The organism is Streptomyces sp. NPDC029216, from assembly GCF_040648015.1.
Lineage (GTDB): Bacteria > Actinomycetota > Actinomycetes > Streptomycetales > Streptomycetaceae > Streptomyces.
The window spans coordinates 1-56,424 of sequence record NZ_JBEZWL010000034.1; the positions used below are offsets into that span (position 1 = coordinate 1).

52 protein-coding genes and 1 tRNA gene (1 of these 53 only partly in view) are annotated in these 56,424 nt (G+C 72.9%); 34 read left to right on the forward strand and 19 right to left on the reverse strand.

Going from position 1 to position 56,424, the window contains the following annotated elements; translation table 11 throughout:
• The 5 genes from AB0F18_RS15215 to AB0F18_RS15235 form a co-directional block, all read left to right on the forward strand.
• Positions 1–1,770 (forward strand): lipid II flippase MurJ (locus AB0F18_RS15215; RefSeq protein WP_362059813.1); only part of this gene is annotated, 1,770 nt, incomplete at its 5' end.
• Complete coding sequence (locus AB0F18_RS15220; RefSeq protein WP_362059816.1) at positions 1,760–2,527, forward strand: polysaccharide deacetylase family protein; 768 nt, start codon at positions 1,760–1,762, stop codon at positions 2,525–2,527. The genes AB0F18_RS15215 and AB0F18_RS15220, both read left to right, overlap by 11 nt.
• The gene (locus AB0F18_RS15225; RefSeq protein ID WP_362059819.1) at positions 2,524–3,768 is read left to right on the forward strand and encodes a glycosyltransferase; all 1,245 of its coding nucleotides are present in this window, start codon (positions 2,524–2,526) and stop codon (positions 3,766–3,768) included. The genes AB0F18_RS15220 and AB0F18_RS15225 overlap by 4 nt, the downstream gene beginning before the upstream one ends.
• 54 nt (positions 3,769–3,822) lie before the next feature.
• The gene (locus AB0F18_RS15230) at positions 3,823–4,524 is read left to right on the forward strand and encodes a lipopolysaccharide biosynthesis protein (protein ID WP_362059822.1); all 702 of its coding nucleotides are present in this window, start codon (positions 3,823–3,825) and stop codon (positions 4,522–4,524) included.
• Positions 4,521–5,663 (forward strand): GNAT family N-acetyltransferase, encoded by a 1,143-nt coding sequence (locus AB0F18_RS15235; RefSeq protein ID WP_362059825.1) that lies wholly within the window; start codon positions 4,521–4,523, stop codon positions 5,661–5,663. The genes AB0F18_RS15230 and AB0F18_RS15235 overlap by 4 nt, the downstream gene beginning before the upstream one ends.
• Before the next feature lie 5 nt (positions 5,664–5,668).
• Here AB0F18_RS15235 and AB0F18_RS15240 read toward each other — a convergent pair whose 3' ends face one another.
• A complete protein-coding gene (locus AB0F18_RS15240; RefSeq protein WP_362059828.1) occupies positions 5,669–7,132 on the reverse strand; it encodes a glycosyl hydrolase in 1,464 nt (487 codons plus the stop codon).
• A 148-nt stretch (positions 7,133–7,280) separates the two neighbouring features.
• On the opposite strand from AB0F18_RS15240, the gene AB0F18_RS15245 reads away from it, so the two are divergent.
• The 5 genes from AB0F18_RS15245 (at position 7,281) to AB0F18_RS15265 (ending at position 13,095) form a co-directional block, all read left to right on the forward strand.
• Positions 7,281–8,759 carry an ATP-grasp domain-containing protein gene (locus AB0F18_RS15245; RefSeq protein ID WP_362059831.1) on the forward strand — a complete coding sequence of 493 codons (1,479 nt, stop codon included), beginning with the start codon at positions 7,281–7,283 and terminating at the stop codon, positions 8,757–8,759.
• Between the two features lie 223 nt (positions 8,760–8,982).
• Positions 8,983–10,260 (forward strand): NAD(P)-binding domain-containing protein, encoded by a 1,278-nt coding sequence (locus AB0F18_RS15250; RefSeq protein ID WP_362059834.1) that lies wholly within the window; start codon positions 8,983–8,985, stop codon positions 10,258–10,260.
• A 23-nt stretch (positions 10,261–10,283) separates the two neighbouring features.
• Positions 10,284–10,691 (forward strand): hypothetical protein, encoded by a 408-nt coding sequence (locus tag AB0F18_RS15255; protein ID WP_362059837.1) that lies wholly within the window; start codon positions 10,284–10,286, stop codon positions 10,689–10,691.
• 14 nt (positions 10,692–10,705) lie between these two features.
• The gene (locus tag AB0F18_RS15260) at positions 10,706–12,793 is read left to right on the forward strand and encodes a SpoIIE family protein phosphatase (RefSeq protein WP_362059840.1); all 2,088 of its coding nucleotides are present in this window, start codon (positions 10,706–10,708) and stop codon (positions 12,791–12,793) included.
• 125 nt (positions 12,794–12,918) lie between these two features.
• The gene (locus AB0F18_RS15265; protein ID WP_362059843.1) at positions 12,919–13,095 is read left to right on the forward strand and encodes a hypothetical protein; all 177 of its coding nucleotides are present in this window, start codon (positions 12,919–12,921) and stop codon (positions 13,093–13,095) included.
• Between the two features lie 36 nt (positions 13,096–13,131).
• Here AB0F18_RS15265 and AB0F18_RS15270 read toward each other — a convergent pair whose 3' ends face one another.
• On the reverse strand, positions 13,132–13,572 hold the full coding sequence (locus AB0F18_RS15270; protein ID WP_362059846.1) for a DUF6299 family protein: 441 nt from the start codon (positions 13,570–13,572) through the stop codon (positions 13,132–13,134).
• Between the two features lie 204 nt (positions 13,573–13,776).
• Here AB0F18_RS15270 and AB0F18_RS15275 point away from each other — a divergent pair, with 204 nt between their 5' ends.
• Positions 13,777–14,385, forward strand: coding sequence for a hypothetical protein (locus AB0F18_RS15275; protein WP_362059848.1), 609 nt, complete (start codon positions 13,777–13,779; stop codon positions 14,383–14,385).
• Between the two features lie 57 nt (positions 14,386–14,442).
• The gene (locus AB0F18_RS15280; RefSeq protein ID WP_362059851.1) at positions 14,443–14,937 is read left to right on the forward strand and encodes a DUF5949 family protein; all 495 of its coding nucleotides are present in this window, start codon (positions 14,443–14,445) and stop codon (positions 14,935–14,937) included.
• Between the two features lie 79 nt (positions 14,938–15,016).
• Here AB0F18_RS15280 and AB0F18_RS15285 read toward each other — a convergent pair whose 3' ends face one another.
• Positions 15,017–16,273 (reverse strand): cytochrome P450, encoded by a 1,257-nt coding sequence (locus tag AB0F18_RS15285; protein WP_362059854.1) that lies wholly within the window; start codon positions 16,271–16,273, stop codon positions 15,017–15,019.
• A gap of 120 nt (positions 16,274–16,393) precedes the next feature.
• Positions 16,394–17,551 (reverse strand): low temperature requirement protein A, encoded by a 1,158-nt coding sequence (locus tag AB0F18_RS15290; protein WP_362059857.1) that lies wholly within the window; start codon positions 17,549–17,551, stop codon positions 16,394–16,396.
• 147 nt (positions 17,552–17,698) lie between these two features.
• Between AB0F18_RS15290 and AB0F18_RS15295 the strand changes: the two genes are divergently transcribed.
• Together AB0F18_RS15295 and AB0F18_RS15300 are read left to right on the forward strand one after the other, a co-directional pair.
• Entirely contained in the window at positions 17,699–18,226 is a 528-nt protein-coding gene (locus tag AB0F18_RS15295) for a hypothetical protein (protein ID WP_362059860.1), read from the forward strand.
• 85 nt (positions 18,227–18,311) lie between these two features.
• Complete coding sequence (locus tag AB0F18_RS15300) at positions 18,312–18,539, forward strand: hypothetical protein (RefSeq protein WP_362059863.1); 228 nt, start codon at positions 18,312–18,314, stop codon at positions 18,537–18,539.
• A 13-nt stretch (positions 18,540–18,552) separates the two neighbouring features.
• Here AB0F18_RS15300 and mscL read toward each other — a convergent pair whose 3' ends face one another.
• The 7 genes from mscL to AB0F18_RS15335 form a co-directional block, all read right to left on the reverse strand.
• Positions 18,553–19,053: a large conductance mechanosensitive channel protein MscL gene (mscL, locus tag AB0F18_RS15305; protein ID WP_362059866.1), complete on the reverse strand. Its 501-nt coding sequence runs from the start codon at positions 19,051–19,053 to the stop codon at positions 18,553–18,555.
• Between the two features lie 123 nt (positions 19,054–19,176).
• Entirely contained in the window at positions 19,177–19,605 is a 429-nt protein-coding gene (locus AB0F18_RS15310) for a hypothetical protein (protein WP_362059869.1), read from the reverse strand.
• Between the two features lie 238 nt (positions 19,606–19,843).
• Entirely contained in the window at positions 19,844–20,431 is a 588-nt protein-coding gene (locus tag AB0F18_RS15315; RefSeq protein ID WP_362059872.1) for a carboxymuconolactone decarboxylase family protein, read from the reverse strand.
• 167 nt (positions 20,432–20,598) lie between these two features.
• Positions 20,599–21,432 (reverse strand): S-methyl-5'-thioadenosine phosphorylase, encoded by an 834-nt coding sequence (locus tag AB0F18_RS15320; RefSeq protein WP_362059875.1) that lies wholly within the window; start codon positions 21,430–21,432, stop codon positions 20,599–20,601.
• A gap of 77 nt (positions 21,433–21,509) precedes the next feature.
• Positions 21,510–21,821 carry an FmdB family zinc ribbon protein gene (locus AB0F18_RS15325; protein WP_362059878.1) on the reverse strand — a complete coding sequence of 104 codons (312 nt, stop codon included), beginning with the start codon at positions 21,819–21,821 and terminating at the stop codon, positions 21,510–21,512.
• Between the two features lie 67 nt (positions 21,822–21,888).
• Entirely contained in the window at positions 21,889–23,220 is a 1,332-nt protein-coding gene (locus AB0F18_RS15330) for an MFS transporter (RefSeq protein ID WP_362059881.1), read from the reverse strand.
• Positions 23,221–23,635: 415 nt separating this feature from the next.
• Positions 23,636–25,096, reverse strand: coding sequence for a potassium/proton antiporter (locus AB0F18_RS15335; RefSeq protein ID WP_362059884.1), 1,461 nt, complete (start codon positions 25,094–25,096; stop codon positions 23,636–23,638).
• A 281-nt stretch (positions 25,097–25,377) separates the two neighbouring features.
• On the opposite strand from AB0F18_RS15335, the gene AB0F18_RS15340 reads away from it, so the two are divergent.
• Entirely contained in the window at positions 25,378–28,281 is a 2,904-nt protein-coding gene (locus AB0F18_RS15340; protein ID WP_362059887.1) for a penicillin acylase family protein, read from the forward strand.
• 42 nt (positions 28,282–28,323) lie between these two features.
• On the opposite strand, the gene AB0F18_RS15345 is transcribed toward AB0F18_RS15340, so the two are convergent.
• Positions 28,324–28,950 carry a 5-formyltetrahydrofolate cyclo-ligase gene (locus AB0F18_RS15345; protein WP_362059890.1) on the reverse strand — a complete coding sequence of 209 codons (627 nt, stop codon included), beginning with the start codon at positions 28,948–28,950 and terminating at the stop codon, positions 28,324–28,326.
• 94 nt (positions 28,951–29,044) lie between these two features.
• Between AB0F18_RS15345 and galU the strand changes: the two genes are divergently transcribed.
• From galU to AB0F18_RS15380, 7 genes are all read left to right on the forward strand, one after another.
• On the forward strand, positions 29,045–29,947 hold the full coding sequence (gene galU, locus AB0F18_RS15350) for a UTP--glucose-1-phosphate uridylyltransferase GalU (RefSeq protein ID WP_362059893.1): 903 nt from the start codon (positions 29,045–29,047) through the stop codon (positions 29,945–29,947).
• A 4-nt stretch (positions 29,948–29,951) separates the two neighbouring features.
• On the forward strand, positions 29,952–31,295 hold the full coding sequence (gene glp / locus AB0F18_RS15355; RefSeq protein WP_362059896.1) for a gephyrin-like molybdotransferase Glp: 1,344 nt from the start codon (positions 29,952–29,954) through the stop codon (positions 31,293–31,295).
• 173 nt (positions 31,296–31,468) lie between these two features.
• Entirely contained in the window at positions 31,469–31,948 is a 480-nt protein-coding gene (gene moaC, locus AB0F18_RS15360; protein ID WP_344151322.1) for a cyclic pyranopterin monophosphate synthase MoaC, read from the forward strand.
• Positions 31,949–31,989: 41 nt separating this feature from the next.
• Positions 31,990–32,541 (forward strand): MogA/MoaB family molybdenum cofactor biosynthesis protein, encoded by a 552-nt coding sequence (locus tag AB0F18_RS15365; protein ID WP_362059955.1) that lies wholly within the window; start codon positions 31,990–31,992, stop codon positions 32,539–32,541.
• 17 nt (positions 32,542–32,558) lie between these two features.
• Positions 32,559–33,179, forward strand: a complete 621-nt coding sequence (locus AB0F18_RS15370; protein WP_362059899.1) for a GNAT family protein — start codon at positions 32,559–32,561, stop codon at positions 33,177–33,179.
• 154 nt (positions 33,180–33,333) lie between these two features.
• Complete coding sequence (locus AB0F18_RS15375) at positions 33,334–34,362, forward strand: hypothetical protein (protein ID WP_362059902.1); 1,029 nt, start codon at positions 33,334–33,336, stop codon at positions 34,360–34,362.
• Between the two features lie 128 nt (positions 34,363–34,490).
• A tRNA-Ala gene (locus AB0F18_RS15380) sits at positions 34,491–34,564 on the forward strand.
• Positions 34,565–34,862: 298 nt separating this feature from the next.
• Here AB0F18_RS15380 and AB0F18_RS15385 read toward each other — a convergent pair.
• Positions 34,863–35,372 (reverse strand): GNAT family N-acetyltransferase, encoded by a 510-nt coding sequence (locus tag AB0F18_RS15385; protein WP_362059905.1) that lies wholly within the window; start codon positions 35,370–35,372, stop codon positions 34,863–34,865.
• Positions 35,373–35,410: 38 nt separating this feature from the next.
• On the opposite strand from AB0F18_RS15385, the gene AB0F18_RS15390 reads away from it, so the two are divergent.
• Positions 35,411–36,214 (forward strand): exodeoxyribonuclease III, encoded by an 804-nt coding sequence (locus tag AB0F18_RS15390; RefSeq protein WP_362059908.1) that lies wholly within the window; start codon positions 35,411–35,413, stop codon positions 36,212–36,214.
• Here AB0F18_RS15390 and AB0F18_RS15395 read toward each other — a convergent pair.
• The gene (locus tag AB0F18_RS15395; RefSeq protein WP_362059911.1) at positions 36,196–36,885 is read right to left on the reverse strand and encodes a MerR family transcriptional regulator; all 690 of its coding nucleotides are present in this window, start codon (positions 36,883–36,885) and stop codon (positions 36,196–36,198) included. The two genes, AB0F18_RS15390 and AB0F18_RS15395, sit on opposite strands and share 19 nt — an antisense overlap.
• Before the next feature lie 219 nt (positions 36,886–37,104).
• Here AB0F18_RS15395 and AB0F18_RS15400 point away from each other — a divergent pair, with 219 nt between their 5' ends.
• The 4 genes from AB0F18_RS15400 (at position 37,105) to AB0F18_RS15415 (ending at position 40,717) form a co-directional block, all read left to right on the forward strand.
• Entirely contained in the window at positions 37,105–38,658 is a 1,554-nt protein-coding gene (locus AB0F18_RS15400) for an NAD(P)/FAD-dependent oxidoreductase (protein ID WP_362059958.1), read from the forward strand.
• Entirely contained in the window at positions 38,655–39,581 is a 927-nt protein-coding gene (locus tag AB0F18_RS15405; protein ID WP_362059914.1) for an alpha/beta hydrolase, read from the forward strand. Before AB0F18_RS15400 ends, AB0F18_RS15405 begins: the two co-directional genes overlap by 4 nt.
• Complete coding sequence (locus tag AB0F18_RS15410) at positions 39,578–40,462, forward strand: SDR family oxidoreductase (protein ID WP_362059917.1); 885 nt, start codon at positions 39,578–39,580, stop codon at positions 40,460–40,462. The genes AB0F18_RS15405 and AB0F18_RS15410 overlap by 4 nt, the downstream gene beginning before the upstream one ends.
• Positions 40,463–40,537: 75 nt before the next feature.
• Positions 40,538–40,717, forward strand: a complete 180-nt coding sequence (locus AB0F18_RS15415; RefSeq protein ID WP_362059920.1) for a hypothetical protein — start codon at positions 40,538–40,540, stop codon at positions 40,715–40,717.
• 161 nt (positions 40,718–40,878) lie between these two features.
• On the opposite strand, the gene AB0F18_RS15420 is transcribed toward AB0F18_RS15415, so the two are convergent.
• Positions 40,879–44,142, reverse strand: coding sequence for a S41 family peptidase (locus AB0F18_RS15420; RefSeq protein ID WP_362059923.1), 3,264 nt, complete (start codon positions 44,140–44,142; stop codon positions 40,879–40,881).
• Between the two features lie 191 nt (positions 44,143–44,333).
• On the opposite strand from AB0F18_RS15420, the gene AB0F18_RS15425 reads away from it, so the two are divergent.
• Positions 44,334–44,912: a TetR/AcrR family transcriptional regulator gene (locus AB0F18_RS15425; protein WP_362059961.1), complete on the forward strand. Its 579-nt coding sequence runs from the start codon at positions 44,334–44,336 to the stop codon at positions 44,910–44,912.
• Positions 44,913–45,077: 165 nt separating this feature from the next.
• Positions 45,078–47,288, forward strand: coding sequence for an MMPL family transporter (locus AB0F18_RS15430; protein ID WP_362059926.1), 2,211 nt, complete (start codon positions 45,078–45,080; stop codon positions 47,286–47,288).
• A 90-nt stretch (positions 47,289–47,378) separates the two neighbouring features.
• On the opposite strand, the gene AB0F18_RS15435 is transcribed toward AB0F18_RS15430, so the two are convergent.
• The gene (locus tag AB0F18_RS15435; RefSeq protein WP_362059929.1) at positions 47,379–47,813 is read right to left on the reverse strand and encodes an SsgA family sporulation/cell division regulator; all 435 of its coding nucleotides are present in this window, start codon (positions 47,811–47,813) and stop codon (positions 47,379–47,381) included.
• Positions 47,814–47,989: 176 nt separating this feature from the next.
• Here AB0F18_RS15435 and AB0F18_RS15440 point away from each other — a divergent pair, with 176 nt between their 5' ends.
• The 4 genes from AB0F18_RS15440 to AB0F18_RS15455 are packed head-to-tail and all read left to right on the forward strand — an operon-like array spanning position 47,990 to position 51,767.
• The gene (locus tag AB0F18_RS15440; RefSeq protein ID WP_362059932.1) at positions 47,990–49,045 is read left to right on the forward strand and encodes an energy-coupling factor ABC transporter permease; all 1,056 of its coding nucleotides are present in this window, start codon (positions 47,990–47,992) and stop codon (positions 49,043–49,045) included.
• Between the two features lies 1 nt (position 49,046).
• Entirely contained in the window at positions 49,047–49,808 is a 762-nt protein-coding gene (gene cbiQ / locus AB0F18_RS15445) for a cobalt ECF transporter T component CbiQ (RefSeq protein ID WP_362059935.1), read from the forward strand.
• Positions 49,796–50,581: an ABC transporter ATP-binding protein gene (locus tag AB0F18_RS15450; RefSeq protein WP_362059938.1), complete on the forward strand. Its 786-nt coding sequence runs from the start codon at positions 49,796–49,798 to the stop codon at positions 50,579–50,581. Before cbiQ ends, AB0F18_RS15450 begins: the two co-directional genes overlap by 13 nt.
• A gap of 28 nt (positions 50,582–50,609) precedes the next feature.
• Positions 50,610–51,767, forward strand: coding sequence for a serine hydrolase domain-containing protein (locus AB0F18_RS15455; RefSeq protein WP_362059964.1), 1,158 nt, complete (start codon positions 50,610–50,612; stop codon positions 51,765–51,767).
• Positions 51,768–51,824: 57 nt separating this feature from the next.
• Here AB0F18_RS15455 and AB0F18_RS15460 read toward each other — a convergent pair whose 3' ends face one another.
• The 3 genes from AB0F18_RS15460 to AB0F18_RS15470 form a co-directional block, all read right to left on the reverse strand.
• Positions 51,825–52,307: a YbaK/EbsC family protein gene (locus tag AB0F18_RS15460; protein ID WP_362059941.1), complete on the reverse strand. Its 483-nt coding sequence runs from the start codon at positions 52,305–52,307 to the stop codon at positions 51,825–51,827.
• Between the two features lie 109 nt (positions 52,308–52,416).
• Complete coding sequence (locus AB0F18_RS15465) at positions 52,417–54,069, reverse strand: penicillin-binding transpeptidase domain-containing protein (protein WP_362059944.1); 1,653 nt, start codon at positions 54,067–54,069, stop codon at positions 52,417–52,419.
• A 288-nt stretch (positions 54,070–54,357) separates the two neighbouring features.
• Positions 54,358–56,124, reverse strand: coding sequence for a phospholipid carrier-dependent glycosyltransferase (locus AB0F18_RS15470; protein ID WP_362059947.1), 1,767 nt, complete (start codon positions 56,122–56,124; stop codon positions 54,358–54,360).
• A gap of 68 nt (positions 56,125–56,192) precedes the next feature.
• On the opposite strand from AB0F18_RS15470, the gene rsmI reads away from it, so the two are divergent.
• A protein-coding gene (gene rsmI / locus AB0F18_RS15475) for a 16S rRNA (cytidine(1402)-2'-O)-methyltransferase (RefSeq protein WP_362059950.1) crosses the window boundary here: on the forward strand, positions 56,193–56,424 show its beginning. 665 nt of this gene lie beyond the right edge of the window; the window shows 232 of its 897 coding nt (coding positions 1–232); its start codon is at positions 56,193–56,195; the stop codon falls past the right edge of the window.

Sequence of the window (56,424 nt, forward strand, 5' to 3'; positions counted from 1 at the left end):
GCCGCGGGCGCCGCCGCTCCCACGGGCGGCGCGCCCGTCCCGGCCCGCCTCCGGCCCGGATACGCCACACGCGGCCCGGCGCCCGCGGCCGCAAGCGGGGCCGACAAGCCCGGCGGCAAGGGCAGCGCCCCGCTCGGCCGGTTCCTCGCCAAGGCCGCCGCCGTCACCGCCGGACTCACCGCAGCCGGGGCCGTGTTCGGCCTCGTACGCGACCAGACCATCGCGCACCTCTTCGGCGCCGGGCACGCCAGCGACGCGTTCCTCATCGCCTGGACCGTCCCCGAGATGGCCTCGACCCTGCTGATCGAGGACGCCATGGCCCTGCTGATGGTGCCCGCCTTCAGCCACGCCCTCGCCCGCCGCGCCGCCAGCCGGGCCGGGCTGACCCGCAGGGAAGCCCGCGCCGCCGACCCCGTACGCCTGCTCGTCGGGGCCACCCTGCCGCGCCTGACGGTCCTCCTCGCCGCCGTCGCCTCCCTCCTCGTCGTCGCCGCCCCCCTGGTCGTCGGCGTGCTCGCACCCGGCCTGCCCGACCCCGAACTGGCCGTCCAGTGCACCCGGCTGACCGCCCTCACCGTCCTCAGCTTCGGCATCGCCGGATACTTCAGCGCCGCCCTGCGCGCCCACCGGTCCTTCCTGCCCCCCGCCGCGATCTACGTCTCCTACAACGTCGGGATCATCGCCGTGATGGTCGCCCTCCACGCCGTGTGGGGCGTACGGGCCGCCGCCGCCGGGGTCGCCGTCGGCGGGCTGCTGATGGTGCTCGTCCAACTCCCCGCGTTCATCCGCAACGTCGGCTTCGGACCGCCCCGCGCCAAGGGCGCCCCGCGCAGCCAGCGCGACCGCGACCGGCCCACCCTCATCGCCTTCGGGATGATCGCCCCCGTCATCTCCTTCGCCGTCTTCCGCCAGTCCCAGGTCCTCGTCGAGCGCTTCCTCGCCGCCTCCCTGCCCCCCGGCGCCATCTCGCACCTCAACTACGCGCAGAAGGTCGCGCAGATGCCGATGGTGCTCTCCCTGATGATCTGCACCGTCACCTTCCCCGTCGTCGCCCAGGCCATGGCCGGCGGAGAACGCGAAAAGGCCCGCCGACGCGTCGAACAGGACCTCGCGCTCGCCTCCCTCGCCGTCCTCCTCGGCACGGCCCTCGTCATCGGCTACGCCCCGCAGATCATCGAAGTCCTCTTCGAACGCGGCGCCTTCACCCACCAGGACACCCTCACCACCGCGTCCGTCATGCGCGTCTACGGCCTCGGACTCCTCGGCCACTGCCTCGTCGGCGCCCTGTCCCGGCCCTTCTTCTCGACCGCCCGGCCCACCTGGTTCCCGGCGCTCGCGATGGGTGCCGGGCTGCTCGTCAACATCGCCGCCGGGGCCCTCTTCGTCGGCTGGTGGGGCACCTACGGCATCGCCGCCGCCAACGCCGCCGGCGTCACCGCCACCGCTGCCCTGCTCCTCACCGGCATCGGCACCCGCATCATCGCCATCCAGGCCCGCCGCGTCGCCGTCAGCATCGGCCGCCTCGCCGTCGCCGCCGTCGGCGCCTGCGGCACCGGCTGGCTCGCCGGCCCGATGATCCCCGACCCGCTGCTCAGCGCCGCCCTCGGCTGCCTGCTGGTCCCCGCCATGTTCGGGGCCACCGGAATGGCCATACGGGCCCTGGAGATCACCGCCCTGCCCGGCCAGATCGCCCAGCTCGCCGCACAGACCGCCGCCCAGACCGCCGCCCAGATCACCCAGCTCACCCAGAGGTTCCGCAATGCCCGCTGACACCGACACGGCATCCGCCGCCGTGGCGGCCCCCGCGCCGTGGGTCCTGATGTACCACTCCGTCGCCGAGTTCACCGACCCCGCCGAGGACCCGTACGGCATCACCGTCACCCCCGGCACCCTGGAAACCCAGCTGCTGTGGCTGCGCTCCCGCGGACTGCGCGGAGTGTCCGTCGGCGAACTGCTGCGCGCCCGCGCGGCCGGACGCGGCCACGGCCTCGTCGGCCTCACCTTCGACGACGGCTACGCCGACTTCCTCACCCGCGCCCTGCCCCTGCTGCGCCGCCACGAGTTCACCGCCACCCTGTTCGTCCTGCCCGGACGGCTCGGCGTCGACAACGTGTGGGACCCCCTCGGCCCCCGCCGGTCCCTCCTCACCGCCGAGCAGATCCGCGAGGTCGCGGCCGCCGGACAGGAGATCGGCTCCCACGGACTGCTCCACCAGGACCTCACCACCGCCTCCGACGACGTGCTCCGGCAGGAAGTGCGCGGCAGCCGCGAACTGCTGCGCGAACTCACCGGCACCCTGCCCGAGGGGTTCTGCTACCCGTACGGGCACCTCGACGCCCGCGTCATGGACGCCACCCGCGCCGCCGGATACGGGTACGCCTGCGCGATCTCCCCCGGACGCCTCGCCGGCCGCTACGCCCTGCCCCGTACGCACATCAGCCAGGCCGACGGGGCCGGCCGACTGCGGATCAAGGAACTGCGGCACGGCGCGCGCGAGCTGCGCCGGAAGGTACCGGTGCTGCGATGAAGGCCCTCCACATCATCACCGGACTCGGCGCCGGCGGCGCCGAACAGCAACTGCGGCTGCTGCTGCGCCACATGCCCATGCAGTGCGACGTCCTCACCCTCACCAACCCCGGTCCGGTCGCCGACGGGCTGCGCGCCGACGGCGTCCGCGTCGTGCACCTGGGCATGCGCGGCAACCGCGACCTCGGCGCACTGCCCAGACTGGTCCGCTTCATCCGGCGCGGCCGCTACGACCTCGTCCACACCCACCTGTACCGGGCCTGCGTCTACGGGCGCCTCGCGGCCCGCCTCGCGGGCGTCGGGGCGACGGTGGCCACCGAACACTCCCTGGGCGAGGCCGAGATCGAGGGCCGGCCGCTCTCCGGCGGGGTCCGCGCCCTGTACCTGGCCAGCGAACGGCTCGGCGCGGCGACGGTCGCGGTGTCGGACACCGTGGCGGCCCGCCTGGAGGGCTGGGGGGTGCCGGCCGCCCGGGTCCACGTGGTCCCCAACGGCATCGAGGCCGCCCGCTTCCGCTTCGACGAGGGCGTACGCCGCTCCACCCGCGCCCGCAGCGGGCTGCCCGAGCGGGCCTTCGTGGTCGGCGGGGTCGGACGGCTCGTGCCGGGCAAGCGGTTCGACGTCCTCGTACGGGCCGTCGCCGCACTGCCGGGAGCGCACCTGCTGCTCGCCGGGGACGGGCCGGAGCGGGCCGCGCTGCGGGCGCTCGCCGCCGAGCTGGGCGCACAGTCGCGGATCCACCTGCTGGGGGAGCGGGACCCGCTGGGCGACAGCCCCGACGGGCGCACGGCCGGGATCCCCGCGCTGCTGGCCGCCATGGACGTCTTCGTGTCCCCCTCGCGGGAGGAGGCGTTCGGGCTGGCCGTCGTCGAGGCCCTGGCCGCCGGGCTGCCGGTACTGCACGTCACCTGCCCCGCCATCGACGACCTCCCCGCCGTACAGGCGCCGGGGGCGCGGCGGATCGGCACGGGCACCGAGGAACTGGTCGCCGCGCTGCGGGGGCACATGGAGGCGGGGGCGCGCCGGCTGCCGGCGCCGCCGGTGGTGCGGCGGTACGACATCGCGCGCAGCGCGGAGCGGCTGCTGGACGTGTACGGGCTCGCGCTGGCCCTTCCGGTGCCGCGGCCCGCCGCGGGGCCGCGGGGCTCCGCCCCGGACCCCGCGCCCCCATCTCCCCCGGCCGCCGCCGGGACGGGCCCCCAGGCGGGGCTGGACATGGCCGCGCCCGGCGGGGACGGCTGACCCCCCTTCTTTCCGACGTACCTCCTCCCCCTTCACCAGGAAGCGAGCACCCCCATGGCCGACAGCGCCGACCAGAAGAAGTCCGACCACCGTTCCGGGAGGAAGCTCAGGCTCCTGCCGCCGCCCGCGTGGTGGCCGCTACCCGCCTGCGCCCTGCTCGGGCTGGCCGCCGGCGGGGCGTACGGGGTGCTCAAGGCACCCGAGTACGCCGCCACCAGCTACGTCGTCGCCGTACCGAACGAGACCACCGAGCCGGCCACCGCCCTCGGCTTCGCCCAGGCCTACGGCCGCATCGCCACCAGCAGCTCCACCCTCGCCTACGCCCAGCCCCGCGCGGGCATCGGCGCCCAGCAGCTGCGGACGCAGGTCCGCGCCGAGACCTCCCCCGACTCCCCGATGATCGCCATCACCGGCACCTCCCGGAGCGCGAGCGAGGCCGCCGACATCGCCAACGCCGTCGCCGACGCCCTCTCCCTCAGCAGCAACCAGGCCGCCAAGAACACCGGCGTGCAGCTGCTCCTGTTCAACCAGGCCGTCGCCCCCACCGAGCCCGTCTCCCCGTCCGCCGCCGTCAGCGCCGCCGTCGGCCTGTGCGCCGGCGGGCTGCTCGGCGGGCTGTGGCTGCTGGCCCGGCCCGCCCGCCGCAGGCCCGGGGCACAGGAGGCGGAGGAAGGCCGTCCGGTGGTGGAGGAGTACGCCTCCCTGCCTGCGCAGGGCGAGCACTCCGAGACCAAGGAGAAGGAGTCCGTGCGATGACGCAGGGCTCCGCCGGGGCCCTGTCGGTGACGCTGTGCCGGGACTCCCGGCAGTTCGCGGCGCTGGAGGAGTCCTGGAACCGGCTCGTCCGGGAATGTCCCACCGCCACCCCCTTCCAGAGCCACGCCTGGCTGCACTCGTGGTGGCTGTCGTACGGGAAGGACGGCCGGCTGCGGGTCCTGCTCGTGCGGCGCGGGGAGGAGCTCGTGGGGGCGGCCGCGCTGATGCTCGTACACCGGCCGCTGCCGCGGCTGGTGCCGCTGGGCGGGCCGATCACCGACTACTTCGACGTGCTCGTGTCGCGGGAGCACGCCGCCCAGGTCGTGCCCGCCCTGGCCCAGGGGCTGCACCGGGCCGCCCGCAGCGCCGTCGTCGACCTGCGCGAGGTACGGCCCGGGGCGGCCGCCGAAGCGGTGTTCGAGGCCTGGCCGGGGGTGTCCAGCAGGCTGACCGACTCCACCTGCATGGAGCTGCCCGCGCTCCCCTTCGACCAGCTCGTCAAGCGGATGCCCGCCTCCGGTGCCCAGCGGGTGCGGGCCAAACTGCGCAAGACCGACGCCGCCGGGATCGAGGAGCACGAGGTCACCGAGCGCGAGGTGCCGCATGCCGTACGGACCCTGCTGCGGCTGCACGAGAAGCAGTGGCGCGGCCGCGGCGTCACCCCGGAACACCTCAGGCCCCGCTTCGCCGAGCACCTGACCCGGGCCACCCGGCGGATGGTGCGGGCCGGGGAGGGCCGGCTGACGGAGTTCCGGCTGGACGGGAAGGTGGTGGCGGCCAACGTCACCCTGCTGTCCGCCGCGCTGAGCGGCGGCTACCTGTACGGGGCGGACCCGGGCCTGCGCGAGCGGAAGGTGGACGTGGCGACGCTGCTGCTGCGCCACGAGGCGGGGAGGGCCCTGGCGGAGGGCCGGCCGGTGGTGAGCTTCCTGCGCGGCAACGAGCCGTACAAGAAGCACTGGCGGCCCGAGACGGTCGTCAACCAGCGCCTCCTGCTGGCCACGCACGCGCTCGCGCCCCTGCTGCGGCTGCACGAGTCGCAGGTCACGGGGCGCGAGCGGGCGGTGGGGGCGCTGCGCGAGGCGCTGCCGGCCGCCCGGGACTGGCGGGCGCGGCTGAACGATCTGCGGGCGCGATGACCCGTCTAGAAGGGCCAGAACCAGGAGTCCCCGCCCCAGTCGCCGAAGCTGATGCAGATCGACTGGTCGCCCGTCAGCTTCGAGAGCCAGTCGCTGAAGTTGAGCGGCAGGCACCACTGCTTGCTGTTGACGGGCTGCTGGGGCTGCGGCTTCGGTTCGGGCTGCGGCTGCGGCTGCGGCGACTGGGACGGCCGGGGCTCGGGTGCGACCGGGGTGGGGGTCGGGGAGGCCTTCGGGGTGGGCACCGGCGGGACCACGGGCGGGACGGAGACCTCGGGGGTCGGGATCTTCGGGGTCGGTACCGTCGGGGTGGGCACGTCCGGGATGTGCACGTCCGGGGTGGGGACGTCCGGGATGTGCACGTCCGGGGTGGGGACGACGGGGGTCGGGATCACAGGCGTGGGGATCACCGGCGTGGGGACCACCGGAGTGGGAACGACCGGAGTGGGCACCACCGGAGTGGGCACCACCGGGGTCGGTACGACCACGGGCCCCCGGTCGGACAGGGCGTCCCGGAAGGCCTTCGAGGACCTCGGGTTCTGCTTGCACTGCCAGACGCCGTGCGGGCAGTAGTCGGTGATGGTGTGGTAGATCGGGTGGTGCTGCTCGATCCACTGGAGCATGCGCCGCACGTACTCCGGGTTGTCCCCGTTGCGGAACAGCCCCCACTCCGGGTACGAGATCCGCTTGCCGTGTGCTTTCGCGAAGTCGACGTGCTGCTGGAGCCCGTACGGCTGGCTGACGTGGTCGTCGAAGGTCCGGCCGGGACCCTGGTCGTACGAATCCATGCCGATGATGTCGACCACGTCGTCGCCCGGGTAGCACTTGGTCCAGGCGATCGCGTCGGTCCCCCGGTTGGGGGTGAAATCGAACTTGAACTGCTGTCCGGGGACGGAGCGCATCGTGTTGACGACGCGGTTCCAGTACGCCTTCCAGTTCTCCGGGTCGGGCCCGCAGCGGTGGGTGTACGTGATGCCGTTCATCTCCCAGCCGAGCACGATCACCGTGTCCGGGACGCCCAGCGCCACCAGCCGCTCGGCCAGCCTCCGGAAGTGCCGGTCGTACTCGCCCTGCGCGCCCGCCCGGATCAGCTGGGCCACCTGCCAGTCGGGCACCCGGCCCTCGTTGCGGGCCTGCATGGGCACGTTGAGGACGAACATCCGGTCCTCCTTGGCCCGGCGCCACTCGGCCCAGTCCTCCAGGAACGGGACGCGGCCCTCGATGCCGGCCCACGAGTCGCCGGGCAGGTAGGTGTGCCCGACCCGGATCTCCCGGCCGCCCAGCCAGTTCGACAGGTACGGGATGCGGGCGACCCCCTTCGGTCCGTAGTCGAGATAGGCGCCGAAGGCGGTGTCGGAGCCCTTGGGCGGCTCGTCGTCCGGGGCCGCGAGCGCGGCGCCGGTGGCGAGCAGCCCTGCCGTGACCGTACCGACACAGGTGCTCACCAGGCGGTGGTGTGGTCTGGGCATGTTGTCTCCCGAGCTCTGCCGAACCGGTGTGCTTGCCACCGACGTTAGACATCAGATCTGACGAACGGCCTGTCCGGTGGCCGCTTCCTAGGCCATTCGCAGCTGCGCATCCTCTCTGCTTGGTCCGACTAGGTGAAAGTCCGTTTGTATGCACGCGTTCGACGGCCATGTGCCCGCAGTTCTGCTCAGACTCGATCGGAATCCGTTCCACCACGGAACCCTCGGCGCCGTCAGATCCCTGGGGCGCAAGGGCGTGGAGGTCCATGCCGTCGTCGAAGCCGGGGGAGGTCCCGTGGGTCGCTCGCGGTACCTGCGTGCCACGCACCCCGGCCCGGCCGGGGGCCTGGACCCGGAGGCGCCCGAGGCGCTGCTGGAGTGCCTCGTCGGGGTCTCGGAGCGGATCGCCCGGCCCGCGGTGCTCGTCGCCATGGACGACCTGAGCGCCATCGCCGTCTCCCGCGTGGCACCGATGCTGACGGATCGTTTCCGGATCCCCCATCAGCCCGACGACCTGCCCGCCCGGGTGGCGGACAAGGCCGAGCTGGTGCGGCTGTGCGCCCGCTGGGACGTCCCGCACCCGCAGACCGTGATCCCGGAGAGCGGGGCCGGGGCGGCGCGGGCCGCGTGGCGGCTGGGGCTGCCGGTGGTCGCGAAGTGGAGCCGGCCCTGGCTGCTGCCCGCCGGCTGCGGGCTGCGCAGCACCACGCTGGTGGACACCGCCGCGGGGGCGCGGGAGCTGTACGGGCGCACCGCCGAGGCCGGGAGCCGGCTGCTGCTCCAGCGGTTCCTGCCCGGGGGGCCGGACACCGACTGGTTCTTCCACGGGGCCTTCGGGCGGGGCGGGCGGCCACTGCTGGCCGGGTCGGGCCGCAAGGAGCTGGCGTGGCCCGTACGGGCCGGGCTGACGGCGGTGGGGCGGTGGCTGGCGGACCCGGCGGTGGAGGAGTCGGGGCTGCGGCTCGCCGAACGGCTCGGCTACCAGGGGATCCTCGACCTCGACTTCCGCCGCGACGAGCGGGGCGCGTTCCGGCTGGTCGACTTCAACCCGCGCCCCGGGGCGCAGTTCAGGCTGTTCGCGGACGACTCCGGGCTGGACGTGGTCCAGGCGATGTACCTGGACCTGACGGGGCAACGGGTCCCGGAGCCGGCGGGCGGTCCGGGGCGGGTCTTCGTGGCGGAGAACTACGCCCTGCTGGCGGCGCTGCGCGGGCGCTCGCTGCCCCGGCGCGGCCCCCGGGCCGGCTCGGGCGGCGCCGGCGCGCCTGTGGGTTCCGGGGGGCACGGGCCCGTAGGGGCGGCGGTGCCGGCGGAGCGGGGGCGGCTGGAGACGGCCTGGTTCGCCGCCGACGACCTCGGGCCGTTCCTGGCGATGCTCGGCGCCTTCCTGGGGCGGGGGCTGGGCAAGGCGGCGCACGCCCTGCGCCGCGTCCCCGCGCAGGGGCGGCGCACGGCCCGCACCCCGCGCCGGCGCGGCGGCGAGCGGCCGCGGGGGGAGGGCCTCCCGGCCCCCGGCCCGACGACGGCCCTCCGGCAGGGCCCACCGGGGGTTACGGGTGTTCCGGCGGCTCCGGGCGCTCGGGGAGCCCCGGAGGCTCCGGCGGAGCCGGACGAACTGGTGTCGCGGTGACGGGTGACTTCACGGGCCCGCGGTTGACGCGGGGGCGGGGTGGGTCCGCGGGCCCGGTGTTGACGTGGCGGCGGGCCGGCTGCGCGGGTCCGGGCGTGGCGTGGAGTCGGGGTGACTTCGCGGGCCCGCGGTTGACGCGGGGACGGGGTGACTTCGCAGGCGCCCGTTTGACGTGGTGGTGCGGTGGCGATCGTGGTGGAGGAGAGGAGCGGCCGTGAGGCGGATGGACGATCTCGTGGTGGTCGGCGCGGGCCCGTACGGGCTGTCGATCGCCGCGCACGCGGCGGCGGCCGGGCTCGGCGTACGCGTGCTGGGCCGGCCCATGGCGTCCTGGCGGGACCACATGCCCGAGGGCATGTACCTCAAGTCGGAGCCCTGGTCCTCCAGCCTCTCGGCGCCCGGCGGCCGCTACACCCTCGCCGAGTACTGCGCCACCCGCGGCCTGGCGGCGGAGCACGGCAGCCCCCTGCCGATCGGCACCTTCAGCGCGTACGGGCTCTGGTTCGCCCGCCACGCCGGCCTGCCCGAGGTCGAGGAGGCCACCGTCACGGAGGTCACCCCGCAGGGCGACGGCTTCCGGGTGCGCACCGCCGAGGGGCCGCCGCTGCTCGCCCGTACCGTGGCCCTGGCCGTCGGGGTGATGCCGTTCACCCGCTGCCCCGACGTGCTGCGCGACCTGCCCCCGGCCCACTACTCGCACAGCAGCGGCCACCGCGACCTGTCCCGCTTCGCCGGGCAGGACGTGGCCGTCCTGGGCGCCGGGCAGGCCGCGCTGGAGACCGCCGCGCTGCTCGCGGAGGCGGGGGCCCGGCCGTGCCTGGTGGCCCGCCGGTCCCGGCTGAACTGGAACACCGTCCCGCAGCCCCTGGAGCGGCCCGCGCTGCGGGCCCTGCGCGACCCGCACAGCGGGCTCGGCACCGGATGGCGCAGCTGGGTCTGGTCGGAGCTGCCCTGGGCGGTGCGGCGGCTGCCCGCGCCGACGCGGGAGCGGATCGCCGCCACCGCCCTGGGCCCGGCCGGGGCGTGGTGGCTGCGGGAACGCTTCGAGCGGCGGGTGCCCGCGCTCATGGGGCACCGGCTGCACCGGGCGGTGGCGGTGGGCGGGCGGACCCGGCTCGGGCTGACCGCGCCCGGCGGGGAGTCCGTCGTCCTGGACACCGCGCACGTCATCGCCGCGACCGGCTTCGCCCCGCGGCTGGCCCGGCTGGACCTCCTCGACGCCGGGCTGCGGGCCGCGCTGGCGACCGTGGGCGAGGGGGACACCCCGGAGCTCAGCCCCGGATTCGAGTCCTCCTGGCCGGGACTGTTCTTCGCGGGCCTGCTGACGGCTCCCTCATTCGGACCTTCCATGCGATTCGTGCACGGCGCGGGCTTCACGGCGGGGAGACTGGTCAGAGGAGTCCGCAAGCGCCTCGGCGCGCGGGGTCCGCTGCCGGGCTCGACCGGCGGGGTCCGGCCGGTCCGGGCCCCCGCCGGGCATCCGGAGACGTATCTACGCTGAGATCCACCTGAGAGGGGTCCGCGATGGGCGCGGAGCGAGCACAGGGCGGCCGTGGCTGGGTGCGCATTCCCGCCAGCCGGGCGGAGCAGCCCCCGTCGGGGCCGGCCACGGCCAAACCGTACGGATCGGGCCAGTACGGGGGAGGGCAGTACGGCTCAGAGCAGTACCGCTCAGACCAGTACGGCTCAGACCAGTACGGCTCAGACCAGTACCGCTCAGACCAGTACCGCTCAGACCAGTACGGCTCCGGCCCGTACGCGCCCGGCTCCCTGCGGGGGGCCTTCGGGCCCGGCGGCCAGGGGTCCGGCGACCCGGCGGCGATCTACCTCTCCCTCGTCAAGCGCTGGCGGGAGGCCGGGCGCACCCTTCCGGGGCATCCTGACGAGGAGTGGGAGCGGCTGATCTCGCAGCCGTGCTGGCCCGGCCGTTAGGTGGTGTGTGTCTCGTGGCAGCGGCGGAGCGGGACGGTGAGGGACGGGGCGCGTCCGGACCCGTGACGGGCCCCGGGGACCGGCTCGCCCTCAACGGCATGGGCAGCTTCGAGTGGGACCTGGACGCCGGGAGCCTCGCCCTGGACGAGGCCGGGATGGCCGTCTTCGACCTGGAGGCCGACGAGTTCGACCACACCCCCGAGAGCCTCGGGCTGCGGATCCCGGCCGACGACTCGGCCCGGCTGTACGACACCGTGCGCGGCGTGCTCGACGGCGGCGGGGAGACGTACGGCTCGTACTTCACGGTGCGCCGCCGCGACGGCCGCGACCAGTGGACCCACACCCAGGGCCGGGTGCTGCGCGACGCCGACGGCAGGGCCCTGCGGATCGTCGGGATCGTCCGGGACGCCACCGCCGAGCTCGCCCACGCGACCGTGCTGCGCAAACTGGAGAACGCCCGCATCCAGCAGGCGGCCATCGTGCAGCGCACCACGGAGGCCCTGTCGCGCGCCGTGACGGTCGACGACGTGACGGCCGCCCTGACCGGGGCGGGCGCGCTGGAGCGGCTCGGCGCGGACGGCCTGGCCCTGGGGCTGGTCGAGAACGACGCCATCAAGATCATCGCGCTGAGTGGGGAGTCCCTGGAGATCCTCGACGAACGCAAGTTCACCCGCCTGGACGGCTCCCTGCCGCTCTCGCAGGCCGTGATCACCCGCAAGGCGCGCTTCGTCACCTCGCTCACCGCGCTCGCGGAGGAATTCCCCCTCCTGGCCGACTACCTGCGCCGCATCCGCTTCGACGCCGCCGCCTACCTGCCGCTGATCGCCCAGGCCAGGGCCATCGGCGGGCTCGTGCTCTTCTACCGCCGGCGCACCGAGTTCAGCCCCGAGGAGCAGAACCTGTGCCTGGGCCTGGCCGGCATCGTCGCGCAGTCCCTCCAACGGGCGCTCCTCTTCGACCAGGAGCGCGAGTTCGCCACCGGCCTGCAGGCCTCCATGCTGCCGCGCCGCATCCCCGAGATCACCGGCGGGGAGATCGCCGTCCGCTACCACTCCGCCTGGAGCGGACGGGAGGTCGGCGGCGACTGGTACGACGTCATCGCCCTGCCCCGCGACCGCGTCGGGATCGTCGTCGGCGACGTACAGGGGCACGACACGCACGCCGCCGCCATCATGGGCCAGCTGCGCATCGCGCTGCGCGCCTACGCGGGCGAGGGACACCCGCCGTCCACCGTGCTGGCCCGGGCCTCGCGCTTCCTCGCAGAACTGGACACCGAACGCTTCGCGACCTGCATGTACGCACAGGTGGACCTGGAGACCGGAGGCGTACGGGCGGTCCGCGCGGGCCACCTCGGCCCGCTGATCCGGCACACGGACGGCCGTACCGGCTGGCCGAACGTGCGCGGCGGCCTGCCGCTGGGGCTGGCCTCGGCCTTCGAGCAGGAGGAGTTCCCCGAGACCCGGCTGGACCTGGTGCCCGGCGAGACGCTCGTCCTGTGCACCGACGGGCTCGTGGAGGAACCCGGCTCCACCATCACCGCCGGCATGGACGCCCTGGCCCACGCCGTGCGCAGCGGGCCGCAGGGCGCCGGGGAGCTCGCCGACCACCTCTCCGAGCGGCTCTGGGAGCGCTGGGGCTCCGGCGACGACGTCGCGCTGCTCGTCCTGCGGCGGGCCCCCGACCCGGGCACCCACCGGGCGCCGCGGATCCACCAGTACGTCCACCAGGCCGACCCCGAGGGGCTCTCCGACGCCCGCTACGCCCTGCGGCAGGCCCTGCGCGACTGGGGCATGGCCGAGCTGGCCGACGACGTCGAGCTGGCGGCGGGGGAGCTACTGGTCAACGCCCTGCTGCACACCGACGGCGGGGCGGTGCTGACCATGGAGGTGCTGCCGGAGCCGGTGCGGCGGATCCGGCTGTGGGTCAAGGACCGCTCCAGCGTGTGGCCGCGCCGGCGCACCCCGGGCGAGGCGGCGACGACGGGGCGCGGGCTCCTGCTGGTGGACGCGCTGGCGACGCACTGGGGGGTGGAGTCCCGGGGTGACGGCAAGGCGGTGTGGTGCGAGTTCGACGCGGGGGGCGCCCCGCGCGGTACGGCGTGACCCGCGGCCCGAGGCGTGCCGTGCGTGAGCGAACGGTCACGCCGAGTTGTGAGGTGCCGGGGCCGGGGTGATGATGCCGCCATGAAACCGATGCGTGGTCTTCCGCGTGGCTTTCGGAACGAGCCGTGCGCCGCCTGAACAGGGGTGCGGTCACGGGCATCGTGGCAACGCTCCTGGTGCTGCTGCTGGCGGCCGGGGAGCAGGCGGTCGTGGACTGGACGACCGGGCGGCCGCACAGCGACCCCGGATGCCAGACGGTCGCGTTCATGTCGATGACGGGCGTCGCACCGGAGTGCCGGTAGCGGCGGCCACCGGACCCCACGGGGACGCCGCCTGCGCTACCGGTGGTCGACGACCACCTCGATGTCCTTCCGGTCCTGCGCGACCGTGCTGATCGCGCGCGGCATCAGGCCGGCCATGTGGATCTCCTGGAGCTCCGCGACGGCCTCCGCGCGGCCCGGGTGCAGGCCAGCCGTCAGCGGACTGACGGCCTCCCAGGCGTGCTCCCGGCCGTCGCAGAACACCTCGCCCGCGCCGATGCTCAGACGGGTGCCGTCCTGGACGACGGTGGCCTTGACCTGGACCGCCGCCGAGGACGGCGAGAGCTCGCAGTGGTACGTGCCGGAAAGCACGACCGCGCCCTGCGGGGTGATGTGCGCCTGCTGCTCCACGGAAATTCCCTGGTGGAAAACGGTGGCCAGAGCGGGGGTGGCGAACAGGGCCGTGGCGGCCAGGGCGGAGAAGGCGGTCAGGGCCATTCGACGGGCGGGGGTGCGCATTATTCCTCCGGGTGGGTGCGGGTGGCGGGATTCCGCCGGAACGCATTGTGTCGGCAGTCGGCGGCCAACTCGGTCCGTACGCTCGTGTCGGTGTGTGCAATTCCCCGCCCGGGCGGGTGAGACTGGCCGAAAGATATCGCCGCCAAACACCCGCTCCGAAGAACCCCCGATCGCCGCCGTGAAGATCCCCGAAGGGGTCCCCGTATGCGTCACACCGCCTCCGTCCTCGCCGGCGCGGCGCTCCTGCCCGCCCTGCTCCTGACCGTCACCGCCTGCCAGAGCGCCCCCGAGGGAGCGGCCCTGGCCCCGGCCGCGGCGCCCGCCGTCCCGGTCGACGACGCGGCGCCCGGCGCCGACGAGGAGCCCGCCGCCCCGGACCGGGCGGCCGCCCCGGCCGCGAAGGATGCCCATGTGGGTGACTCCGTACGGGTGCAAGGGCAAGAGGTGGGTCGACACCTGCAGGTGGTGCTCGGCGCGTTCGTGGACCCCGCGGTCAGTGTCGAGCCGAACTACCAGCCGCCCGCCGGCAAGCGCTGGGCCGCCGCCTCCATGTCGTTCGTCAACGTCGGCGGCGCCTCGTACGGGGCACTCGGGCGCATGTGGGCGTACGACGCCGCGGGAAAACGCCACCCGGCGGTACGCACCGGCGAACTGACGACCGGCAAACCACTCGTCTTCGATTCCCTGGCGGTCGGCGAGCGGGCCGAAGGCTGGGTCGTGTTCGAAATTCCGGAAAACCAGCGCATTGTGCGGCTCCAGTACCAGGACGCGAACATGCGGCCGAATTCCGGAGGGGGATTCTGGGCCGTGTAGCCCGCCCGGGTGAAAGGCCGTGAAAGGCCCCGGCGGGAGAGCACTAAGGTGCGGCGCATGACTTCAACGCAAGCCGAAACCGACCGCTCCCTGCTCGGCACCCTTTCCGTCCTCGCCTGGATCGGTGACCCCTCCGAAGGGCACGACGTCCCGTACCTCATCGCCTACACCCTCGGCGACGGTCCGCAGGGCCCGGCGGGCGGCGAGGCGGCCGCCCGCGGGCTGCTGGAGGAGATCGGCCTGCAGATCGGCGACGTCGTCATGGACGGCACCCGCAGCCCGCGCACCTTCCCCGTGCAGATCCTGCTGGCCGACGACCAGATCGCCCTGACCCTGCCCGGGCTGAACGCCACCTGCACCGCCCCGCCGGAGTGGGTCGCCGCGGCGAGCGAGAGCGGGCAGGCGTACTTCCTGTTCGCCACCCGCGCCTGGCCCGAGGCCGTCCCGGGCCAGGAGGTGACGCCGGAGATGCTCCAGGGCTTCGCCGGGGACGAGGCGGTGCTGACGAGCAGCGCCCACTGCGTCCTCGCGGTGCAGAGCCTGCAGAAGTAGCCGCGGCGGCGGCCGCCGCCGTACTCCGGCCGCCGGGCTCCCGGCCTGCCCGGCGGCCGGCCCCTTCCCCCGAGGCGCCTCAGGGGGTTTCGAAGGCGAAGCGCAGCGAGCGGACCCGGTTGTCGAAGTTGGACCCCGCCAGATCGGGCAGACCCACCGCGCGCAGGCCGACCGGCCGGGTCAGCAGCTCCCGGAACAGGGCCTTCATCTCCACCCGGGCCAGATGCGCGCCCAGGCAGAAGTGCGGTCCGCCGCCCCCGAAGCCCAGGTGCGGGTTGGGCGAGCGGGTGATGTCGAACGCGTCCGGATCCGGGAAGACCGCCTCGTCACGGTTGGCGGAGGCGTAGTACAGCACCACCTTGTCGCCCGGACGGAACACGTGCCCGCCCAGGGTGTGTTCGGCGGTGACCGTCCGGCGGAACTGGATGATCGGCGTCGAATGACGGATCATCTCGTCCACCGCCCCCTCCGCGTACTTCTCGAAGTCCGAGAGCAACAGGTCCCGTTGGGCGGGGAAATCGGTCAGCAGGGTCAGCCCGTGGGTGATGGCGTTGCGAGTGGTCTCCACCCCCGCCACCATCAGCAGGCTGAAGAACGCCCCCAGCTGGCGGGCCCCGAGCGCCTGACCGTCCACGTTCGCGCAGACCAGCGCCGAGATCAGGTCGTCGGAGGGGTTCCGGCGCCGCTCCCGCCCGATGCCCGCCACCATCCGCTGCATCCGGGCCAGCGCCCGCAGCCCGCGTCCGGGCATCCGCAGCCGCGAGGCCAGGCCGCGCTCCACACCGATGTTCTCCGAGGCGTGGTTGACCCGGTCGGCGATCTCCGCCCGGTAGCGCTCCGGGATGCCCATCATGTTGCAGATGACCTCCAGGGGCAGCCGGGAGGACACCGCCGAGACGAACTCGTCCGGCCGCCGCTCCAGGACGTCGTCCACGATCCGGGCCGCGACCGCGTGGATGTCCGCCTCCGCCGCTGCCAGCAGCCGCGGCGTGAACGCCCGCTGCACGATCTTCCGCAGCTGCGCGTGGTCGGCGCCGTCCAGATTGACCATCGAGTCCCCGAACAGGGCCCGCACCCACCGCGCCGGCTCCGGCGTGGTGACGCCGGGGGCGCTCGCGAACACCTTGGGCAGCCGGCTGGCCTCCTGCACGTCCGCATGCCGCACGAGGGCCCAGTGGCCGGTGCGGCCGCCGCCCTCCGGGACGAACACCGGGGAGTCCAGGGCGCGCAGCCTGGCGAAGGCCGCGAGACGGTCCGCGGGCGGCCGCTGCCAGAAGCCCGGCTCGGCCAGAACCCCTCCGGGGCCGGTGCCGAGTCTCTGTGAGGGGAGTGTCATCCGAGGTGCCTCTCTGCTGTCGCCCGTTGCTGTGGCGTCCTGCGCTGGAGAACGCTGCCGGCGGCCCGGGGGTGACGGTCCCCGCGCAGCGCCCCCGCCCCGGGCCGGCGCGCCCCGCGCTCAGGCGGGCGAGGGCGCGGACCGGACCGCGAGGGTCATGCCCGTCACCACCGTGGCCGCCGCGACCAGGCCCGCGTAGAGCACGGCGTACGAACCCGCCCAGGTGCAGGCGAGGATCGCGACGGCGGACAGCGGCAGGACCAGCTGCTGGGCGAGCCCGCGCTTGAAGTGCCGCGAGTGCAGCAGCCACACCATCAGCAGGAACAGCGCCGTCGGGACCGTCACCGCCGCGCTCGCGGCCACCTGCGAAATGTGCGCCTTGCCGACCGCCTGCTCCACCGCCACCTCGATGCCCGCGCCGATCGCCGCACCCGAACCGAAGATCATCAGATGGCCGTACCCCCACGGGATCGCCTCCCGGTTGGAGCTCAGCCGCTCGTGCATCGGCACCGCGAAGTAGATCCACCACGCCGCGAAGACGATCAGCAGCCCGCCCGCCGCGATGGGCAGCAGCACGCCCAGCGCCTCGTGCTCGTCGAGCGCCGACTTCACCGCCACCGTGCTCGCGGCGATCGTCTCGCCCAGCACGATGATGGTGAACAGGCCGTAGCGCTCCACGATGTGGTGCGCGTGCCAGGGCGTCTGGTGCCCGCTCTCCGCCACCACCGGAACCAGCAGCTCGGCCACCACCAGCAGCACGAACAGCCAGCGCTTCCAGCCGTCCGGCGCGAACAGCAGCGCCACCCAGCCCGCCTGGCACAGCAGCAGCCCGGCCGCGTACTTCAGCGCCGCGGTCCGCGCCGCCCCGCTCTCCCCGGCCGCGGCCCGCACCCACTGCGCCGTCAGCGCCACGCGCATGATCAGGTAGCCGATGACGGCCACCGTCCAGTCGTTCCGGTCGAAGGCCCGGCTCACCCCCGCCGCGTAGACGAGCACCCCGGAGATCTGCACGAGCGTCGCGATCCGGTACGGCACGTCGTCGCAGTCGTAGGCGGACGCGAACCACGTGAAGTTCATCCACGCCCACCACACGCCGAAGAAGACGAAGCAGTAGCCGACGACCCCGCTGCCCGGATGACCCTCCGCCAGCGCGTGCACCAGCCGCTGGCCGGCCTGCGCGATCGCGACGACGAAGCAGAGGTCGAAGAACAGCTCCAGCGTGGTCGCCGTGCGGTGGCCCTCCACACGGCTGCGGGCGGTCATCGGTACGTACGTCATACCGCCCAGCACACCAGGGCCCGGCGCTCCGGCAGGCGAGGCGCGCGGCCCGTGGGACGCGGGTACCCCGGGCGGGCCCGCCGGGTCCGCCGCCGGCCGGGCGGCCCGGGTGCGGCCGGCCCGACGGGGCGACGAAGGAACCGCCCGGTGCGGGACCTTGTCCCGCCGCACGAGACGTTCGCCCCTGCCGCGAGCCGTCCCCGCAGGCGGAGCCTGAAGACGCCCGAGGACCCGTCCTTCTGGGTGACCATGCTGTCGTTCGTGGGCATGGCGGCCGCCCTGGTCGTCGTGATCTTCGCGCTGCCGGCCGGCGGGGACCAGGGCAGCTTCTGGGCCTTCTTCACCGGCTTCCTGGTGGCCTTCGCCTTCTCCGGACTGGGCAACGGATCGACCTTCCGGCAGATCCCGGTGATCTTCCGGGAGCAGCACATGTGCCAGGGCCAGGGCCAGGGCCCCGAGGCGAAGGCGGCCGCGCTGAAGCAGTCGGAGATGGAGGCGGGCGCCGTCACCGGCTGCTCGTCCGCCATCGCCGCCTACGGCTTCTTCTTCATCCCGGCCATGTTCGCGGCCACCGCCATCACGAACGCCCTGTGGATGTTCATCGGCTTCTACGCGACCTGCCTCGCGCTCTGCTGGTGGTTCTACGCCCGCAAGGGCGCCGAAGCCCCCAGCTGACCCCGGCCGGGACTGCGGCCGGGACCGCGGCCGGGGCACCGGGCCGGGCCCGGGCCGGCCGTGGAGACGGCCGTACCCTTGAGGCATGAGCAGCGCCCCCGCCTCCGACCCGCAGTCCCCCGAATCCGCAGCCGGGGCGAAGCCCGAGCCCAAGCCGGCCGCGAAGCCCAGGCCGAAGCTGGTCTTCGACGATCCGCTGGACCGGCAGTCCTCCGACGACACCGACCGGGGCTGGGGCGAACGGCCCCCCGCCGGCGGAAGCGCGGCCGACCTGGCCCGCTTCCTCGACGAGAAGCCCCCGCACCACATCTGATCCGCCGAGGCGGTCAGAAGGCGTCCCGCGCTCCCGCCGTCCGGGTGGACTCGCCGTTCCCGCTGCGCTGGGCGACGAGGGTGTCCCGGATCTCCTTGAGCACCTCCAGCTCGGTGATCTCGATGGTCTCCTTCACGCCCTCCCTGGCCTTGCGGCGCGCCTCCTGCCGGGACAGGTACTTCGCCATGGGCAGGACCATCAGGAAGTAGACGACGGCTGCGGTGATCAGGAAGCTGAGCGTGGCGTTCAGGACCGATCCCCACATGATGTTGACGCCGGTCGGCTCGCCCTTGGCGTCCACCCCACAAGGTGCCTTCAGACACGAGGTGTAGACATCCAGGTTTTTGGTGCCGATGGCGCCCACGACCGGGCTGATGATCCCCTTCACGATCGAGTTCACGATGTTCGTGAACGCGGCGCCGATGACCACGGCCACGGCCAGGTCCACCACGTTGCCGCGCATCAGGAAGGCCTTGAAGCCCGCCAGGACGCTCTCCTTCTTCTTCTCGCTCACGACTGAGCCTCTTTTCGTCACTGCTGTACACGGAGCCAACGGTTCCGAAAGCTACGGCAGTCATGGCACGCCATGTCCAATCGACGCCCACCTCAGAGCGACTTGACTGTGCGCCAGTGCGAATCAGCACAACGTCACAGCCAGCCGTGCCACCGCGCCCGCCCCCACCAGGGCCTGCGCGGTCTCCCGGGGAACGGACAGCACCACCAGCGCCCCCGCGTCCCCCAACCCCTTCTCCGGCGCGGGAACTTCGGCCACCCGGGCCCCCGACGCCACCACCCTCGGCGGCCCCGCACGCTCCGCCGCCACCACGTCCACCCGGTCCCCGGGCCGCAGCAGCCGCACCGTGGCCGCGTCCGCGATGCGCACGGGAGCCGACACCATCCGCACCGCAGCGGGCGCCGGCTTCACCTCGGGCGGGGCCGCTCCCCGGGAGGCCCGCGCCTCCGTGCCGCCCACCGCCAGGGCGGCCGCCACCACGGCCAGCCCGGCCGCCCCGATCCGCCGCCTGCGGCGCACCGCGCGGCGCAGCCGGCCCCGGGCCCGGCCCACGCGCAACGGGGGGAACGGCGGAACGGGGCGTGCGGGGCGGCACGCGCCCGAGCGGGGCGGGGGAGGAGCCGGCGAAGCCGGGGAAGAAGGCGAGTCGGGAGAGGTCCTGGACATGCTGATCACCGCCGAAAGGTCGAGATCCGGTGTCCGGGCCCAGCGCCCGGACCCTCCCACGATCCGCCCCTCCGCAGGTGCCCGCACGGACCTGTGGACGATCCCCAGGTTGTGGACAACCCGTTCACCCGCAGGGGTAAGGCCCCCCGACCGGCCGCTCAGGGCCCGGCACCCGGCAGGCCTCCGAGAAACCCTGGCTGGTCAGACCGAAGGCGCTGTTCACCCGCGAGCGCCAGTTCTCCAGCGCGACCACGGCGGTGAGTTCGACGAACGCCGCCTCGCCGAGCCGCGCGACGAGTTCGGCGGCCAGCTCGTCGGTGACCGTCGGTTCGGTCTCCGTCATCGCCTCCGCGTACTCCATGACCAGCAGCTCAAGCTCGCTGAACACATCGCGGGCCTCGCGCCACCGAGGCACCCGTTCGATCTTCTCCGGCGACAAGCCCAGCTCGTGGCCCTCCCAGTAGCCGAAGTCCATGCACCACGAGCAGTTGATCCGGGCGGCGCAGGCCATCACGGCGAGGTGCTTGAGCCCGGCGTCGAGCGTGTTCCACTTCGCCGCCCGCTGCTCCATCCGGACGTACGCGAACAGCACGCGCGAGTTGTGCCCGTACGCCTGGCCGGGGTCGAGCACCTTGCCGTAGGTCCGGCGCGAGTACCAGGCGCCGATGCGCATGAGGAGGGTGCGGGGCGGGGTGAGCGAGATGCGCGGCATGGCTGGCCTCTTCCGGAGGGGGGTCCTGTCGACCCCTTCGCCATGGAGACAGGACAGCCCCGCGGAACGTGACACCCGCCGAGGAATCGACCCCGACGGGCCTCCAGCAGGACCCCGGCGGGCCTCCAGCAGGACCGCGACCGGCATCCGTCCGGCCTACGGCCCGCCTACGGCAGTTCGATGCCGAGGTCCCAGCCGTCGTGGGCGTGGGTGCACAGGCAGTCGCGGTCCTCCGTCGCAGGGAGGGCCGCGACCGCGTCGAAGAGGACCTCGCGCAGCCGGCTGACGTTCTCGCCGAACACCTTCAGGACCTCAGCGTGGGAGACGCCCTCACCCGTCTCGGCACCCGCGTCCAGGTCTGTGACCAGGGCCATCGAGGTGTAGCAGAGCCCCAGCTCACGGGCGAGGACCGCCTCCGGGTGCCCGGTCATGCCGACCACCGACCAGCCGGCCGCCGCGTGCCACCGGGACTCCGCGCGCGTCGAGAACCGCGGCCCTTCCACGACGACCATGGTGCCGCCGTCCACCGGCTCCCACTCCCGCCCGCGCGCCGCCGCGAGCGCCACCGAGCGCCCCACCGGGCAGTACGGGTCGGCGAAGGTGGTGTGCACGACGTTCGGGACGCTCCCGTCCGGCAGCGGCTCCCCGTCGAAGAAGGTCTGCACACGGGTCTTCGTACGGTCGACCAGCTGGTCCGGGACCAGCAGCGTCCCCGGCCCGTACTCCGCCCGCAGGCCGCCCACCGCGCACGGGCCCAGCACCTGCCGGACGCCGACCGAGCGCAGCGCCCACAGGTTGGCCCGGTAGTTGATCTTGTGCGGCGGCACGGTGTGGCTGCGCCCGTGCCGCGGCAGGAACGCCACCTGCCGGCCGGCCAGCTCGCCCAGGTACAGGGAGTCGCTCGGAGGCCCGTAAGGGGTCTCGACCTGGATCTCGGAGACGTCCTCCAGGAAGGAGTAGAAGCCCGAGCCGCCGATTACACCGATCTCTGCGTTCACCATGCGGCCACCCTAACGGGGGACGCGAAAGGCCCCGCCGCCCAGGAGGGCGAACGGGGCCTTACGGAAGACGTACGGGATCAGGCGGCCGAGCTGGAGCTGCCGCCCGTGCTCGTGGATGTCGAGGAGGATGCGGCGGCCGGGGCCGAAGCGGTCGACGTCGTCGTGGACGACGAGGAAGACGACTTCGAGGCGGGCGTGCTGCTCGACGAGGCGCCACGGCTGTCGTTCCGGTAGAAACCGGAGCCCTTGAAGACGATGCCGACGGCGGAGAACACCTTCTTCAGGCGTCCGTCGCAGCTCGGGCAAACGGTCAGCGCTTCATCGGTGAACTTCTGCACGGCCTCAAGGCCCTCACCGCACTCGGTGCACTGGTACTGGTAGGTCGGCACGAATTTCCTCCTGGCACTCTGACTCGATGAGTGCTAACGACGATCCATGGTGACGTATTCCGGCGGATCAGTCCACCGTCACGGGCGTGCGGTGACCGAAGCCACGCTCGGCAGCACCCTCCGGGCCGGCCTTCTTCGCCGCGGTGGCGGCCGGCGCGGAGGAGCTCACGATGCGGCTCGGGGCCGCCGGCGCGAGCTTCGCGCGCAGCGCCAGCAGCGTGGCCAGAGCCAGCGCGGTGGCGGCCAGCGGCACCAGGAAGCCGTACGAGGACCCGTGCGCGTCCGTCAGGCGGCCGGCCACGATCACCGCGACGGCCTGACCGAAGGCGACCGCGCCGGTCAGCCAGGTGAAGGCCTCGGTGCGCGAGGCCGCCGGGACCAGCTGCTCGATCATCGTGTAGCCGGTGATCAGCGCGGGGGCGATGCACAGACCCACGAGCATGCCGACGGCGCCCATCAGGACGGCCGAGTTCACGGCCCACAGGACCGAGGCGGCGGCGGTCAGGCCGGCGTAGCCCAGGATCAGGCGGCGGCGCGGGCCGATCTTCCAGGCGACGGCGCCCATGGTGATGCCCGCGATCATGTTGCCGGCCGCGAAGACGCCGTACAGCAGACCGTTGGCGCCCGGGTTGCCGATCTCGCCGGCGAAGGCGGTGAGGGAGACCTGCATGCCGCCGAAGACGGCGCCGATGCCGAGGAACGCGACGATCAGGACGCGCAGGCCGGGGAAGGACAGGGCGGAGGCGTGCTTCTCGCCGTGGGCCGCCGCCGGGGCGGCCTTCGGCTCGGTGGAGCGCTGCGCGGCGAAGAACAGGCCGCCGAGCAGGGTCAGGGCCGCCTCGGTGGCCAGGCCGGCCGCCGGGTGGACGCCGGTGCACAGCGCGGTGGCGAGCACCGGGCCGACGACGAAGGTGAACTCGTCGGTGACGGACTCGAACGCGGCCGCCGTCGGCAGCAGCGGGGAGCCCTCCAGCTTGGCGGCCCAGCGGGTCCGGACCATGGGGCCGACCTGCGGGACGGAGGCGCCGGCCGGGACGGCGGCCAGCGCGAGCGCCCACAGCGGGGCGCCGACGAGGGCCAGCGCGGTCAGAGCGCAGACCGCGGCGGCGTGGACGAGGACGCCCGGCACGAGGACGGCGCTCTGGCCGCGGCGGTCGGTGAGCTTGCCCATGACCGGGGCGAACAGGGCCATGGAGACGCCGGTGACGGCGGAGACGATTCCCGCGTCGCCGTAGGAGCCGGTGGCGTGCTGGACGAGCAGCAGGATGCTGATGGTCAGCATGCCGAACGGCAGGCGGGCGGCGAAGCCGGGGAGGACGAAGGAGAGAGCACCGGGCGTGCGCAGGAGCTGCCCGTAGCCGGGTCGGGCGGACGTGTCGGTCGTGACCGCGGATGTCACGGCCTGGCCTTTCCGCTGCCTGGTAGAGCGTCCCCGTCTGCGGACGGCCGGCCGCCTTGTGAGCGACCGCACCCGTACATGTGGGAGCCCCGAGAGCTGTCCTCTTGCGCAGAACCGAGTGATACCTGGGCGCCCACTGCGGGAGGGAGCCACGGCCGCTTTGCGGTCGCGCCAGCTCTGCGTCAGGCAGAGTTGGTTCGATCTGGTGTGCCTTCATCCTACAGGGGAATCCACTACCACGCCCTGTGATTACGGTGACAAGGCATGTCTTCACCTGCGATTAACTGGAACTTCGCATTCCGACCCTCCGATATGGGGGCAAGGTCGGTTGCAAGCCACCGAAAATGGCTGTTTTAGAATGCCGCTCTAACCAGAAACCGCCGCCCGGACGGCCGTGACGGCCACCCTCCGGTACCTAGAGTGACGTTCCGCCACCGGTACCCAGCCACCCCGCCAGCTTGCCTCCGCGCGCCACCGCCCGCAGCCGCGCCTCCGCCGCGTCCCGCACCGGATCCGTGGCCACCACCAGCAGCTCGTCCCCCCGGCGCAGCACCGTCGACGGCGCGGGCACGAAGCTCTTCGAGTCCCGGACCACCAGCGTCACCGAGGCCCCGGCCGGCAGCCGCAGCTCGCCGACCTCCACGCCGTGCATCCGCGAGGCCTCGGGTATCGCGAACGACAGCAGGTGCCCGCGCAGCTTCTCCAGCGGCGCCGACTCGATGCCCAGGTCCGCCGCGGCCTCGTCCGTCTCGCGCAGGTTCAGCTTGCGCGCCAGCCACGGCAGGGTGGGGCCCTGGACCAGCGTGTAGACGACCACGAGCACGAAGACGATGTTGAAGACCCGGTCGCTGCCCTCGATCCCCGTCACCATCGGGATCGTCGCCAGGATGATCGGCACGGCGCCGCGCAGCCCCGCCCACGACATCAGCACCTGCTCCTGCCACGCGACCCGGAACGGCAGCAGACTGGCGAACACCTCCAGCGGCCGCGCCACCATCGTCAGCACCAGTCCGATGATCACGGCGGGCCAGAAGTCCCCCGCCAGCTCGTGCGGCGTCACCAGCAGGCCCAGCAGCACGAACATGCCGATCTGCGCAATCCAGCCCAGCCCGTCCGCGAACCCCCGCGTGGCCGGCCAGTGCGGCAGCTTCGCGTTCCCCAGCACCATCGCCGCCAGGTACACCGCGAGGAAGCCGGAGCCGTGCGCCATCGCGCCGGCCGCGTACGCGCTCACGGCTATCGCCATCACGGCGATCGGGTACAGGCCGGAGGCGGGCAGGGCCACGTGCCGCAGTCCGAACGCCCCCAGGAAACCCACCGCCAGGCCTATCGCGGCGCCGATCGCCAGCTCCAGCGCGATCTTGCCGACCAGCACGTACCACGCGTCCACCGGCCCGACCGTCGCGAAGGCCACCACCAGGATGACGACGGGAGCGTCGTTGAAACCGGACTCGGCCTCCAGTACGCCCGTCACGCGCGAGGGGAGCGGGACCTTCCGCAGGACCGAGAAGACCGCCGCCGCGTCGGTCGAGGAGACGACCGCGCCGATCAGCAGCGACTGCCGCCATTCGAGTCCGACCAGGTAGTGCGCGCCGGCGGCGGTGACCCCGACGCTGACCGCGACGCCGACCAGCGACAGGACGACCGCCTGCGGCAGGGCCGGTCTGATCTCTTTCCACTTGGTGCCCAGACCGCCCTCGGCGAGGATCACGACGAGCGCGGCATAGCCGATGACCTGCGTCAGCTCGGCGTTGTCGAATACGACGTTGCCGATGCCGTCCTGGCCTATCGCTATGCCTATGCCGAGGTAGATGAGCAGGCTGGGGAGGCCGCTGCGTGAAGAGATGCGTACCGCCGCGACGGCGACGAGCAGCACGAGCGAGCAGACCAGCAGGAGCTCATTGAGCGTGTGGACAGTCAGTGGGTGGCCCTTTCCTCAAAGCGCGTCCGGCGGAACGTTCCACCAGCGGCGTATTCGGCAAGTGCTTCGTTACCTTACCTAATCTTTGACGGACTCTTTACGCGATACCCACATTGTGAAACGGCTGTTCGCCCCTGTCCTATGGACCTTGACCCCTGGCGGATCAACGGAGGCGGTCCTGCGCCTATGGTTGCTCCCAGAACTCCCAGGACCACCCTGCCCCTCGAAGGACAGCGATGCCCGCCAAAGAATCCGGACCTTCCGTCAAGAAGAAGGGACGACGCGCACGCCTGCTCGTGCTCGTCTTGGTCCTGGCGCTCTTGGCGGGCCTCGGCTACGGCGCGTACTGGAGCGTGGACACCGTGCGCGCTTCGTTCCCGCAGACCACCGGCTCCCTCAAGGTCCCAGGCCTGACCGGGACCGTCGACGTCAAGCGCGACGAGCACGGCATTCCCCAGCTCTACGCCGACCGCGACGAGGACCTCTTCCGCGCGCAGGGCTTCGTGCACGCGCAGGACCGGTTCTGGGAGATGGACGTACGCCGTCACATGACCTCCGGCCGGCTCTCCGAGATGTTCGGCTCCGGACAGGTCGAGACCGACGCCTTCCTGCGCACCCTCGGCTGGCGCCAGGTCGCGCAGGAGGAGTACGACAAGAAGCTCTCGCCCGAGACGAAGAAGTACCTCCAGGCCTACGCCGACGGGGTCAACGCGTACCTGAAGGGGAAGTCCGGCAAGGGCCTCTCCCTCGAACACGCCGCCCTCAAGCTCACCGACGGCTACAAGCCCGAGCAGTGGACGCCGGTCGACTCGGTGGCCTGGCTCAAGGCGATGGCCTGGGACCTGCGCGGGAACATGCAGGACGAGATCGACCGCTCGCTGATGGCGAACAAGCTCACGCAGGCGCAGATCGACGAGCTCTACCCGGCGTACCCCTTCGACCGGAACAAGCCGATCGTCGAGGGCGGCAGCGTCGCGGGCGGCAAGTACGCCCCCCAGGGCACCGCCGGCTCCGCCGCGGCGGGCACCGGCACGGGCGCCACGGGCACCGGTACGACCGGCACCGGCACCGGCACGGGCGGCACCGCCGGCTCCACCGCGGGCGCGGCAACCGGCGCCGGCTCGCAGGCCACCCCCAACGGCGGCGTCAACCCCGCCACCGGCCTCGCCGACAACGCGAGCGCCCAGGGCGCGACCGTCGGCCTGCGCACGCAGCTGACCGCCCTGTCCAAGACCCTGGACGACATCCCGGCCATCCTCGGCCCCAACGGCAGCGGCATCGGCTCCAACTCCTGGGTCGTCTCCGGCAAGTACACGACCACCGGCAAGCCGCTGCTCGCGAACGACCCGCACCTGTCCCCGCAGCTGCCCTCGGTCTGGTACCAGATGGGCCTGCACTGCCGCGCCGTCTCGGCCCAGTGCCAGTACGATGTCGCCGGCTTCACCTTCTCCGGCATGCCGGGCGTGGTCATCGGCCACAACGCCGACATCGCCTGGGGCATGACCAACCTCGGCGCCGACGTCACCGACCTCTACCTGGAGCAGGTCCGTCCCGAGGGCTACGTCTACGACAACAAGGTCGTCCCCTTCACCACCCGTGAAGAGGAGATCAAGGTCGCGGGCGGCAAGAGCAAGAAGATCACCGTCCGCACCACCAACAACGGACCGCTGATCTCCGACCGCAGCGACGAGCTCGAAACCGTCGGCTCCCGCGCCCCCGTCCCGAGCTCGGCCCCCGACCGCGGCACCGGCTACGCCGTGGCCCTGCGCTGGACCGCCCTGGACCCGGGCAAGTCGATGGACGCCGTCTTCAGGATCGACCGCGCCAAGGACTTCGCGAGCTTCCGGGCCGCGGCCGCGGACTTCGAGGTCCCGTCGCAGAACCTGATCTACGCCGACAACAAGGGTGCCAACGGCAACATCGGCTACCAGGCCCCGGGCCGCATCCCGGTCCGCGGCCAGGGCGACGGCCGCGTGCCGGCCCCCGGCTGGGACCCCAAGTACGCCTGGAAGGGCGGCCGCGACGGCAACGCCGGCTACGTCCCGCAGAACGAGCTGCCCTGGGAGCTCAACCCGCAGCGCGGCTACATCGTCACCGCCAACCAGGCCGTCACCGAGTCCGGCACGGGCGCGGGCAAGTACCCGTACGTGCTGACCACCGACTGGGGCTACGGCGCCCGCAGCCAGCGGATCAACGACCTCATCGAGGCGAAGGTCAAGGACAGCGGCAAGATCTCCACCGACGACATGCGCACCATGCAGATGGACAACAGCAGCGAGATCGCCGCGCTGCTGACCCCGATGCTGGCCAAGATCCCGGTCTCCGACCCGGACGTGCGCTCGGCGCAGAAGCTGCTGGAGGGGTGGAACTACACCCAGGAGAACGACTCCGCGGCGGCCGCCTACTTCAACGCGGTCTGGCGCAACATCCTCAAGCTGGCGTTCGGCGACAAGATGCCGAAGGAGCTGCGCGTCGAGGGCAGCTGCATGAACGTCATCGAGGAGAGCACCGGCCCGAACGACGACCTCGCCAAGACCGTCCGCGAGTGCGGCACCCGCGGCTCCGACTCCGCGCAGCCGGACGGCGGCGACCGCTGGTTCGAGGTGGTCCGCCGCCTGGTCAAGGACGAGAAGTCGCCGTGGTGGACGGCCACCCCGAAGACCGTCCACGACAAGCCGATCAAGACCCGCGACGAGCTCTTCGCCCGCGCCATGGAGGACGCGCGCTGGGAGCTGACCGCCAAGCTCGGCAAGGACCAGTCGACCTGGAGCTGGGGCCGGCTGCACCAGCTGACGCTGAAGAACCAGACCATCGGCAAGGAGGGACCCGGCTTCATGCAGTGGGTCCTCAACCGCGGCCCGTGGAACCTGGGCGGCGGCGAGGCCACCGTCAACGCCACCGGCTGGAACGCCTCCAGCGGGTACGACGTCACCTGGGTGCCGTCGATGCGGATGGTCGTGAACCTCAACGACCTGGACAAGTCCCGCTGGATCAACCTGACCGGCGCCTCGGGCCACGCGTATGACGGCAGCTACACCGACCAGACGACGATGTGGGCCAAGGGCGAACTGCTGGACTGGCCGTTCGGGAAGGACGCCGTCGACAAGTCGACAGTGGACACCCTGACGCTCAAGCCGTGAGCGGCGCGCCCCGATCCGGACCCGGCGCTCCGGATGCCGTGATCAGGGCGTGAAGCGCACCACCCCCGACGGGGTGGCGACCGCCTGGACGGGGTGGTCGTGCGGTTCCTCCGGGACCCGCGCGACCACCTCTTCGTCGTAGAGGAGCACCACCAGCGCCGGATGCGCGCCGGCCCGCTCCAGCCGCGCCAGCACCCGGTCGTACGAGCCCCCGCCGCGCCCGAGCCGCATCCCGCGCCGGTCCACCGCCAGCCCTGGCAGCAGTACCGCGTCCGCGCCGGTGACGGCCTGCGGGCCCAGCGGGGGACCGGAGGGCTCCAGCAGCCGCATCTTCCCCGGGTGCGCGGCCTCGGCGAGGCTGTCCGGGCCCTCGTACGCCGCCCAGTCGAGGTCGTTGTCGGGCAGCAGCAGGGGCAGCAGCACCCGCTTCCCGGCGTCCCGCAGCGCGTCGAGCAGCTCGCGGGTGCCCGGTTCCGCGCCGACGGAGACGTACGCGGCCACCGTGCGCGCGCCGGCCAGCTCGGGCAGCGCCAGCGCGGAGCGCGCGAGCGCGCGGGCCGCCGTACGGCGGGACTCGGGCGACAAGGCCCGGCGGGCGGCGAGGAGTTCCCGGCGCAGGGGGCCCTTTTCGGGTGGGAACGGGGGGATTTCGGGCGACTGCTCTACCACGGTTGAGTCACATTTCCTTTTCTATCGGGACAGAGTCGGATGTATTTACCGGAATCTGGCCGGGTGTTCGGTGCGACCCACTATCGTTCTGCCCATGACTCAGTCGCACCCCGTGATCAAGAAAGCCGTCATTCCGGCCGCGGGCCTCGGTACTCGTTTCCTCCCGGCGACCAAGGCGACCCCCAAGGAAATGCTCCCGGTCGTGGACAAGCCGGCGATCCAGTACGTGGTCGAGGAGGCCGTCTCGGCCGGCCTCGACGACGTCCTCATGATCACAGGACGTAACAAGCGGCCCCTTGAAGACCACTTCGACCGCAACTACGAGCTGGAGTCGGCCCTGATCGCCAAGGGCGACGACGACCGGCTGAAGAAGGTCCAGGAGTCCAGCGACCTCGCCACCATGCACTACGTCCGCCAGGGCGACCCGCGCGGCCTCGGCCACGCCGTCCTGTGCGCCGAGCCGCACGTCGGGAACGAGCCCTTCGCCGTCCTCCTCGGCGACGACCTCATCGACCCCCGCGACCCCCTGCTGCGCCGGATGGTCGACGTCCACGAGCAGACCGGCGGCACCGTCATCGCCCTGATGGAGGTCGACCCCGCCCACGTGCACCTCTACGGCTGCGCCGCCGTCGAGCCGACCGACGAGGACGACGTCGTCCGCGTCACCGGCCTCGTCGAGAAGCCGGAGCCCGCCGAGGCCCCCAGCAACTACGCGGTCATCGGACGCTACGTCCTGCACCCCGCGATCTTCGGCATACTGCGTGAGACCGAGCCGGGCCGCGGTGGGGAGATCCAGCTCACCGACGCCCTGCAGAAGCTGGCCGCCGACGAGAGCGTGGGCGGCCCGGTGCACGGCGTGGTCTTCCGCGGCCGCCGCTACGACACCGGGGACCGGGGGGACTACCTGCGGGCCATCGTCCGACTCGCGTGCGAACGTGAGGACCTGGGCCCGGAGTTCCGCACCTGGCTTCACCGTTACGTCACGGAGGAGATGTAGCACCTTGAGCAGCAGCGCACCGCAGGACACCGGCCACCACCGCCTGTGGTCGGTGGACGAGCACCTCGCGGACGTCCTCGCGGCCGTACGGCCGCTGGAACCCATCGAGCTCCAGCTGCTCGACGCCCAGGGCTGCGTCCTGGTCGAGGACGTCACCGTGCCCGTCGCCCTCCCGCCCTTCGACAACAGCTCCATGGACGGCTACGCCGTCCGCACGGCCGACGTCCAGGGCGCGAGCGAGGAGTTCCCCGCGGTGCTCACGGTCATCGGGGACGTCGCGGCGGGCAGCGGCGAGCTGCCCACCGTCGGCCCCGGCCAGGCCGCCCGCATCATGACCGGCGCCCCGCTGCCGCCCGGCGCGGAAGCCGTCGTACCGGTCGAGTGGACCGACGGCGGCACGGGCGGCGGCGCCTCCTCCGGGATGACCCCGGCCAGCTCCGCGCCCGAGGGCGCCGGCGGCGAGGTACGGGTCCACCGCGCGGCCGAGGCCCGGGCGCACGTCCGCGCCCGCGGCAGCGACGTACAGGCCGGCGACCTGGCGCTGGCCGCCGGCACCGTCCTCGGCCCGCCGCAGATCGCGCTGCTCGCCGCCATCGGCCGGGGCACCGTACGGGTCCGGCCGCGCCCGCGCGTGGTCGTCCTGTCCACCGGCAGCGAGCTGGTCCAGCCGGGTGAGGCGCTGGCCGCCGGGACGATCTACGACTCCAACAGCTTCTCGCTGGCCGCCGCCGCCCGCGACGCCGGCGCCATCGCGTACCGGGTCGGCGCGGTCGCCGACGACGCCGACACGCTGCGCGCCACCATCGAGGACCAGCTGATCCGCGCCGACCTGCTGGTTACCACGGGCGGGGTCAGCGTCGGCGCGTACGACGTGGTCAAGGAGGCCCTCACCGCCGCCGGCACCGGCGACGGTGAGGAGCCGCAGGCCGGCGGCGTGGACTTCCGCAAACTCGCGATGCAGCCCGGCAAGCCGCAGGGCTTCGGCACGGTCGGCCCCGACCACACCCCGCTGATGGCCCTGCCCGGAAACCCGGTGTCCTCGTACGTCTCCTTCGAGCTGTTCGTGCGTCCCGCGATCCGGGCCCTCATGGGGCTGCCGGCGTCGCAGGTCAGCCGGCCGAGCGTGCGGGCCGTGCTGAAGGCGGACCAGCCGATCGGCTCCCCGGCCGCGCGCCGGCAGTTCCTGCGCGGCACGTACGACGCCGAGACCGGCACGGTCAGCCCGGTCGGCGGATCGGGCTCCCACCTGATCGCCGCGCTGGCGCACGCCGACTCGCTGATGGTCGTACCGGAGGACGTCACCTCGGTGGAGCCGGGCGACGAGCTGGAAGTGATCCTGCTCGGCTGACCGTCCCGTGCCGGCCGGGCGTGCCGCCCGGCCGGTGCCCGCGCCCCGCAGGGGCCCCGGGCAGCCTGTTCGGCCTGTGGTCCTGCCCGGCTGAGGACCGCCCGGTGCGGGTAGCGTGTTGCACCACACAGGCCCCGGCGTTTCGGGGCCCGGAGCGGGAGCGGCACGTAGACATGAGTACGCAGAGCAGGCTGACGCACATCGACGAGGCCGGCGCGGCCCGGATGGTCGACGTATCGACAAAAGACGTCACCACCCGCACGGCGCGCGCCAGCGGCCGCGTCCTGGTCTCTCCCCGGGTGATCGAGCTGCTGCGCGGCGAGGGCGTGCCGAAGGGCGACGCCCTCGCCACCGCGCGGATCGCCGGGATCATGGGGGCGAAGAAGACCCCCGACCTGATCCCGCTCTGCCACCCGCTGGCGGTCTCCGGGGTGAAGGTGGACCTGAAGGTCGCCGACGACGCCGTCGAGATCCTCGCCACCGTGAAGACCACCGACCGCACGGGCGTGGAGATGGAGGCGCTGACCGCGGTCGCCGTCGCCGGCCTCACCGTGATCGACATGGTGAAGGCCGTCGACAAGGGCGCGGTCATCACCGACGTCCGCGTGGAGGAGAAGACGGGCGGCAAGTCCGGCGACTGGACCCGCTCGTGACGCCCCCGCGCGGCGGCGAGGTCCACAGCCACGTGCCGCCCGTGGCCGACGAGGCCCCGGAGGCTGCGGCGCCCGGCACCGGCGCGCCCGCCCCCCGCGGCCTGGTGGTCACCGCCTCCAACCGCGCCTCGCAGGGCGTGTACGCCGACAAGGGCGGCCCGCTGCTGGCCGAGGCGCTGGAGAAGCTGGGCTTCGCGGTCGACGGCCCGCGCGTCGTCCCGGACGGCGACCCCGTCGAGCGGGCGCTGCGCGAGGGCGTGGCCGCCGGGTACGACGTCATCCTGACCACCGGCGGCACCGGCATCTCGCCGACCGACCGGACCCCGGACGCGACCGCCCGCGTGCTCGACTACGAGATCCCGGGCATCCCGCAGGCCATCCGTGCCGAGGGCCTCGCCAAGGTGCCGACCGCCGCCCTGTCGCGGGGCCTGGCCGGCGTGGCCGGCCGCACGCTGATCGTGAACCTGCCCGGCTCCACGGGCGGGGTCAAGGACGGCCTCGCGGTGCTGTCGCGGATCCTGCCGCACGCCGTCGACCAGATCCGCGGCGGCGACCACCCCAGACCGGACGCGGCACCCGGGAGCCCGAGCTGAACGGCCCGTCCTGGCCGGTGGTGCTGGCGGACGGCGACGTCACGCTGCGGCCGATAAAACTGCGCGACCAGCGCGCCTGGCGCGAGGTCAACCGGCGCAACCGCGACTGGCTGCGGCCGTGGGAGGCCACCATTCCGCCGCCCGCGCCGTGGGGGCCGGTGATCCACCGGCCCACGTACCGGCAGATGGTCCGCCACCTGCGGGCGGAGGCGAACGCCGGCCGGATGCTGCCCTTCGTCATCGAGTACCAGGGGCGGCTGGTCGGCCAGCTGACGGTCGCCGGGATCACCTGGGGATCGATGTGCGCCGCCCATGTGGGCTACTGGGTGGACCGGGACGTGGCCGGCCGCGGGGTGATGCCGACGGCCGTCGCCCTCGCCGTGGACCACTGCTTCGCGAAGGTCGGGCTGCACCGCATCGAGGTGTGCATCCGCCCGGAGAACGGCCCCAGCCGGCGGGTGGTGGAGAAGCTGGGCTTCCGCGAGGAGGGGCTGCGGCCGCGTTATCTCCATATCGACGGGGCGTGGCGCGACCATCTGGTGTTCGCGCTCACCGCGGAGGAGGTCCCGGAGGGGCTGCTGCGCCGCTGGAACCGGGTGCGCAAGAAGGAAAGCCCGCCGCCGTCGACCACACCGTAAAACAGGTAATCGCAAAAGCGTTCGAATTGCTGGTCGATTCGCCCATAACCTGATCCGAAGAATCACAAAAAAAGTCGGTGATATCAGCCGGATCGTGCGACACACCGGCCCAATTGGCTGATCCGGTCGGCCGTGCCCCTCTACGGTGTGGGGTGTGAGCAGCAGCGGCCTCATCTACGCAGTCATCGTCGGGGCCTGGGCCGCCTACTTGGTGCCCATGTGGCTCCGGAGGCAGGACGAGCTGAACGAAGCGCGTCCGACGGAACGCTTCTCCACCGCCATCCGGCTGCTTTCCGGCCGGGCGGGAATGGAGCGCCGTTACGCCAAGGGGCTGCGTGAGCGCGGTGAAGTCCAGGCGGAGCCCCAGCCCCACGCGGACCCGGACGCGGCGACGGAAACGGTGAATTCCGTGGACGCCGACGCCCGGGCCCTCGGCGTGTCCCCGACCAGGGCCGAACCGAGATCGGTCGAGGTCGAACGGGTCGAACGGGTCCGGCGCCAGCAGCGCCTCCAGGTCCTCGCGCGCCGCCGGCGCACCACGGCCCTGCTCTTCCTCGCCTTCAGCGGTGGCGCGATCGCCGCGGCCGTCGGCGGGCTGCGCTACCTGTGGGCGCCCGCCGTGCCCGCACTGCTGCTGAGCGCCTACATCGTGCACCTGCGGGTCCAGGAGCGGCGCCGCTACGAGTTCACGATGGACCGGCGCCGCGCCGAGGCGGCCGCCCGCGCCCTGCGCGAGAGCCGCCCCCGCCACCGCGACCCCGAACCCGCCGGCATCACCGAGCCGGACCCCGCGCCGCCGGTCTCCCCGCAGGAGGCCGGACGCCGCGCGCTCGTCGAGCAGACCGACCACGCCGAGTGGGTCGACCAGCAGCGCGAGCGCGAACGCGGCCCGGCGCGCGGCGACAGCTGGGAACCCGTACCGGTCCCGCTGCCCACGTACGTGACGGCGCCCGTCGCCCCGCGCGCCACCGGCCCGGTGAACCCGGACGGCTGGAGCGCGACCCGTTCCAGCACCGCCGAGCCGACGAACCCGCGCCTGCGTGCCCAGCCGGGCCCGGCGCCGGCGAAGCCGGACCCCAAGGCGCAGCCGGCCGCCCCGCGGCCGCGCGGCCGCGAGGCCGGGCGCACCCCGCTCTTCGACCAGTACGAGAGCGACGATCGGCCGCGCGCCGCGAACGAGTGACGCGGCCGGCGCGTTACGCGTGACCTGCGAGGACCCGGCCGGATCCGCCGGCCGGGGTCCGCGGGTCGCCTGCCGGGAACGCGTTTTGGAGCAGCGGCGCGGGGATGCTAATGTTTCACACGTCGCAAGGGCCTGTGGCGCAGTCTGGTAGCGCACCTCGTTCGCATCGAGGGGGTCTGGGGTTCAAATCCCCACAGGTCCACAGACGACAGTTTCCGAGTAGCTCTCGGAAACGTCACGAGATCCCGTCCGGTCGGAAGACCGGGCGGGATTTCGGCGTTTCCGGGTGACCCAACTCCGGGACGGCGCCACGGTGCAGGCGTGGGAAGTGCTCGGCGGAGCCGGCGAGCTGGTGGAGCGGGTGGGTTACCGGGGGCCGAGTGCCCTGGAGGGGCCGCTGCCGGTACGGGAGTTGGCGCGGGCCACCGTCGGTGTAGGGGGCCTGTGGGTGTCGGGTGCCGCTGCGCGGAGCCGGTCCCCGCGCAGCGGCTCCGGCGGCGTCAGGAGGGTGCGGCCGGGGAGGGGAGGGGCTTGGCCATGCAGCGGCTCGACTCGTAGGCGCGGTAGTAGCCGAACTTCTCCGACAGCGCGTACCCCGACGACAGGTACAGCGCGATCGCCTCCGGCTGCTGGTCGCCGGTCTCCAGGACCATCCGCCGCCGCCCGGCCGCCGTCGCGTCGGCCTCCAGCTCCGCCAGGATGCGGCGGGCCAGTCCCCGTCCGCGGGCCTCGGGGACGACGAACATGCGCTTGATCTCGGCGTCGCCGTCCGCGTAGCCCTCGTCGTTGTGGTCTTGCGCACGCCAGCCGCCGCTCGCCACCGGGACGTCCGAGGCGTCGTACGCGAGCAGGTAGAGGCCGGCCGGCGGGACGAACATCGCCGGGTCGAGGAAGGTGGCGTCGCCCTCGCCGTCGTACCGCGCCCGGTATTCGAGCTGGACCTGGGCGTCGAGTTTCAGCGCGTCCGGGTGGTCGTACGGTACGGCGCGCAGGTGTATCCCGTGAGACATCAGAACATCGTACGGAAGGCTGCGGTTATGGTGCTGGGATGCTCACCGTGACCTCCGTGAATGTGAATGGGATCCGCGCCGCCGCCAAGAAGGGCTTCGTGGAGTGGCTCGCCGGATCCGATGCCGACGTCGTGTGCCTGCAGGAGGTACGGGCGGAGGAAGCGCAGATTCCGGTGGAGGCGCGGGAGCCCGGGGGCTGGCACACCGTGTTCGCGCCGGCCGCTGCGAAGGGCCGGGCCGGCGTCGCCCTGTATACGCGCAAGTCACCTGAACGGGTGCAGGTGGGTTTCGGCAGTGACGAGTTCGACACGAGCGGGCGGTACCTGGAGATCGACCTGCCCGGCGTCACCGTGGCGAGCCTGTACCTGCCCTCCGGCGAGGCCGGTACGGAGAAGCAGGAGGAGAAGTACCGCTTCATGGCGGAGTTCCACACCTACCTCGGGGCGCTGAAGGCGCGGGCCGCGGCCGACGGCCGGGAGGTCGTGGTGTGCGGTGACTGGAACATCTGCCACCGGGAGGCCGACCTCAAGAACTGGAAGACCAACCGGAAGAACGCCGGCTTCCTGCCCGAGGAGCGGGAGTGGCTCGGGAAGGTGTACTCGGAGGCCGGGTACGTGGACGTGGTGCGCGTGCTGCACCCCGACACGGAGGGCCCGTACTCCTGGTGGTCCTACCGCGGGCGGGCCTTCGACAACGACGCCGGCTGGCGCATCGACCTCCAGGTCGCGACGCCGGGGCTGGCCGCCAAGGCCGTCAAGGCGTTCGTCGAGCGGGCCGAGACGCACCCGGAGCGGTGGTCCGACCACGCGCCCGTGACCGTCGTCTACGAGCTCGGCGTCTGAGGCGGCCGGGGAGTCCGCGGCGCTGCGGGGCCGCGCCGCTGGTGCAGGCGGTCCATCGCCATCGTGAGTTCGGCCTCGACCACGCTCTTGGCCAGCGGGCGCATCCGGGTGACGGCCTCCTCCCCGATGTGGGCGGAGATCAGCTCGGTGAACAGCTCCGCCAGGGCGTCCGCGTGCTCGCGCACCCGGCGGCCCGTCTCCAGTACCGCGGCGAGCGGTACGCCCTCGCGGACCAGGGCGGAGGAGACGTCCAGCAGGCGCCGGCTGACGTGCACGATCTCCTCGCCGTCGGTGGCGAGGTAGCCGAGGTCGAGGGCGGCCGCCAGGTTCTCCGGGGTGACCTCGCCCTCGAAGTGGTCGGCGAGGGCCTCCGGCGAGAGCCGCACGGGGGTCTCGTCCGACCAGCCCATGCCGAGCAGCTCGCCGAGCTGGCCGACGTCGCGGCCCTTCTCGAAGGCGGCGGTGAGTTCCGCGATGCCGCCGAGGGTGTGGCCGCGTTCCAGCAGGGCGGCGATGGTGCGCAGCCGGGCCAGGTGCTGGTCGTCGTACCAGGCGATGCGGCCCTCGCGGCGGGGCGGCGGGAGCAGCTTGCGCTCGCGGTAGAAGCGCAGGGTGCGCACCGGAATGCCAGCGGCCTCGGCCAGCTCCTGAGTCCGGTACTCGCGCGTCACAGCCGCCTCCGCCTCCCACGTCCCCCGCGTCTCCACATGCGCAGCCTAGGGCGTACCCCCGGTAACTTTCCGGGCGCGACCCCTACCCATGGGTACGGAGCTGCTCTACCCTCCCGATTGTGCCAGTGATTGCTGGCAGTGTTGCGATGAGTGTGTGATGGCGTGGCTTGGCGTGGCTGGGACGGACTGCGGAAGCGGGAGGCGGCGGGCATGAGCGGCATGGGCGGGCGTGAGCACGGGCGCGAGCACGTACGGGTGGCGGTGATCGGGTCCGGGTTCGGCGGGCTCGGCGCGGCCGTGCGGCTGCGGCGCGAGGGGATCACGGACTTCGTCGTCCTGGAACGGGCCGACTCCGTCGGCGGCACCTGGCGCGACAACAGCTATCCCGGGTGCGCGTGCGACGTCCCCTCGCACCTGTACTCGTTCTCCTTCGCACCCAACCCCGACTGGCCCCGCACCTTCTCCGGGCAGCCGGCCATCCGCGCCTACCTGGAGCACGTCACCGACACCTTCGGGCTGCGCCCGCACATCCGCTTCGGCCACGAGGTCATGCTGATGCGCTGGGACACCGAGGAACTGCGCTGGGAGATCGACACCTCGGCGGGCGCCTTCACCGCCGACGTCGTGGTGTCGGCGACCGGGCCGCTGTCGGACCCGAAGATGCCGGACATCCCGGGACTGGACGAGTTCCCCGGCAAGGTGTTCCACTCCGCGCGCTGGGACCACGACTACGACCTGCGCGGCAAGCGGGTGGCGGTGATCGGCACCGGCGCCTCCGCGATCCAGATCGTGCCCGCCATCGCCCCGAAGACGGCGCGCCTGACCCTCTTCCAGCGCACCCCGCCGTGGGTCATGCCGCGCACCGACCGGGCCATCGGCTCCCTGGAGCGCAGGCTGCACCGGCAGCTGCCGTTCACCCAGGCGGCCCGGCGCGGGCTGCTGTGGGGGATCCGGGAGCTGCAGGTCAGCGCGTTCACCAAGCGGCCGAACCAGCTCGGGCTCATCGAGTCGCTCGCCAAGGCCAATATGGCGCGCTCCATCAAGGACCCGGCGCTGCGGGCCAAGCTGACGCCCTCGTACCGGATCGGCTGCAAGCGGATCCTGCTCTCCAGCGAGTACTACCCGGCCCTCGCGCGGCCCGACGTCGACCTGGTCGCCTCCGGGCTGAAGGAGGTCAGGGGCTCGGTGCTGGTCGCCGCGGACGGAACCGAGACCGAGGCCGACGCGATCATCTTCGGCACCGGCTTCCACGTCACGGAGCTGCCGGTCGCCGAGCGGGTGATCGGTGCGGACGGGCAGACCCTCGCGGACACCTGGAAGAACGGGATGCAGGCGCTGCGCGGGGCGACGGCGGCCGGCTTCCCCAACTGGATGACGATCATCGGGCCGAACACCGGCCTCGGCAACAGCTCGATGATCCTGATGATCGAGTCCCAGCTGAACTACATGGCGGACTACCTGCGCCAGCTGTCCCTCCTCGGCGACGGCCGCGGCGGGCGCACCGCGCTCGCCGCGCGGCCCTCCGCCGTCAACCAGTGGAACCGGCACGTGCAGGCGCGGATGGAGCGGACCGTGTGGAACACGGGCGGCTGCACCAGCTGGTACCTGGACGCGGCGGGCCGCAACACGACGGTCTGGCCCGGTACGACGGGTGAGTTCCGGCGCGCCACGTTGACGGTCGACCTGGCCGAGTACGAGGTCGTACGGGTACGGGGGCGCGACGGCACGGCCCAGCGGGCCGCGGCCCCCGCCGCCGCGGAGGGGGCGGCGTGAGCCGCGCGCCGCACGTCACCGCCGGGCGGTACGCGCCGCCGGCCGCCGGGCGCGAGCTGGTCGCCGTCTCCGCCGACGGGTCCCGGCTGCACGTCGAGGTCCACGGACCCGACGGCGCCCCGGCCGTGGTCCTCTCCCACGGCTGGACCTGCTCCACCGCCTTCTGGGCCGCGCAGATCCGGGAACTGGCCCGCGACCACCGGGTCATCGCCTACGACCAGCGCGGCCACGGCCGCAGCCCGGCCGCCGCCGCGTACAGCACCGCCGCCCTCGCCGACGACCTGGTCGCCGTACTGGAGGCCACCCTCGCCCCCGGCGAGCGGGCCGTCGTCGCCGGGCATTCCATGGGCGGCATGACCGTCATGGCCGCCGCCGGCCGGGCACGGTTCGCCGAGCACGCCGCCGCCGTCCTGCTGTGCAGCACCGGCAGCTCGCGGCTGGTCGCCGAGGCGACCGTGCTGCCGCTGCGCCCCGGGCGCGCCCGGACCCGTATGACCCGGGGGCTGCTGGGCTCACCCGCCCCGCTCGGGCCCGTCACCCCCGCCACGCGGGCGGTGCTCAGGTACGCGACCATGGGCCCGGGTTCCGCGCCCGACCGGGTGGAGGCCTGCGCCCGGATCGTGCACGCCTGCCCCGCCGGGGTGCGCCGCGCCTGGTCGCACGTACTGGCCGGGCTCGACCTGGACGACGGGGTGGCGCGGCTGACGGCGCCCACCGCCGTGATCGCGGGCCGTGGCGACCGGCTCACCCCCGTCGTGCACGCCCGCCGGCTCGCGGCCGCGCTGCCGCACTGCGTGGGACTGACCGAACTCACCGGCATGGGTCACATGACCCCGGTCGAGGCACCCGAGGCCGTCACCGGCGCCGTACGCGACCTGGCATCTCGATATGTCGACAATGTTGAGAAGGAGAAGACGCCGTGAGTGCTCGCAGGAGTCTGGAAGGCCAGGTCGCCGTCGTCACCGGGGCCGCCCGCGGGGTCGGCGAACTGCTCGCCCGCAAGCTGTCGGCGCGCGGTGCGAAGGTCGCGCTCGTCGGCCTGGAGCCGGAGGCGCTCAAGGAGGTCTCCGAACGGCTGCACACCGACAGCGACCACTGGTACGCCGACGTCACCGACCACGAGGCGATGGCCCAGGTGGCGCAGGAGGTCAAGCAGCGCTTCGGCAAGGTGGACATCGTCGTCGCCAACGCGGGCGTGGCCTCCGGCGGACCGTTGGTGGACTCCGACCCGGAGGCCTGGCGGCGGGTGATCGAGGTCAACCTGATCGGCGGCGCCGTCACCGCCCGCGCCTTCCTGCCCGTCCTCATGGAGAGCCGCGGCTACTTCCTGCAGATCGCCTCGCTCGCCGCGATCACCCCCGCCCCCATGATGACGGCGTACTGCGCCTCCAAGTCCGGCGTCGAGGCCTTCGCGCACTGCCTGCGGGCCGAGGTCGGCTACAAGGGCGTCAAGGTCGGCGTCGGCTACCTCTCCTGGACCGACACCGACATGGTGCGCGGCGCCGACCAGCACGACGTGATGCGCGAACTGCGCGGGCGCCTGCCCTGGCCGGCGAACCGGACCTACCCCCTCGGCCCGGCCGTGGACCGGATCGTCGCCGGGATCGAGCGGCGCTCGGCGCACGTGTACGCGCAGTGGTGGCTGCGCGGGATGCAGGGCGTACGGGGCTACCTGCCGGCGGTCATCGCGGCGGGCGGGCAGCGCGAGATGAAGCGGTTCGAACCCCGGCTGGCCGGGGTGCCCAAGGGGCTGGTGGGCGCCGGCGGGGCCGCCGACGAGCAGGAGCGAACCCGCCACAATTGATCAAAATGCGCCCTTTGTCCCCTCGTGTCAGTCTGGTCGAGGCCCGACCACCAACACCCCTCAGGGAGTGCAAGCATGGGTATCAAGGACCAGTTCCAGGACAAGGCGCAGGAACTCAAGGACAAGGCGCAGAAGGCCCAGCAGGGCGCGAAGGGCGAGGCTTCCTCGCGGTCCCAGCAGGCCAAGGCCAAGAAGCCGCAGGCGCAGCAGAAGACCGACGACATCCGCGCCGAGCTCGACGACAGCTGGGACTGACACAGCCCGGACCGGCTCCGGCTCACCGGGCCTGACTGCTACCAGGCCCGTCAGCACACAGCGCCGAGGGGCGCGGCCCGTATCTCCTACGGGTCGCGCCCCTTCCTCGTGCCTGCCGTTCATGCCTGCCGTTCGTACGACCGTCGTACGAACGGCAGGCGTCACGGCCGCGGCGGCAGCTTCGGCCGGCGGCCGTCCGGGACGTCGGTGTAGCCGGGCGGGATCGCGGCCGGGTCCTGCTCCAGCAGCTCCAGCGCCAGGTACACCGCGTCGTCCAGCTGTGCGTGCCGCCCCTCCGCCCAGTCGAGCGGGGTGCGCTGGATCGCCAGGTCCGGCTCCACGCCGTGGTTCTCCACCGACCACCCGTACTCCGGGAACCAGGCGGCGTTCATCGGCACGGTGATGACCGTGCCGTCGCCGAGGGTGTGCCGGCCGGTCATGCCGACCACACCGCCCCAGGTGCGCTGGCCCACCACCGGGCCCAGGCCGAGCAGTTTGAACGCGGCGGTGATCATGTCCCCGTCGGAGGAGGTCGCCTCGTCGGCCAGGGCGACGATCGGCCCGCGCGGGGCGTTCGAGGCGTAACTGACCGGCTGGGCGTCGCGCGTCAGGTCCCACCCCAGAATCGATCGGGTGAGTTTTTCGACGACGAGTTCACTGATGTGCCCGCCGGCGTTGCCGCGCACGTCGACGATCAGGGCGGGCCGCGACATCTCCATGCGCAGGTCGCGGTTGAACTGCGCCCAGCCCGAGCCGCCCATGTCGGGGATGTGCAGGTAGCCGCAGCGGCCGCCGCTGACCTCCCGGACCACGGCGCGGCGCTTGGACACCCAGTCCTGGTAGCGCAGCGGCCGTTCGTCGACCAGCGGGACGACCGCGACGCGGCGGGCGTGGCCCTCGCCCTCGGCCGGGGTGAACGTCAGCTCCACGGTCGTGCCCCCGGCCGCCGCGAGCAGCGGGTACGGGCCGGCGACGGGGTCGACGGGCCGGCCGTCGACGTGGGTGAGCACCGCGCCCTCGCGGATGCCGGTGCCGGCGAGCGGGGAGCGGGCCTTGGAGTCGGAGGACTCGCCGGGCAGGATCCGCGCGACCACCCACCCCTCGTCACGGCGCACCAGGTTGGCGCCGAGGAGGCCGATCGCACGCTGGTAGTGGGGCGGGCCCTCGTTGCGGCGGGCGGGGGAGACGTAGGCGTGCGAGGTGCCGAGTTCGCCGAGCACCTCGCGCAGCAGGTCGGCGAACTCGTCGGGGGACGCGACCCGTTCGACCAGGGGGCGGTACTGGCTCAGCACCGCGTCCCAGTCGATGCCGCACATGTTCGGCTCCCAGAAGTACGCGCGGATGAGCCTGCCGGCCTCCTCGTAGGCCTGCCGCCACGCGGCCGCCGGGTCCACCTCGTGCAGGATGCGCCGCAGGTCGAGGTAGACGGTGGAGTCGCCGTCACCCGATTCGGTGGCCGGCACGGCGCGAAGGTCACCGTCGTCGTTGACGACCAGCCGGGTGCCGTCGCCGCTGACCGCGAACCAGTCCAGCCCGGAGGCCAGTTCGGTCTTGCGGGCCTTGGTCATGTCGAAGTGCTCCAGCGTGGGCTTGCCGCTGGTGTCGGCCGGGTTGGCGAAGGTCTCGCCGAGCGCGCCCGAGATGGGCCAGCGCAGCCACACCAGTCCGCCGCCGTGCACGGGGTGGAGGGCCGAGTACTTCGAGGCGGTCACCGGGAAGGGGGTGACCCGGCTCTCCAGGCCCTCGACCTCCACGGTCACCGTCCCGTCGCCCTCCCCGGGCTCGCCCTCGACGGGGTCGAGCCCGCCCGCCGCCGGGCGCCCGTCGGGGGAGAAGGCGAAGGGGGAGGGGGTGGCAGAGGAGAGCGGCACCAGGTACGGGCGGCAGCCCAGCGGGAACGACAGGTCGCCGGTGTGCACGTCGTACACCGGGTCGAACCCGCGCCACGACAGGAAAGCGAGGTAACGGCCGTCCCGCGTGAAAACCGGGTTTTCATCCTCGAAGCGGCCGTTGGTGACGTCGACGACGACGCGCGCGCCAGGCCCGGAGATCTTCGCCATCTTGATCTGCCGCAGCGAGCGGCCGATACCCGGGTGCGACCAGGTCAGCCAGCAGCCGTCGGGGGAGAAGGCGAGGTCGGTGACGGGCCCGTTGATGGACCGGATCAGCTCGGTGACCTCGCCGTTGGACTCCTCCGTCGCGTCGAGGAGCAGCAGCCGTCCGTCGTTGGAGGCGATGGCGAGCCGCTCGCCGGCCGGGTCGGACAGCAGCTCGGTGACGCGGCCCAGCTCGCCCGAGGCGAGCCGGCGCGGCTCGTGCTCCCCGGAGGCGCGGGGGAGGTAGGCGATCTCGATGGCGTCCTCGCCTTCGGCGTCGGTGACGTAGGCGACCTGGCCGCTGCTGCCGAGCATCTCCGGGAGGCGGACGCGTACGCCGGGGGTGTCGGCGATGGTGCGGGCCGGTCCGTCGCGGTGGGTGAGCCAGTACAGGCTGCCGCGGACGACGACGGCGCTGGCCCGGCCGGTGGTGTCCACGGCCAGCGAGTCGACATGGCTGGCGGCGGGCACCTGGTACGTACGCCGTCCCGCGCGCGGGCCGCCGAGGCGGACGTCGAGTCTGCGGGGGGAGGCGTCCTCGGCGAGGGAGTCCACCAGCCAGAGGTCGCCGGCGCACTGGTAGACGACGCGGGAGCCGTCGCTGGAGGCGTGGCGGGCGTAGAACTCCTCGTGGTCGGTGTGGCGGCGCAGGCCGGTGCCGTCCGGCAGGCAGGAGTAGAGGTTGCCGATGCCCTCGTGGTCGGAGAGGAAGGCGATGCGGCCGCCGACGAACATCGGCGATTCGATGTGGCCTTCGAGGTCCTCCAGCAGGCGTGCGCCGTGCAGCCACAGCCGGCCGGTGGCGCCGCCGCGGTAGCGCTTCCAGGCGGCGGGTTCGTGCGGGGGCTTGCCGGTCAGCAGCAGGCTGTGGTGCTCGCCGTCGACGTCGGCGACCTGGATGTCGGAGACGGGGCCCCAGGGCAGGCGGCCGCCGGGGCTGCCGTCGGTGGGCAGCTTGTAGGCCCAGGAGTAGTAGGAGAACGGCTGTCCGTGCGAGGAGACGGCCAGGATGTTGCCGTCGGGGTCCCAGCCGCAGACGCGGGTGTCGGTGGAGCCCCAGTAGCTGAGCCGGCGTGCCGGGCCGCCGTCCACGGGGGCCAGGTGGATCTCGGGATCGAGGCTGCGCCAGGTGGTGAAGGCGATGTGCCGTCCGTCGGAGGAGAAGCGGGGGTGGCCGACCCGGGTGCGGTCGACGGTGATCCGCCAGGCCCGGCCCGGGGTGTGGCCCTCGGGGACCAGCGGGGCGATCCACAGATCGTCCTCGGTGGCGAAGCACAGCAGGTCGTCGTGCAGGTGCGGGAAGCGGAGGTACGCGACGTCGTGACTCACCCCACAATGCTTTCCGCGCCGGAGGGGCCCGGCAACTCGTACAGGTGAGCCATGTGTGACCCACGCCACCGGTTCCAGCGAAACGGAACGGTTTCGTTTCGTTAAGGGGGCGGGTAGGCTGCCATGTGTACGAAACCGTTTCGTTCGGATGGGTGGTCGTGATGAAGGGAAGCTGCCGGGTGACCGACGCGATGTCGGCGCGGCGCAGCCGGATCACCCCCGAGCGGGAGGCCGAGCTCCACGAGGCGGTCCTCGACCTCCTCCGCGAGGTCGGGTACGAGGCGCTGACCATGGACGCGGTCGCCGCCCGTACGAAGTCCAGCAAGGCCACCCTCTACCGCCAGTGGGGGAGCAAGCCGGAACTGGTCGCGAAGGCCCTCCGATGTACCCAGCCGGTCTCCCTGCGGGAGATCGACACGGGCACCCTGCGCGGGGACTTCGCACGCATGGTCGCTCACTCCGACGACGCGCAGATGGCCAAGGACACCGCCCTGATGCGGGGTCTGGCCCATGCCGTCCACGAGAGTCCGGAGCTGCACCGGGCGCTGCGCGACCTGCTGGTCGACCCGGAGATCAACGGTCTCCAGGCCATGCTCCGCCGCGCGGTCGAGCGGGGCGAGGTCCGCCCGGACTGTCCCGCGCTGGACTTCGTACCGCACATGCTCATCGGGGCGTTCATCGCACTGCCGCTGATCGAGGACCGGTCCGTCGACCGGGAGTTCCTCAACCAGTTCATCGACGCCGTGGTCTTCCCCGCCCTCGGCGTCTGACTCCCCAGCGACTCCCCAGCGACTCCGCACACCCGTAAGAACCGCTGCTGCTCCTGACACGCCGCTCTCGTCGTCGGGCCGGCTTTCCACGCCCTGATCCGCCCATGGCCGATGGCCGAATGGGCGCAGGATCCATCCCACGACCTGAAACGGGAGAACCACGACGTGGCCACCTTCCTCTACCGGCTCGGGCGCGGTGCCTTCAGGCGCCGCGGCCTCGTCGCCCTCATATGGGTGGCGCTGCTGGTCGCCGCCGGCTTCGGCGCCGCGACGGCCGGCGCGCCCACCTCCGGCTCGTTCTCGATCCCCGGCACCGAGGCCCAGAAGGCCTTCGACCTGCTGGACAAGAAGTTCCCGGGCATGTCCGCCGACGGCGCGACCGCCCGTATCGTCGTCAAGGCCCCGGCCGGCGCCAAGGTCACCGACCAGGGCCCCAAGTCCGAGGTCCAGAAGCTGATCTCCGGTCTGAAGGAGGGCGAGGGCGCCGCCCAGGTCGCCACCGTCGACGACCCGTACCAGATGCAGGCGGTGAGCCAGGACGGCTCCACCACCTACATCACGGTGAAGTACAAGGTCAGCGGCATGGAGCTGAAGGACGTCACGCGTGACGCCCTCAAGGACTCCGGGCACGACGCGCAGAAGGCCGGCCTCCAGGTGGAGATCGGCGGCGACGCGCTGATGGAGGCCCCCGAGACCGGCTCCGGCGAGGCCGTCGGCATCCTGATCGCCGGCATCGTCCTGGTCATCACCTTCGGCTCGCTGGTCGCGGCCGGGCTGCCGCTGCTGACCGCGCTGATCGGCGTCGGCATCGGCGTCTCCTCGATCACCGCGCTCGCCAACGTGCTGGACCTCGGCTCCACCACCTCCACCCTCGCGATGATGATCGGCCTCGCGGTCGGCATCGACTACGCCCTGTTCATCGTCTCCCGCTACCGCGTGGAGCTCGCCGAGGGCCGCGAGCGCGACGAGGCCGCCGGCCGCGCCGCCGGAACCGCCGGGTCCGCGGTCGTCTTCGCCGGTCTGACCGTGGTCATCGCCCTGGTGGGCCTGGCCGTCGTCAACATCCCGATGCTGACCAAGATGGGTGTCGCGGCCGCCGGAACGGTGGTCATCGCGGTGCTCGTCGCCCTGACGCTGGTCCCGGCGATCCTCGGCTTCGCGGGCAAGAAGGTGCTGCCCGCCGGCAAGAAGAGCAAGCTGTTCGGCAAGGGCCGCCCGGCCGGCGGCGAGGAGAAGCCCAACGGCGGCACCCGCTGGGCCCGCTTCGTGCTGCGCCGCCCGGTCATGGTGCTGCTGGCCGGCGTGATCGGCCTCGGCGCGATCGCGATCCCGGCGAGCAAGCTGGAGATGGGCCTGCCGGACGACGGCGCCAAGCCGGTCTCCACCAGCCAGCGCAAGGCGTACGACATGCTGTCCGAGGGCTTCGGCCCGGGCTTCAACGGTCCGCTGATGGTGGTCGTGGACGGCGACAAGGTGCTCGCCGACAAGACCGCCGACCGGATCAAGGGGCTGGAGGGCGTGGTCGCGGTGACCCCGCCGCACCAGAACGAGGCCAAGGACGCCGCGGTCATCAGCGTGATCCCGAAGGAGCGTCCGTCCTCGACCGAGACCGAGGACCTGGTCCACAAGATCCGCGAGGGCAACGGCGACGACGTGTTCGTCACCGGCGCGACCGCGATGAACATCGACTTCTCGCAGAAGATGAACGACGCGCTGCTGCCCTACCTGGCGCTCGTGGTCGGCTTGGCCTTCCTCCTGCTGATGCTGGTGTTCCGCTCGATCCTGGTTCCGCTCAAGGCGGCCCTCGGCTTCCTGCTGTCGGTCGTCGCCGCCCTCGGTGCGGTCGTCGCGGTCTTCCAGTGGGGCTGGCTCGGCTCCGTCTTCGGAGTGGAGCAGACCGGTCCGATCATGTCGATGATGCCGATCTTCATGGTGGGCGTCGTCTTCGGTCTGGCGATGGACTACGAGGTCTTCCTCGTCACCCGGATGAGGGAGGCGTACGTCCACGGCGAGCGCCCGGGGCAGGCCGTGGTGACCGGCTTCCGGTTCAGCGCCCGCGTGGTCGTGGCCGCCGCCGTCATCATGATCGCCGTCTTCTCCGGCTTCCTCGGCGCCAGCGACGCGATGGTCAAGATGATCGGCTTCGGCCTGGCCGTCGCCGTCCTGTTCGACGCCTTCGTGGTGCGCATGGCGATCGTGCCGGCGGTGCTGGCGCTGCTCGGCCACAAGGCCTGGTGGCTGCCGGCCTGGCTGGACCGGATCCTGCCGAACGTGGACGTGGAGGGCGAGAGCCTGCGCAAGCACCTCGGGGAGTCCGCCCGGGAGTCCGGGTCCCCGGAGGACCCCGACAAGGAGCGCGAGCTCGTCAACGCGTGATCGGCTGACGGCTGACGCCGCGGCTGGAACCCGGCCCCGCATCTGGAACCCCAGGTGCGGGGCCTACGCCGTACGGGTGGCCGCGGCGGCTTACGCCGTACGGGTGGCCGCGGGGCGCGCGCCGGTGCCGGGTCTCGCGCCGTCGGCGGTGGAGGCGGAGTGCGTACGGCGCAGGAAGCGGCGCAGTACGGCGCTGTCGAACTGGATGACGGCGACACCCTCGGGGGAGTGGAACTCGACGACCGCCTGGACCCGGCCGCAGGGCCAGACCCGTACGTCCCCGGTTCCGGTCGGCGCGAGCAGGCCGGCCTCCAGGAGGGCGCGGGGGAAGACCCACTCGTTGTCGGTGCCCTCGGGGGACAGCTCGGCGGGGAAGACGATCCGTACGGCCAGGGGCTCGGCGGGGGTGAACCGCAGGGCCACCGGAATGGCGCGGTAGAGGGGGTCGTCGGTGATCACGCGGGCGCTGACCCGCTCCTCGACGGCCGCGGCGGTGGCGGGTGGATTCTCGGCGGTGGCTGACATCGACCGGACTCCTCGAATCGGAACATTTGCGTCCGTTTGTCCGTCCAGCCTCGCACATTCCGGCGAAATCGCACGAAGGTATTTGTGGCGCGACTGCTCTTGCCAACCATTTGCAACTGGGCACTACTCTTGAACGGTTGCAGACCCATGTGAGGAAGAGGAAGCGGAGCCACTCCATGCACGTGCCCGACGGATTCATCGACGCACCCGTCTCGGTGGCCGCAGGAGTGGCGGCCACCGCCGCTGTCGCGGTCAGCCTGCGCGGCGCCCGCCGAGAGCTCGACGAACGCACCGCCCCGCTGGCCGGCCTCGTCGCCGCCTTCATCTTCGCCGTGCAGATGCTGAACTTCCCCGTCGCCGCCGGCACCAGCGGCCACCTCCTCGGCGGCGCCCTCGCGGCGATACTCGTCGGCCCGTACACCGGCGTGCTGTGCGTGTCCGTCGTCCTGCTGATGCAGGGCATCCTCTTCGCCGACGGCGGCCTGACCGCCCTCGGCGTCAACGTCCTGAACATGGCCGTGGTGACCGTCCTCGTCTCCTACGCCGTCTTCCGGGGCCTGCTGAAGCTCCTGCCCGCCGGCCGGCGCCCGGTCACCGTCGCCGCGTTCGCCGGCGCCCTGCTCTCCGTCCCCGGCGCCGCCTGCATGTTCACCCTCCTCTACGCCCTCGGCGGCACCACCGACGTCCCGATCGGCAAGGTGTTCACGGCCATGGCCGGCGTGCACGTGCTCATCGGCATCGGCGAGGCGCTGATCACCGCCGCGACCGTGGGCGCCGTGATCGCCGTACGGCCCGACCTGGTGCACGGCGCGCGCTCCCTGGCCACCCCGCTCAAGCTGCGCGTCGGCGGCGAGCTCGTCGACGCCCCCGCCGCGGCCCCCGTCCCGGCCGCCGCCCGCTCCACCCGCAAGCTGTGGGCGACCGGCCTGGTCACCGCCCTCGTGCTCGCCGGGTTCGTCTCCTTCTACGCCTCCACCAGCCCGGACGGCCTGGAGAAGGTCGCCGCCGACAAGGGCATCGACGCCAAGGCGCAGCAGCACGCCGCCGCCGGCTCCCCGCTCGCCGACTACAGCGTCAAGGACGTCGGCGACGCCCGCCTGTCCGGCGGCCTCGCCGGCGTCATCGGCGTCGGCGCGACCGTCGCCGTCGGCAGCGGGATCTTCTGGGCCGTGCGCCGCCGCCGCGCCCAGGACCTGACCGCCGCCGCCACCTCCCCCGCGTCGGCCGGCTGACGTGGGAGCCGGCCACGCGCACAAGCTCTACCGGCACGGGCACTCGCCCGTGCACGAGCTGCCGCCGCACTGCAAGATCGCCGCGACCGCCGCCTTCGTGATCGTCGTCGTATCGACACCGCGCGAGGCGATGTGGGCCTTCGGCCTGTACGCCGTCCTGATCGCCGCCGTCGCGGCGGCCGCCCGGATCCCCGCGGGGTTCCTGCTGCGGCGGCTGCTGATCGAGGTGCCGTTCGTCCTGTTCGCCGTGCTCATGCCCTTCGTGTCGCAGGGCGAACGGGTCGACGTCCTCGGCATGTCGCTGAGCGTCTCCGGCCTGTGGGGCGCCTGGAACGTGCTCGCCAAGGGCACCCTCGGCGTGGCCGCCTCCGTGCTCCTCGCCTCGACCACCGAACTGCGGGCGCTGCTGCTCGGCCTCCAGCGGCTGAAACTGCCACCGCTGCTCGTACAGATCGCCTCGTTCATGATCCGGTACGGGGACGTCATCACCGACGAGCTGCGCCGCATGTCCATCGCCCGGCGCTCCCGCGGCTTCGAGGCCCGCGGGATCCAGCACTGGGGGGTGCTCGCCAAGACCGCCGGCGCCCTCTTCATCCGCTCCTACGAGCGCGGCGAGCGGGTCTACCTCGCGATGGTCAGCCGCGGCTACGCCGGCTCGATGCCGGTGATCGACGACGTCACGGCCACCCGCGCCCAGTGGGCGTACGCGGCCGTGCTCCCGGTGACGGCGCTCGCCGTCTGCATGATGGGATGGACGCTGTGACCGCTCCCTCCGCTTCTCCCGCCGCCTCCGCGCCCTCGCTGGAGGTGTCCGGGGTCGCCTACGCCTACCCGGACGGGCACCAGGCCCTCTTCGGGGTCGACCTCACCGTGGGACGCGGCGAGCGCGTCGCCCTGCTCGGCCCCAACGGCGCCGGCAAGACCACCCTCGTCCTCCACCTCAACGGCATCCTCGGCGGCGGCGTCGGCTCCGTCACCGTGGCCGGGCTGCCCGTCGAGAAGCGCAACCTCGCCGAGATCCGCCGCCGCGTCGGGATCGTCTTCCAGGACCCCGACGACCAGCTGTTCATGCCGACCGTGCGCGAGGACGTGGCCTTCGGCCCGGCGGCGGCCGGACTGCGCGGCGCCGAGCTGGAGCAGCGGGTGCGCGAGGCCCTCGAACAGGTCGGCATGGCCGGCTTCGCCGACCGCCCGCCCCACCACCTGTCCTTCGGGCAGCGGCGCCGGGTGGCGGTGGCGACCGTCCTGGCGATGCGGCCGGAGATCCTCGTCCTGGACGAGCCCTCCTCCAACCTCGACCCCGCCTCGCGGCGCGAGCTGGCCGACATCCTGCGCGCGCTGGACGTCACCGTGCTGATGGTGACGCACGACCTGCCGTACGCCCTGGAGCTCTGCCCGCGCTCGGTGATCCTCAGCGAGGGGGTCATCGCCGCCGACGGAAGCACCCGGGACCTGCTGTGCGACGAGGAGCTGATGGGCGCGCACCGGTTGGAGCTGCCCTTCGGCTTCGACCCGCGCACGGTGGCCGCGGCATAAGCGCGGGCCTGCGGTTGTTGGGGTGCTCGTGAACATCCAGGGTGTGGTGACGGAGGGCTTCGAGCCCGTACGAGAGGCCTTCGCGCGCAACTTCGAGGTGCTCGGGGACCGGGGCGCGGCCGTGGCCGTGTACCGGGACGGCCGCAAGGTCGTCGACCTGTGGGGCGGCACGAAGGACGCGAACGGAACCGAGCCCTGGGCGGAGGACACCGCGACGATCGTCCGGTCCGCGACCAAGGGCGTCGCCGCGGCCGTACCGCTGCTGCTGCACCAGCGCGGACTGCTGGACCTGGACGCGCCGGTGGGCGCGTACTGGCCGGAGTTCAAGGCGGGCGGCAAGGAGCGGACCCTGGTCCGCCACCTGCTCGCGCACCAGGCCGGCGTTCCCGCCCTGGACCGAGGGCTGACGACGGCGGAGGCCGCGGACGGGGTGTCCGGGGCGCGGGCAGTCGCGGCGCAGCGGGCGTTCTGGGAGCCGGGCAGTGCGCACGGCTACCACGCGCAGACCTTCAGCTGGCTGGTGTCCGAGCTGGTGCTGCGGGCCACGGGGCGCACCGTCGGCGGGATCCTGGCCGAGGAGATGGCCGAGCCGCTGGGGCTGGACTTCTGGATCGGGCTGCCGGAGGGCGAGGCGCACCGGGTGGGCCGGGTGGCCCCGGTGGAGCCGCCGCCGAGTGCGGGTCTGCTGAAGACGCGGCCGAGGAGGAACGTTTCGGAGGCGTATGCCGACCCGGACTCCCTGACGCGGCGGGCCTTCGCCGCCATCGACCCGCAGCCGGACGAGAACGACCCCGTCTACCAGGCGGCGGAGCTCCCGGGCTCGTCCGGTATCGGCACGGCGCGCGCCCTGGCCCGCTTCTACGCGGCGACCATCGGGGTGGTGGAGGACGGGGCCCGGATCTTCACCCCGGCGACCACCGCGCTGGCGGGCACCGAGTTCGCGGCGGGTCCGGACCGGGTGCTGGTCGTGGGCACGCGCTTCGGCCCGGGCTACATGCTGCACGGGCCGGCGTCCCCGCTGCTGTCCCCGGCCTCCTTCGGCCACCCGGGCCGCGGCGGCTCCCTGGCGTTCGCGGACCCGGAGGCGGGCATCGGCTTCGGCTACGTCACCAACGCGCACGCCAAGTCGGTCACCGCGGACCCGCGGGCGCAGGTGCTGGTGCGTGCGCTGAAGTCCTGCCTGTAGCTCTTTGTCGCTTTGGCGCTATTGGTGGTTGTCGCTTGTCGCTTGTCGCGGCCGGCGTCAGCTCTTCTCGCGTACGTCGGCCAGTTCGGCGGCGGCGTGCGCGATGAGGTCGCGCGGGGGCATCGGGAACACGGCGTGCGGGGTGCCGGCCGCCGCCCAGACCACGTCGTGCTCCAGCAGGGAGCGGTCCGCCAGGACGCGGGTGCGGGTGCGGTGGCCGAAGGGCGGGACGCCGCCGATGGCGTAGCCGGTGGTCTCGCGGACGAGGGCCGCGTCGGCACGGGTGACTTTCGCGGCGCCGAGTTGACGCCGGACGGCGTCGACGTCGACCCGTGAGGCCCCGTCCATGAGGACCAGTACCGGGATGCCGTCCGCCGTGAAGATCAGTGACTTCACGATCTGGCTGAGCTCGCATCCGATCGCGGCGGCGGCGTCGGCGGCCGTGCGGGTGCCTTCGGGGAAGGTGCGGATGGCGAGGCCGTCGAGGCCGAGTCCGGCGAGGGCCTGCGCGAAGAGGGGGTGCGGGGTGGTGGTCGTCATGCGGGGACGCTAGCGCCGTGCGGGGTGGGGGGCGAGGCGTTTTCGCCCCGCCCCGCCCTTCGCCCGTTCCCCGGGGCTGCGCCCCCGCACCCGGCTCCGGGCGGGTGGGTCAGGAGGCGTTGAGGACCGTGGCGACGATGGGGCCCGCCGCGTCGCCGCCGTGGCCGCCGCCTTCGACCATCGCCGCCGCCGCCACGTCGCCGCTGAAGCCCGTGAACCAGCTGTCCGGGGCCGCCGCGCCGTCGACCTCCGCCGAGCCGGTCTTCGCGCCCTTGTCGGAGCCGCCGACCGGGGCCATCGCCTTGGCCGCCGTGCCGCTCGTGGCCGTCTGCCGCATCATCCTGACCAGCTGCGCCGACACCCCCGGCGCCAGCGGCCGGGAGGCCGTGGCCAGGGTGCGTCCGTCCAGGGAGGCCTTGACCAGCACCGGCTGGCGGAACACCCCGGTGCGGGCGGTCGCCGTGATGGAGGCCATGTTCAGCGGGTTCATCTGGATGGCGCCCTGGCCGATGTACTCGGCCGCGGCCGCGGAGCCGGAGGTCACCGGAACGGTGCCGTCCTGCGAGGGGATGCCCGTCTTCCAGTCCAGCCCGATGCCGAAGGCCTCCTTGGCCACCCTCGGCAGCGCCCCGTTGTCCTTCACGTCGTCGATCAGGCTGATGAAGGCGGTGTTGCAGGACTTGGCGAAGCTGGTCGAGAAGGGCTGGCCCGACAGGGAGAAACCGTCGAGGTTGCGGAACACCTTGCCGTCCCAGCTGGCGCTCGCCGGGCACGCCGCCGGCCGGTCGGCCGCCACCAGGCCCTTCTCCAGCAGCATCGCCGCCGTCACGATCTTCATCGTCGAACCGGGCGCCCGCCGGCCCTGCATGGCCGCGTTGAAGCCGTCCCGGCGGTGGTTGGCCACCGCCAGGATGTCGCCGGTGCTCGGCTGGACCGCGACGACCGAGGCCTCCGCGTGCCGCTCCACCGCCTTCTCCGCCGCGGCCTGCACGTTGGCGTCCAGGACGGTCTGCAGCTGTCCCGGCGTGCCCTCGACCAGCGTCGCCAGGGTCCGCTTGGGCGCGTCGGCGGTGGCCGGTTCGATCCACACCTCGACGCCCGGGGTGCCGCCCGCCTTCTCCCCGTACGTCTTGCGCAGCGCGTCCAGGACCGGCCGCAGCGACGGGTACTGCTCGGCCGTCAGCTCCTTGCCGTGCCGGTCGACCGCCTTCACCGGCGGGCTGGCCGGGGTGCCCGCGCGCAGCCGCTCGTCCTTCTGGAGCTGCGGGTGGATCACCGAGGGCTGCCAGTCGACGACCGGCTTGCCGCTGGTGGAGCCGCGGACGACGGTCAGCTGGGACTCGTAGGCGAAGGGCTTGGCCGTGCCCTCGTGGGTGATCTCGGCCTCGACCTTGAAGGGCACGGTGGTGCCGTTCGGGGTGCCGGGCGTGATGACCGCCTTGGAGACGAGCGCCTTGGAGCGGAAATCGGCCACCGCGGGCTGTGCGGCCTGCGGGTTGTTCGTCAGGTCGGCCGCCGCGCCCGCGTTGCCGGCCGCCCACGCGGCCAGGAAGTCCTTGGCGACCCGGGCCGCCTCCTGGTCGGTGACCGGCCCGCTCGCCCGCTGCGCGGTCACCGCGCCGTTGCCCGCCGCCCCGTTCTTGTCCGTGCCGGTGCTGCCGCCGCCGCTGTCACCCACCAGGGTGACCACCCCGTACGCCGCACCGCCGGCCATCGCCAGGAACACCCCGCCGACGATGGCACCCTTCGCCGCCCCGTTCACCGCGTCCCCTCCCCAGGAGCCCCCGTTCTCTGAACGCGTTCAAAGAACCTTGGTGTGGACCTTACGCCACCCCGCAGGTCGCTCTTCGTGTTTGTTACCGGACCGGAACAACGATGGCCGAAAAGGGAGGGTGAAAGGCCGGAGGGCCCTCCCGGCGTACGGGAAGGCCCTCCGGCCTGGTCCGCAACCTGCCCGTTGCGTGCTGGGTGAACAGGGGTGCAACGGGCCCGTTCCTGTCACCCGGCGCCCGCGCTCAACCACCGATTGCGGTATCCGGCCGATGTCTTGTCACACCCACGTGTCCAGCCACATCCGACCGCGCCAGGAATCCATGGGCAGGGTCTGGCCGGTGTAGACCGGCCAGAAATAGATGAAGTTCCAGACGATCAGGAGCACCAGCACACCCGCCCCGATCGCCCCCAGGGCCCGCCGGCGCTCCGTCGAGCCCGACGGCCCCAGCAGGGCGCCGATCATCATCGCCACCGCCAGGCACAGGTACGGGACGAACACCACCGCGTAGAAGTAGAAGATGGTCCGCTCCTGGTAGTTGAACCAGGGCAGCAGGCCGGCGCCCAGCGCGCACGCGATCGCGCCCGCCCGCCAGTCGCGCCGGAACAACCACCGCCACAGCACGTACGCCAGCGCGAAGCAGCCCGTCCACCACAGCAGCGGCGTGCCCAGGGCCAGCACCTCGCGGGCGCACTTGCCCGCCTCGGTCGCCGGGCAGCCGTCGGTGCCGGGCGAGGGGGACTCGTAGAAGTAGGAGACGGGCCGGCCCAGGATCAGCCAGCTCCACGGGTTGGACTCGTAGGTGTGGCCCGAGGTCAGGCCCACGTGGAACTTGTAGACCTCGGTCTCGTAGTGCCACAGGCTGCGCAGCCACTCCGGCAGGAACGACAGCGAGCTGTGCTGGTCGTACTTGGCCGCCCAGTCGCGGAAGTAGCCGCCCTTGCCGTCGTCCGGGCTCAGGATCCAGCCCAGCCAGGAGGCCAGGTACACGGCGATCGCCACCGGCACCGTCGACAGGAAGCCGGGCAGCGCGTCGCGGCGCAGCATCGCCGCGTACGGGGCGCCCGCGCCGGCGGTGCGGCGCGCGGCCGCGTCCCACAGCACGGTGAGGACCCCGAAGAAGGCCAGCACCACCAGGCCGTTCCACTTGGTGCCGAAGGCCAGGCCCAGGCAGACGCCGGCCAGCAGCCGGTACGGGCGCCAGCCCAGCCGCAGCGTCTCGGCGATGCCCGCGTCCGGGCGGGCGCGGCCCTCCTCGTCGACCGGCAGCGCCGCCGCGAGCCGGGCCCGCGCCCGGTCGCGGTCGACGACCAGCGCCCCGAAGGCGGCCAGGACGAAGAACATCAGCACCAGGTCGAGCAGCGCGGTGCGGCTCATCACCAGGTGCAGGCCGTCCACCGCGAGCAGCGCGCCCGCCAGACAGCCGAGGAAGGTGGAGCGGAACAGGCGCCGGCCGATGCGGCAGAGCATCAGGACGGACAGGGTGCCGAGCACCGCCGTCATGAACCGCCAGCCGAACGGGTCGAAGTCGAACATCCACTCGCCGAGCCCGATCACCCATTTGCCGACGGGCGGGTGCACGACGTAGCCGGGGTCGGCCGGCAGCGGGACCGCGTCGGGATTCGCGAGGATCGACTTGTCGACATCCTTGGGCCAGCTGGCCTCGTAGCCCTGCCGGATGGTGGCCCAGGCGTCCTTGGCGTAGTACGTCTCGTCGAATATCACCGCCTTCGGGCTGCCCAGGTGCGTGAACCGCAGCACCCCCGCGACGAGAGTCACCAGCAGCGGCCCCACCCACGCCATGACCCGCTGCCAGGTCTGCCGGCTCGCCTCCGGGATGCCGAGCGCCGCCCACAGCTGGGCGGACGGCCGGGTGTACGGGGGTACGAGGCGGGTACGGACATCGGCCGCCGGCGCGGCGGGCAGGTAGCCGAACCCCCGCAGGCGGCGCAGCCATACGGGCGGCTCGTGCTCGGAGCCGCGTCCGCCCGGCGGGACGGGCGGGGCCCCCGCGGGGCTGGGCGGCGGCGTCGCGGTACTGGTCACCGGGTCATCGTAGGGAACGCCCCTGTGCGAGCCCCAGTCCCCACGACCCCCAATGAGAGGATGAGGCGGTGACAGCAGACCAGCCCCACGCCGCCCGATCCTCCTCCTCTCCCGGCGTACTCGTCCTCGCCGGGACCCCGATCGGCGACCTCGCCGACGCTCCGCCCCGGCTCGCCGCCGAGCTGGAACGGGCCGACGTGATCGCCGCCGAGGACACCCGGCGGCTGCGCCGGCTCACCCAGGGGCTCGGCGTGCACACCACCGGGCGGGTGCTGTCGTACTTCGAGGGCAACGAGTCCG

What these genes read in the sequence shown, in the direction of transcription:
- AB0F18_RS15415 (WP_362059920.1), top strand. Translation starts at nt 40,538, where the DNA reads ATGGGTATCAAGGACCAGTTCCAGGACAAGGCGCAGGAACTCAAGGAC.
- AB0F18_RS15255 (WP_362059837.1), top strand. Translation starts at nt 10,284, where the DNA reads ATGGGCGCGGAGCGAGCACAGGGCGGCCGTGGCTGGGTGCGCATTCCC.
- AB0F18_RS15245 (WP_362059831.1), top strand. Translation starts at nt 7,281, where the DNA reads ATGCACGCGTTCGACGGCCATGTGCCCGCAGTTCTGCTCAGACTCGAT.
- AB0F18_RS15220 (WP_362059816.1), top strand. Translation starts at nt 1,760, where the DNA reads ATGCCCGCTGACACCGACACGGCATCCGCCGCCGTGGCGGCCCCCGCG.
- AB0F18_RS15225 (WP_362059819.1), top strand. Translation starts at nt 2,524, where the DNA reads ATGAAGGCCCTCCACATCATCACCGGACTCGGCGCCGGCGGCGCCGAA.
- AB0F18_RS15450 (WP_362059938.1), top strand. Translation starts at nt 49,796, where the DNA reads ATGGACGCTGTGACCGCTCCCTCCGCTTCTCCCGCCGCCTCCGCGCCC.
- AB0F18_RS15270 (WP_362059846.1), bottom strand. Translation starts at nt 13,572, where the DNA reads ATGCGCACCCCCGCCCGTCGAATGGCCCTGACCGCCTTCTCCGCCCTG.
- AB0F18_RS15290 (WP_362059857.1), bottom strand. Translation starts at nt 17,551, where the DNA reads ATGACGTACGTACCGATGACCGCCCGCAGCCGTGTGGAGGGCCACCGC.
- AB0F18_RS15280 (WP_362059851.1), top strand. Translation starts at nt 14,443, where the DNA reads ATGACTTCAACGCAAGCCGAAACCGACCGCTCCCTGCTCGGCACCCTT.
- AB0F18_RS15385 (WP_362059905.1), bottom strand. Translation starts at nt 35,372, where the DNA reads ATGTCTCACGGGATACACCTGCGCGCCGTACCGTACGACCACCCGGAC.
- AB0F18_RS15435 (WP_362059929.1), bottom strand. Translation starts at nt 47,813, where the DNA reads ATGTCAGCCACCGCCGAGAATCCACCCGCCACCGCCGCGGCCGTCGAG.
- AB0F18_RS15460 (WP_362059941.1), bottom strand. Translation starts at nt 52,307, where the DNA reads ATGACGACCACCACCCCGCACCCCCTCTTCGCGCAGGCCCTCGCCGGA.
- AB0F18_RS15300 (WP_362059863.1), top strand. Translation starts at nt 18,312, where the DNA reads ATGAGCAGCGCCCCCGCCTCCGACCCGCAGTCCCCCGAATCCGCAGCC.
- galU (WP_362059893.1), top strand. Translation starts at nt 29,045, where the DNA reads ATGACTCAGTCGCACCCCGTGATCAAGAAAGCCGTCATTCCGGCCGCG.
- AB0F18_RS15285 (WP_362059854.1), bottom strand. Translation starts at nt 16,273, where the DNA reads ATGACACTCCCCTCACAGAGACTCGGCACCGGCCCCGGAGGGGTTCTG.
- AB0F18_RS15400 (WP_362059958.1), top strand. Translation starts at nt 37,105, where the DNA reads ATGGGCGGGCGTGAGCACGGGCGCGAGCACGTACGGGTGGCGGTGATC.
- AB0F18_RS15390 (WP_362059908.1), top strand. Translation starts at nt 35,411, where the DNA reads ATGCTCACCGTGACCTCCGTGAATGTGAATGGGATCCGCGCCGCCGCC.
- AB0F18_RS15250 (WP_362059834.1), top strand. Translation starts at nt 8,983, where the DNA reads ATGGACGATCTCGTGGTGGTCGGCGCGGGCCCGTACGGGCTGTCGATC.
- AB0F18_RS15425 (WP_362059961.1), top strand. Translation starts at nt 44,334, where the DNA reads ATGTCGGCGCGGCGCAGCCGGATCACCCCCGAGCGGGAGGCCGAGCTC.
- AB0F18_RS15230 (WP_362059822.1), top strand. Translation starts at nt 3,823, where the DNA reads ATGGCCGACAGCGCCGACCAGAAGAAGTCCGACCACCGTTCCGGGAGG.
- moaC (WP_344151322.1), top strand. Translation starts at nt 31,469, where the DNA reads ATGAGTACGCAGAGCAGGCTGACGCACATCGACGAGGCCGGCGCGGCC.
- AB0F18_RS15235 (WP_362059825.1), top strand. Translation starts at nt 4,521, where the DNA reads ATGACGCAGGGCTCCGCCGGGGCCCTGTCGGTGACGCTGTGCCGGGAC.
- AB0F18_RS15275 (WP_362059848.1), top strand. Translation starts at nt 13,777, where the DNA reads ATGCGTCACACCGCCTCCGTCCTCGCCGGCGCGGCGCTCCTGCCCGCC.
- AB0F18_RS15315 (WP_362059872.1), bottom strand. Translation starts at nt 20,431, where the DNA reads ATGCCGCGCATCTCGCTCACCCCGCCCCGCACCCTCCTCATGCGCATC.
- AB0F18_RS15320 (WP_362059875.1), bottom strand. Translation starts at nt 21,432, where the DNA reads ATGGTGAACGCAGAGATCGGTGTAATCGGCGGCTCGGGCTTCTACTCC.
- AB0F18_RS15340 (WP_362059887.1), top strand. Translation starts at nt 25,378, where the DNA reads ATGCCCGCCAAAGAATCCGGACCTTCCGTCAAGAAGAAGGGACGACGC.
- AB0F18_RS15240 (WP_362059828.1), bottom strand. Translation starts at nt 7,132, where the DNA reads ATGCCCAGACCACACCACCGCCTGGTGAGCACCTGTGTCGGTACGGTC.
- AB0F18_RS15440 (WP_362059932.1), top strand. Translation starts at nt 47,990, where the DNA reads ATGCACGTGCCCGACGGATTCATCGACGCACCCGTCTCGGTGGCCGCA.